65 protein-coding genes and 1 riboswitch (2 of these 66 running past the window's edge) are annotated in these 57,671 nt (G+C 35.4%); of the genes, 41 read left to right on the plus strand and 24 right to left on the minus strand.

The features are described from left to right. Positions 1–251 carry the 3' portion of an imidazole glycerol phosphate synthase subunit HisH gene (gene hisH / locus MHI40_RS07850; protein WP_340762162.1) on the plus strand. It extends 361 nt beyond the left edge of the window, so the window shows 251 of its 612 coding nt (coding positions 362–612); its start codon lies off the left edge, out of view; the stop codon is at positions 249–251. Position 252: 1 nt separating this feature from the next. After that, entirely contained in the window at positions 253–1,029 is a 777-nt protein-coding gene (gene hisF / locus MHI40_RS07855) for an imidazole glycerol phosphate synthase subunit HisF (protein ID WP_340762164.1), read from the plus strand. Between the two features lie 111 nt (positions 1,030–1,140). On the opposite strand, the gene MHI40_RS07860 is transcribed toward hisF, so the two are convergent. From MHI40_RS07860 to MHI40_RS07875, 4 genes are all read right to left on the minus strand, one after another. Further along, positions 1,141–1,803 carry an HAD family hydrolase gene (locus tag MHI40_RS07860; RefSeq protein ID WP_093534532.1) on the minus strand — a complete coding sequence of 221 codons (663 nt, stop codon included), beginning with the start codon at positions 1,801–1,803 and terminating at the stop codon, positions 1,141–1,143. Positions 1,804–1,896: 93 nt separating this feature from the next. Further along, positions 1,897–2,529, minus strand: coding sequence for a spore coat protein (locus MHI40_RS07865; RefSeq protein ID WP_093534530.1), 633 nt, complete (start codon positions 2,527–2,529; stop codon positions 1,897–1,899). A gap of 131 nt (positions 2,530–2,660) precedes the next feature. Then, positions 2,661–3,233 (minus strand): branched-chain amino acid aminotransferase, encoded by a 573-nt coding sequence (locus MHI40_RS07870; RefSeq protein ID WP_340762165.1) that lies wholly within the window; start codon positions 3,231–3,233, stop codon positions 2,661–2,663. Next, entirely contained in the window at positions 3,230–3,796 is a 567-nt protein-coding gene (locus MHI40_RS07875) for a DUF1273 domain-containing protein (RefSeq protein ID WP_340762166.1), read from the minus strand. Before MHI40_RS07875 ends, MHI40_RS07870 begins: the two co-directional genes overlap by 4 nt. Before the next feature lie 108 nt (positions 3,797–3,904). On the opposite strand from MHI40_RS07875, the gene MHI40_RS07880 reads away from it, so the two are divergent. Next, positions 3,905–4,132, plus strand: a complete 228-nt coding sequence (locus tag MHI40_RS07880) for a YuzF family protein (protein WP_093534524.1) — start codon at positions 3,905–3,907, stop codon at positions 4,130–4,132. A 19-nt stretch (positions 4,133–4,151) separates the two neighbouring features. Beyond that, the gene (locus tag MHI40_RS07885) at positions 4,152–5,045 is read left to right on the plus strand and encodes a manganese catalase family protein (protein WP_340762167.1); all 894 of its coding nucleotides are present in this window, start codon (positions 4,152–4,154) and stop codon (positions 5,043–5,045) included. 63 nt (positions 5,046–5,108) lie between these two features. Here MHI40_RS07885 and MHI40_RS07890 read toward each other — a convergent pair whose 3' ends face one another. The 6 genes from MHI40_RS07890 to MHI40_RS07915 all read right to left on the minus strand — a co-directional run bounded on the left by MHI40_RS07890 (position 5,109) and on the right by MHI40_RS07915 (position 10,845). Further along, a complete protein-coding gene (locus MHI40_RS07890; RefSeq protein ID WP_340762168.1) occupies positions 5,109–6,302 on the minus strand; it encodes a CaiB/BaiF CoA transferase family protein in 1,194 nt (397 codons plus the stop codon). Positions 6,303–6,328: 26 nt separating this feature from the next. Next, on the minus strand, positions 6,329–7,465 hold the full coding sequence (locus MHI40_RS07895) for an alpha-hydroxy-acid oxidizing protein (protein ID WP_340762170.1): 1,137 nt from the start codon (positions 7,463–7,465) through the stop codon (positions 6,329–6,331). A 15-nt stretch (positions 7,466–7,480) separates the two neighbouring features. After that, positions 7,481–8,257 (minus strand): enoyl-CoA hydratase/isomerase family protein, encoded by a 777-nt coding sequence (locus MHI40_RS07900; RefSeq protein ID WP_340762172.1) that lies wholly within the window; start codon positions 8,255–8,257, stop codon positions 7,481–7,483. A gap of 14 nt (positions 8,258–8,271) precedes the next feature. After that, positions 8,272–8,943: a methionine ABC transporter permease gene (locus tag MHI40_RS07905; protein WP_340762174.1), complete on the minus strand. Its 672-nt coding sequence runs from the start codon at positions 8,941–8,943 to the stop codon at positions 8,272–8,274. Beyond that, positions 8,936–9,961, minus strand: coding sequence for a methionine ABC transporter ATP-binding protein (locus MHI40_RS07910; RefSeq protein ID WP_340762176.1), 1,026 nt, complete (start codon positions 9,959–9,961; stop codon positions 8,936–8,938). Before MHI40_RS07910 ends, MHI40_RS07905 begins: the two co-directional genes overlap by 8 nt. Positions 9,962–10,023: 62 nt before the next feature. Beyond that, a complete protein-coding gene (locus tag MHI40_RS07915) occupies positions 10,024–10,845 on the minus strand; it encodes a MetQ/NlpA family ABC transporter substrate-binding protein (RefSeq protein WP_340762177.1) in 822 nt (273 codons plus the stop codon). A 92-nt stretch (positions 10,846–10,937) separates the two neighbouring features. Continuing rightward, a riboswitch (SAM riboswitch) is annotated at positions 10,938–11,053 on the minus strand. Positions 11,054–11,206: 153 nt separating this feature from the next. On the opposite strand from MHI40_RS07915, the gene MHI40_RS07920 reads away from it, so the two are divergent. After that, entirely contained in the window at positions 11,207–11,707 is a 501-nt protein-coding gene (locus MHI40_RS07920) for a PPC domain-containing DNA-binding protein (protein WP_340762178.1), read from the plus strand. 183 nt (positions 11,708–11,890) lie between these two features. After that, positions 11,891–12,232, plus strand: coding sequence for a hypothetical protein (locus MHI40_RS07925; RefSeq protein ID WP_340762179.1), 342 nt, complete (start codon positions 11,891–11,893; stop codon positions 12,230–12,232). 157 nt (positions 12,233–12,389) lie between these two features. Here MHI40_RS07925 and MHI40_RS07930 read toward each other — a convergent pair whose 3' ends face one another. After that, positions 12,390–13,556 (minus strand): pyridoxal phosphate-dependent aminotransferase, encoded by a 1,167-nt coding sequence (locus MHI40_RS07930; RefSeq protein WP_340762180.1) that lies wholly within the window; start codon positions 13,554–13,556, stop codon positions 12,390–12,392. Positions 13,557–14,326: 770 nt separating this feature from the next. On the opposite strand from MHI40_RS07930, the gene MHI40_RS07935 reads away from it, so the two are divergent. The 4 genes from MHI40_RS07935 to MHI40_RS07950 all read left to right on the plus strand — a co-directional run bounded on the left by MHI40_RS07935 (position 14,327) and on the right by MHI40_RS07950 (position 17,053). Next, the gene (locus MHI40_RS07935; RefSeq protein WP_340762182.1) at positions 14,327–14,689 is read left to right on the plus strand and encodes a hypothetical protein; all 363 of its coding nucleotides are present in this window, start codon (positions 14,327–14,329) and stop codon (positions 14,687–14,689) included. 97 nt (positions 14,690–14,786) lie between these two features. Beyond that, positions 14,787–15,563, plus strand: coding sequence for a carbon-nitrogen family hydrolase (locus tag MHI40_RS07940; RefSeq protein ID WP_340762183.1), 777 nt, complete (start codon positions 14,787–14,789; stop codon positions 15,561–15,563). A 65-nt stretch (positions 15,564–15,628) separates the two neighbouring features. Continuing rightward, positions 15,629–16,111, plus strand: coding sequence for a PaaI family thioesterase (locus tag MHI40_RS07945; protein ID WP_340762184.1), 483 nt, complete (start codon positions 15,629–15,631; stop codon positions 16,109–16,111). A gap of 273 nt (positions 16,112–16,384) precedes the next feature. Continuing rightward, entirely contained in the window at positions 16,385–17,053 is a 669-nt protein-coding gene (locus MHI40_RS07950; RefSeq protein ID WP_340762185.1) for a phospholipid phosphatase, read from the plus strand. A 44-nt stretch (positions 17,054–17,097) separates the two neighbouring features. Here MHI40_RS07950 and MHI40_RS07955 read toward each other — a convergent pair whose 3' ends face one another. Beyond that, positions 17,098–18,378: an MFS transporter gene (locus tag MHI40_RS07955; RefSeq protein ID WP_340764437.1), complete on the minus strand. Its 1,281-nt coding sequence runs from the start codon at positions 18,376–18,378 to the stop codon at positions 17,098–17,100. A 147-nt stretch (positions 18,379–18,525) separates the two neighbouring features. On the opposite strand from MHI40_RS07955, the gene MHI40_RS07960 reads away from it, so the two are divergent. Continuing rightward, positions 18,526–20,073, plus strand: coding sequence for a Ppx/GppA family phosphatase (locus MHI40_RS07960; protein WP_340762186.1), 1,548 nt, complete (start codon positions 18,526–18,528; stop codon positions 20,071–20,073). Continuing rightward, positions 20,073–22,175, plus strand: a complete 2,103-nt coding sequence (locus MHI40_RS07965; RefSeq protein WP_340764439.1) for an RNA degradosome polyphosphate kinase — start codon at positions 20,073–20,075, stop codon at positions 22,173–22,175. Before MHI40_RS07960 ends, MHI40_RS07965 begins: the two co-directional genes overlap by 1 nt. Before the next feature lie 36 nt (positions 22,176–22,211). Here the strand turns inward: MHI40_RS07965 and MHI40_RS07970 are convergent, their stop codons facing one another. Then, positions 22,212–22,481: a hypothetical protein gene (locus MHI40_RS07970; RefSeq protein WP_340762187.1), complete on the minus strand. Its 270-nt coding sequence runs from the start codon at positions 22,479–22,481 to the stop codon at positions 22,212–22,214. Positions 22,482–22,492: 11 nt separating this feature from the next. Further along, the gene (locus MHI40_RS07975) at positions 22,493–23,365 is read right to left on the minus strand and encodes a TetR/AcrR family transcriptional regulator (protein ID WP_340762189.1); all 873 of its coding nucleotides are present in this window, start codon (positions 23,363–23,365) and stop codon (positions 22,493–22,495) included. 181 nt (positions 23,366–23,546) lie between these two features. Here MHI40_RS07975 and MHI40_RS07980 point away from each other — a divergent pair, with 181 nt between their 5' ends. The 3 genes from MHI40_RS07980 (at position 23,547) to MHI40_RS07990 (ending at position 27,693) form a co-directional block, all read left to right on the plus strand. After that, a complete protein-coding gene (locus MHI40_RS07980; RefSeq protein WP_340762190.1) occupies positions 23,547–25,013 on the plus strand; it encodes a DHA2 family efflux MFS transporter permease subunit in 1,467 nt (488 codons plus the stop codon). A gap of 325 nt (positions 25,014–25,338) precedes the next feature. Beyond that, a complete protein-coding gene (locus tag MHI40_RS07985) occupies positions 25,339–26,217 on the plus strand; it encodes an AraC family transcriptional regulator (RefSeq protein ID WP_340762191.1) in 879 nt (292 codons plus the stop codon). A gap of 121 nt (positions 26,218–26,338) precedes the next feature. Then, positions 26,339–27,693, plus strand: a protein-coding gene (locus MHI40_RS07990; protein ID WP_340761762.1) for an IS3 family transposase whose coding sequence is annotated in 2 segments (ribosomal slippage) — positions 26,339–26,792 and positions 26,792–27,693 — 1,356 coding nt in all. Because the reading frame shifts where the segments join, the coding sequence is not laid out codon by codon here. A gap of 71 nt (positions 27,694–27,764) precedes the next feature. Here the strand turns inward: MHI40_RS07990 and pepF are convergent. Further along, on the minus strand, positions 27,765–29,579 hold the full coding sequence (gene pepF, locus MHI40_RS07995; protein WP_340762192.1) for an oligoendopeptidase F: 1,815 nt from the start codon (positions 29,577–29,579) through the stop codon (positions 27,765–27,767). Between the two features lie 434 nt (positions 29,580–30,013). Between pepF and MHI40_RS08000 the strand changes: the two genes are divergently transcribed. From MHI40_RS08000 to MHI40_RS08025, 6 genes are all read left to right on the plus strand, one after another. After that, positions 30,014–31,189, plus strand: a complete 1,176-nt coding sequence (locus MHI40_RS08000) for an ABC transporter substrate-binding protein (protein ID WP_093534480.1) — start codon at positions 30,014–30,016, stop codon at positions 31,187–31,189. An 87-nt stretch (positions 31,190–31,276) separates the two neighbouring features. Continuing rightward, positions 31,277–32,152 (plus strand): branched-chain amino acid ABC transporter permease, encoded by an 876-nt coding sequence (locus MHI40_RS08005; protein WP_093534478.1) that lies wholly within the window; start codon positions 31,277–31,279, stop codon positions 32,150–32,152. A gap of 13 nt (positions 32,153–32,165) precedes the next feature. Then, the gene (locus MHI40_RS08010) at positions 32,166–33,116 is read left to right on the plus strand and encodes a branched-chain amino acid ABC transporter permease (protein ID WP_340762193.1); all 951 of its coding nucleotides are present in this window, start codon (positions 32,166–32,168) and stop codon (positions 33,114–33,116) included. Further along, positions 33,106–33,894, plus strand: a complete 789-nt coding sequence (locus MHI40_RS08015; RefSeq protein WP_340762194.1) for an ABC transporter ATP-binding protein — start codon at positions 33,106–33,108, stop codon at positions 33,892–33,894. The genes MHI40_RS08010 and MHI40_RS08015 overlap by 11 nt, the downstream gene beginning before the upstream one ends. Then, the gene (locus MHI40_RS08020; protein ID WP_340764441.1) at positions 33,887–34,594 is read left to right on the plus strand and encodes an ABC transporter ATP-binding protein; all 708 of its coding nucleotides are present in this window, start codon (positions 33,887–33,889) and stop codon (positions 34,592–34,594) included. Before MHI40_RS08015 ends, MHI40_RS08020 begins: the two co-directional genes overlap by 8 nt. A gap of 187 nt (positions 34,595–34,781) precedes the next feature. After that, entirely contained in the window at positions 34,782–36,227 is a 1,446-nt protein-coding gene (locus tag MHI40_RS08025; RefSeq protein ID WP_340764442.1) for a sensor domain-containing diguanylate cyclase, read from the plus strand. 26 nt (positions 36,228–36,253) lie between these two features. Here MHI40_RS08025 and MHI40_RS08030 read toward each other — a convergent pair whose 3' ends face one another. Beyond that, on the minus strand, positions 36,254–36,631 hold the full coding sequence (locus MHI40_RS08030; RefSeq protein WP_340762195.1) for a hypothetical protein: 378 nt from the start codon (positions 36,629–36,631) through the stop codon (positions 36,254–36,256). 87 nt (positions 36,632–36,718) lie between these two features. Here MHI40_RS08030 and MHI40_RS08035 point away from each other — a divergent pair, with 87 nt between their 5' ends. Further along, complete coding sequence (locus MHI40_RS08035) at positions 36,719–37,165, plus strand: OsmC family protein (protein ID WP_093534468.1); 447 nt, start codon at positions 36,719–36,721, stop codon at positions 37,163–37,165. Positions 37,166–37,302: 137 nt separating this feature from the next. On the opposite strand, the gene trhA is transcribed toward MHI40_RS08035, so the two are convergent. Further along, entirely contained in the window at positions 37,303–37,950 is a 648-nt protein-coding gene (gene trhA / locus MHI40_RS08040) for a PAQR family membrane homeostasis protein TrhA (RefSeq protein ID WP_340762196.1), read from the minus strand. A 135-nt stretch (positions 37,951–38,085) separates the two neighbouring features. On the opposite strand from trhA, the gene MHI40_RS08045 reads away from it, so the two are divergent. From MHI40_RS08045 to MHI40_RS08070, 6 genes are all read left to right on the plus strand, one after another. Next, positions 38,086–38,649, plus strand: coding sequence for a DUF1836 domain-containing protein (locus MHI40_RS08045; protein WP_093534464.1), 564 nt, complete (start codon positions 38,086–38,088; stop codon positions 38,647–38,649). Positions 38,650–38,651: 2 nt separating this feature from the next. Beyond that, complete coding sequence (locus tag MHI40_RS08050) at positions 38,652–40,169, plus strand: amidohydrolase (RefSeq protein ID WP_340762197.1); 1,518 nt, start codon at positions 38,652–38,654, stop codon at positions 40,167–40,169. 51 nt (positions 40,170–40,220) lie between these two features. Further along, positions 40,221–40,529 (plus strand): DUF4870 domain-containing protein, encoded by a 309-nt coding sequence (locus tag MHI40_RS08055; protein WP_093534460.1) that lies wholly within the window; start codon positions 40,221–40,223, stop codon positions 40,527–40,529. Between the two features lie 26 nt (positions 40,530–40,555). Continuing rightward, positions 40,556–41,380: a type II pantothenate kinase gene (gene coaW / locus MHI40_RS08060; RefSeq protein WP_340762198.1), complete on the plus strand. Its 825-nt coding sequence runs from the start codon at positions 40,556–40,558 to the stop codon at positions 41,378–41,380. A gap of 160 nt (positions 41,381–41,540) precedes the next feature. Beyond that, a complete protein-coding gene (locus MHI40_RS08065) occupies positions 41,541–41,741 on the plus strand; it encodes a cold-shock protein (protein ID WP_093534456.1) in 201 nt (66 codons plus the stop codon). A gap of 172 nt (positions 41,742–41,913) precedes the next feature. Further along, positions 41,914–42,387: an SRPBCC family protein gene (locus MHI40_RS08070; RefSeq protein ID WP_340762199.1), complete on the plus strand. Its 474-nt coding sequence runs from the start codon at positions 41,914–41,916 to the stop codon at positions 42,385–42,387. A 42-nt stretch (positions 42,388–42,429) separates the two neighbouring features. Here MHI40_RS08070 and MHI40_RS08075 read toward each other — a convergent pair whose 3' ends face one another. Beyond that, on the minus strand, positions 42,430–42,828 hold the full coding sequence (locus MHI40_RS08075; protein ID WP_340762201.1) for a reverse transcriptase-like protein: 399 nt from the start codon (positions 42,826–42,828) through the stop codon (positions 42,430–42,432). Between the two features lie 116 nt (positions 42,829–42,944). On the opposite strand from MHI40_RS08075, the gene MHI40_RS08080 reads away from it, so the two are divergent. Continuing rightward, the gene (locus MHI40_RS08080) at positions 42,945–43,130 is read left to right on the plus strand and encodes a zinc-finger domain-containing protein (RefSeq protein ID WP_093534450.1); all 186 of its coding nucleotides are present in this window, start codon (positions 42,945–42,947) and stop codon (positions 43,128–43,130) included. Positions 43,131–43,170: 40 nt separating this feature from the next. Here the strand turns inward: MHI40_RS08080 and MHI40_RS08085 are convergent, their stop codons facing one another. The 4 genes from MHI40_RS08085 to MHI40_RS08100 all read right to left on the minus strand — a co-directional run bounded on the left by MHI40_RS08085 (position 43,171) and on the right by MHI40_RS08100 (position 44,857). After that, on the minus strand, positions 43,171–43,374 hold the full coding sequence (locus MHI40_RS08085; RefSeq protein WP_093534448.1) for a cold-shock protein: 204 nt from the start codon (positions 43,372–43,374) through the stop codon (positions 43,171–43,173). Between the two features lie 202 nt (positions 43,375–43,576). After that, the gene (locus MHI40_RS08090) at positions 43,577–43,885 is read right to left on the minus strand and encodes a hypothetical protein (RefSeq protein ID WP_340762204.1); all 309 of its coding nucleotides are present in this window, start codon (positions 43,883–43,885) and stop codon (positions 43,577–43,579) included. Then, entirely contained in the window at positions 43,885–44,313 is a 429-nt protein-coding gene (locus tag MHI40_RS08095) for a spore coat protein (RefSeq protein WP_093534446.1), read from the minus strand. The genes MHI40_RS08090 and MHI40_RS08095 overlap by 1 nt, the downstream gene beginning before the upstream one ends. A gap of 37 nt (positions 44,314–44,350) precedes the next feature. Next, positions 44,351–44,857 carry a spore coat protein gene (locus tag MHI40_RS08100; RefSeq protein ID WP_093534444.1) on the minus strand — a complete coding sequence of 169 codons (507 nt, stop codon included), beginning with the start codon at positions 44,855–44,857 and terminating at the stop codon, positions 44,351–44,353. 215 nt (positions 44,858–45,072) lie between these two features. Between MHI40_RS08100 and MHI40_RS08105 the strand changes: the two genes are divergently transcribed. From MHI40_RS08105 to MHI40_RS08115, 3 genes are read left to right on the plus strand one after another with little or no spacing between them, the layout of a single operon-like run. After that, the gene (locus MHI40_RS08105; protein ID WP_093534442.1) at positions 45,073–45,705 is read left to right on the plus strand and encodes an HD domain-containing protein; all 633 of its coding nucleotides are present in this window, start codon (positions 45,073–45,075) and stop codon (positions 45,703–45,705) included. Then, positions 45,702–47,582, plus strand: a complete 1,881-nt coding sequence (locus tag MHI40_RS08110) for an ABC-F family ATP-binding cassette domain-containing protein (RefSeq protein ID WP_340762205.1) — start codon at positions 45,702–45,704, stop codon at positions 47,580–47,582. Before MHI40_RS08105 ends, MHI40_RS08110 begins: the two co-directional genes overlap by 4 nt. Before the next feature lie 25 nt (positions 47,583–47,607). Beyond that, positions 47,608–48,723, plus strand: a complete 1,116-nt coding sequence (locus tag MHI40_RS08115) for a virulence factor (protein ID WP_340762206.1) — start codon at positions 47,608–47,610, stop codon at positions 48,721–48,723. Between the two features lie 204 nt (positions 48,724–48,927). Here MHI40_RS08115 and MHI40_RS08120 read toward each other — a convergent pair whose 3' ends face one another. After that, the gene (locus MHI40_RS08120) at positions 48,928–49,800 is read right to left on the minus strand and encodes a LysR family transcriptional regulator (RefSeq protein WP_340762207.1); all 873 of its coding nucleotides are present in this window, start codon (positions 49,798–49,800) and stop codon (positions 48,928–48,930) included. A 137-nt stretch (positions 49,801–49,937) separates the two neighbouring features. Between MHI40_RS08120 and MHI40_RS08125 the strand changes: the two genes are divergently transcribed. From MHI40_RS08125 to MHI40_RS08135, 3 genes are all read left to right on the plus strand, one after another. After that, a complete protein-coding gene (locus tag MHI40_RS08125; RefSeq protein ID WP_340762208.1) occupies positions 49,938–50,687 on the plus strand; it encodes an alpha/beta hydrolase in 750 nt (249 codons plus the stop codon). Positions 50,688–50,807: 120 nt separating this feature from the next. After that, on the plus strand, positions 50,808–51,233 hold the full coding sequence (locus tag MHI40_RS08130; RefSeq protein ID WP_340762209.1) for a hypothetical protein: 426 nt from the start codon (positions 50,808–50,810) through the stop codon (positions 51,231–51,233). Between the two features lie 21 nt (positions 51,234–51,254). Continuing rightward, positions 51,255–51,746: a GNAT family N-acetyltransferase gene (locus tag MHI40_RS08135; protein ID WP_340762211.1), complete on the plus strand. Its 492-nt coding sequence runs from the start codon at positions 51,255–51,257 to the stop codon at positions 51,744–51,746. Between the two features lie 240 nt (positions 51,747–51,986). Here MHI40_RS08135 and MHI40_RS08140 read toward each other — a convergent pair whose 3' ends face one another. Next, complete coding sequence (locus MHI40_RS08140) at positions 51,987–52,160, minus strand: hypothetical protein (protein ID WP_175496158.1); 174 nt, start codon at positions 52,158–52,160, stop codon at positions 51,987–51,989. 390 nt (positions 52,161–52,550) lie between these two features. Here MHI40_RS08140 and MHI40_RS08145 point away from each other — a divergent pair, with 390 nt between their 5' ends. From MHI40_RS08145 to MHI40_RS08170, 6 genes are all read left to right on the plus strand, one after another. Further along, the gene (locus MHI40_RS08145; RefSeq protein ID WP_340762214.1) at positions 52,551–52,946 is read left to right on the plus strand and encodes an MFS transporter permease; all 396 of its coding nucleotides are present in this window, start codon (positions 52,551–52,553) and stop codon (positions 52,944–52,946) included. A 594-nt stretch (positions 52,947–53,540) separates the two neighbouring features. Beyond that, positions 53,541–53,978, plus strand: coding sequence for a BrxA/BrxB family bacilliredoxin (locus MHI40_RS08150; RefSeq protein WP_340762215.1), 438 nt, complete (start codon positions 53,541–53,543; stop codon positions 53,976–53,978). Continuing rightward, the gene (locus tag MHI40_RS08155) at positions 53,975–54,754 is read left to right on the plus strand and encodes a class I SAM-dependent methyltransferase (RefSeq protein WP_340762217.1); all 780 of its coding nucleotides are present in this window, start codon (positions 53,975–53,977) and stop codon (positions 54,752–54,754) included. Before MHI40_RS08150 ends, MHI40_RS08155 begins: the two co-directional genes overlap by 4 nt. Before the next feature lie 295 nt (positions 54,755–55,049). Continuing rightward, a complete protein-coding gene (locus MHI40_RS08160; RefSeq protein ID WP_340762218.1) occupies positions 55,050–55,619 on the plus strand; it encodes a YpjP family protein in 570 nt (189 codons plus the stop codon). Positions 55,620–56,202: 583 nt separating this feature from the next. Continuing rightward, positions 56,203–56,937, plus strand: coding sequence for a polysaccharide deacetylase family protein (locus MHI40_RS08165; protein WP_340762219.1), 735 nt, complete (start codon positions 56,203–56,205; stop codon positions 56,935–56,937). A 336-nt stretch (positions 56,938–57,273) separates the two neighbouring features. Beyond that, a protein-coding gene (locus MHI40_RS08170) for a thymidylate synthase (protein ID WP_340762220.1) crosses the window boundary here: on the plus strand, positions 57,274–57,671 show its beginning. Its footprint extends 547 nt past the window's final position; 398 of the gene's 945 nt are visible here — the first part of the coding sequence; it begins with the start codon at positions 57,274–57,276; the stop codon falls past the right edge of the window.

Below are 57,671 nucleotides of genomic sequence, written 5' to 3' on the forward strand. Positions count from 1 at the left end.
ACCAAGTGACAGATGTACAAAATCATTTTCTTTTTGAAGATATTCCAGAAGAAACAGACTTTTACTTTGTGCATTCTTATTTTGCTTTGCCGGAAAATCGGGAAGATATTTTAGGAGAGACAAATTATGGTATAAATTTTGCTTCCGTTATTGGTAATTCACAAGTAATGGGCGTACAATTTCATCCAGAAAAAAGTGGTAAATATGGCATCCAACTTTTAGATAACTACTGTAAGCAAGGAGATAAATAAGATGTTAAGAAAACGAATTGTACCAGCCATCGATGTACTAAATGATCAAGCAGTGAAGTATATTCAATTTAGAAATCCTACTATTATTGGTGATCCTGCCGAACTTGGTAAAAAGTATACGGAAGATGGTGCGGATGAATTAATCTATCTTGATACGACCGCTTCTTTAAAAAACCAAGATGTAAAATTGGAATGGATCCAACGGGTGGCCGAACAAGTAAATATTCCATTTTCCGTTATCGGAGGAGTGCGCACAGTAGATGACTTTAAAAATTTACTACGGGCTGGGGCAGACAAAGTTGGAGTCAACTCGGCGGCAGTAATGCGCCCAGAGTTACTGAAGGAAGCAGCAGATATTTATGGTAAACAATGTGTCGTATTAGGCTTAGATGCCATGCCAATCTATAATGATGACCAAGAAATTATTAGATGGGAAGTTTATACACATTCTGGTCATGAGAAAACAGGAATGGATGTTGTGGAGTGGGCGCAGCAAGCAGCTGACTTAGGTGCTGGAGAAATTATTTGCACAAGTATCCATAAGGACGGCATGAAAAACGGTTATGATGTAGCGCTGATCAAGTTATTATCGCAAAAAGTTAATATTCCTATTATCGCTTCAGGTGGGGCAGGGAAGATCGAACATATCGAAGAAGTCTTCTCTGACGGTAAAGCTGATGCGGCTTTAGTAGCATCCATGATTCACTACGGAGACTACACAATTGGAGAAATAAAATCTTACTTACATTCAAAGAATGTGAATGTCCGACTTACTTAATAATACGACCTAGTCTCGGTATGGAGACTAGGTCGTTTTTGGTAGAAGGGACAATCGGTCGAATAGCCTGCCGAAATGTCGTCCAACAATTTATTAAATTTCCTAATGCACTCAGTCCATTACTTCCCAACCGCGTGCATTTGCTAGGCTTCTGAGCTTTTCCTCGGGTCTAACAGCAACTGGATTTCCTACAAGCTCTAATACAGGCATGTCTGAAAAGCTATCTCCATATGCATAACTATTTTCCCAATCTATTTGATGACCATCCAAAGCTTCATGAACCTTCAACGTTTTTTGCTGTCCGTTTACATGGTTGATTGCATTCTTTGTGTAAACTTTGTCGTCCTTATAAAATATATCGGTTCCAATAATCTGATTGAACACGAGACCATCCGTCACACGTTCTAAAAACTGCGTATACGCACCAGATACTAGTAATATATGAATATTCTCTTCCTGGTGACGTTTCAGTCTTTCTAATACTTTTGCGTTGAAATCTTGCTGCATAGTAGCTTTAATTTCACTAAAATAGATATCCATTTCTTGTTTTGTCAGTCCATTAAATGCCTCTAAATATAATTGCATGGAACGCTTTTTCATTTTGTTGTCCGGATATAACTTTAACTTATTTGCTATGTACGGTGGAACAATAGCGCGATAAAAACGTTTGTATGAGGAATGATAAGTAGGGTGTTCTTTTAAATGTTTCATTAGTAGTGTGAATGTTTCTTCCGCATAGATAGTACCATCAAAATCAAAAATAGCTACTCGCATAAATTTCACCCTTTTCTCCATTAATAATTCATAAAATTATTATACATGAACAAACAAAAAATCGCCCCAATCTCATGGGGCGAAATTTGTTATTTAGCTCATCATATTTCCTTGTGCAGGGGCATATGAATTCGTCAGAGCTTGCATACTTTGTTGATCCAACTGAGGTACTTGGTAATAATGGTGTTTGTTTTGATAAATAGAGAGCTCATAAGCCATTTCAATACAATTTGGAATGGAATCTGCAAGTACTCGGCGAACAACAGGATTAGTTGTTTCAAGTGCAGCGGTAGTTTTAATAGTTGCGGAAGCTTTAGCGGCACCAAGAAGGTATCCAGAAATCAGTTCGTCTGAAAGCTCATTGGCAGATTGAATTGGCTTTTTAGGTTGGGAAGGTTTTATCCCATATATGAAGTCATTTCCGGTCTGCATTTTATAGCTAGTAGTTGGATGGGAAGGATCTGCACCTGTTTTAAAGCATTCAACGGTAATATTATATTCGTCTAATGCAAATGCATATTGACGGTCTAAAATACTTAGCAGTTCCTGGTCTTTTACATGGGGACGTAGAAGTACTTTTAAATTTAATCCGGAAATAACAGTCCCTAAAACTTCATGGACGTCAAATACCTCATGACCACCATGATTCATATTTTGTGAGATATTACCAGTTTGCATATTTTGATGCGTTTGACCTTGACCTTGTCCAAATGGATTTTGTGTCATTCCAATTTTCCTCCTTGTAGAAACTTTGATGGAACATCCTTTGTAGTTTGAGTAAAAAGTCATCAAATATGCAAGCTATAAAAAAATAAAAACAATCCCAATATCATTCTATTGGGATTGCGGATCAAAACTTATTTAATATTCGTCATTAATTTAAAGATTAATGAGTATAATAATTGATAAACTTCTTCCATAGTAAAGGAATCATCGAATCCTTTTATATAATTTATCGGTAAATTAATTTCCCATAAACCTTCGTTACCTGCGAACATTATACTATATTGCATCTTCTCTGAATTGTAATGCTCATCTAAAAATGCTCTAATTTCTGCTGTATATTTTTTTTGGATAAATAAACCAAACATTGCTGTGTAAACTTCAAACACTTCATCATATTCAACTGCAATCGCATCTACGCTTACAACATCCAACATATTAGCTTCTAAATAAACATATTCTTGCATATTGTCTTTAAGATAGGATGCAGGTGTTTTTAAAAATGAAGTGGGCTCTTTAGCTATTAACTCATCTGTTTCTTTATTGTACCTTTCGATAATTGCATCGTTAAATAAGTCTTGTGGAAGAATATTTAATCCTTCAGGGAGTAAAAGGTTTTTTTCTGCAAAATCTTTTTCCTCCATTGTTAATGTTATTTCATTGTTTGTAGCTTCTTCGATCTTTTTAGTTAGTTTGTTTGTAATCATAGAAATTGGTTCCTTCCTTCTTCTGCTATTTCTTCTGCTATTAATTGAAGATCATATGCATCTATGGTAATTACTCGGTAATCATTTTTTTCCGCATATTGCTCTGCTAATTTTTTGATGAACTTTGGAGAGCCCTCATTTTCTTCGTCGTAAATTATTAACATTCCATCGGTATTACGAACAACGAATTTATTTCGCTCTATAAACTGCCAGGGAGCTTCATACGGTTTTTTTGTGACACTTGTCTGATAATCAGCTTGCCTTAATAGGCTCTCATACTTTTCTTTCTTTTGTTCATTCCAATTTTTTTCCTGTTCTAAAAATGGGGTAATTATGGCAAACTTTAACTGCGGATACTCATCTTTAAGCACTAGGATTAACTCCGCAGTCCAAGTTTCTATACCTTGTTGACCACCTAATATTACCCACTCTAAACCTTCCTCCAACAAAACACGAAGTTGTGTTTCTATTGCTTTTTTTATGATAGGAATCCCATCATGAGTATCATTAAATATTCCCAATTCATGTGCTTTATAACCTGTTACTAATATTCTCTTAATCATTATCACCCAACTTATCTAAACGTCTTAGTCCATCATAGCATGTTCTCGTAACCATATAAAACCTTATGTCATACACTAGTAAGATTGTTAGGAAAGGATGGATAGACCATGAACGACAAGCCACAGGGAACGGTCGAATTTGTAAGTCAATTTGAAGGTTATGTTTACCAGGCAGCTAAAGGATTAAAGGACAAAATGATTGCTATTCAAACAACTAGAAGTACCATGCAAGGTATACTTAAAGGTATTGCACCTGATCATCTAGTATTAGATGTAAGTGGAACTCCATTTTACATTAGAATACAGCAAATAGTGTGGATTTCACCTACTAAATAAAAAAAGAGGAGCATGTTATTTGTTTCAACGAGTGGATAAGTTATTAATTGATCTACCTAGAGTTGAATATGGCGATGCAAATGCTGCATCGGCAGTTCAAGAGTTACTCGGCGGGAAATTTGGGGAAATGTCGACGTTAAATAACTATATGTATCAATCCTTTAATTTCCGTGGTAGAAAGAAATTAAAACCATTTTATGATTTAGTAGCAAGTATTACTGCCGAAGAGTTTGGTCATGTGGAACTTGTATCAAATACAATTAACTTGTTAAATAAAAATTCTTCTTTTACTGGTGATCCAAACAGTTCCCCTCTTCAAGATGCTATCGATAAACGAAATACGTATGCTTTTATAGCAAATGCTCAAACTTCATTGGCAGGAGATTCTATGGGGAATCCTTGGAGAGGTGATTATGTATTTTCTAGTGGCAACTTAGTGTTAGATTTACTGCATAACTTCTTTTTAGAATGTGGTGCTAGAACACACAAAATGCGCGTGTATGAAATGACGGATCATCCTACGGCGAGAGAAATGATTGGCTATTTACTAGTACGTGGAGGAACACATATTTTAGCGTATGCAAAAGCGATTGAAATAGCAACAGGGGCAGATGTGACGAAAATGCTTCCAATTCCTAACCTCGATAACCGTGTTTTTGATACTGCAAGAAAGTATGAGGAGCAAGGGTATGGAAATGTATTATTTACGTGGAATAATGTAGGGGATTACAAGGATATAAATCAGATTTGGAAAGGTAACAATCCTATGAGTGGCGAGAAGCTGTTTGTGAAAGAAGGAAGTCCAAAAGGATATGATATTCCAGATTTAAGATCACTTCCCGAGGAGTTTGCACCTGGAATAGGACCTGAAGAATATGAAGCTATTGCTAAAAGATTAATGGCTAATATGTAAATCTACCATTAAAAAGACCAATTGCCCCGAGCAATTGGTCTTTTTAATATGAAAGCCCCAACGTTAGCTATTGATAACCTTGGAGGATAGCAATGACTGTGTTTCCTGTTCGTTGTATCCAAGCTCCGTAAGTATTTCTTTGTTATGCTGTCCAAGCAGGGGAGCGGGAGTTCTAAATTGACCTGGTGTTTCGGAAAACTTAGCTGGAAACCCTAGTGTTTTCATTGAACCTGCTAGAGGATGTTCGTAATCGACTATCATTTCTCTCGATAGAATATGTTCATCGTTTAAAGTTTGATCGTAAGAATAGATGGGACCAGAAGGTACACCCGATGTATCTAGCAAGTCTAGCCAGTAGGAGGAGGGGTGTTTGCTTAGAACCTTCTCAATCTCCAACTCGAGTTGGCTAGCGTTAGTTGCTCGAATACTATTTGTTAAAAAACGTTCATCTGTAAGCCATTGTGGTTTATGGACTACTTGTAAACAAAACTTTTCCCAGAGTTTCTGATTGCCTGCACCAATAAGGATAAAACCATCCTGTGTTTTAAATCCTTGATAGGGAGCAGAAACACGATGTGCTGTTCCATTTCTTTGAGGTACTTCACCTTTGCCAAAATATGCTGCGGCTTCCCACACAGTCCATGCAAGACCAGAATCTACAAGGGAGACATCAATATATTGACCAGTCCCTTTTTTAAGTCGATAAATATAGGCAGACAAAATAGATTGAATGGCCGTTTGAGCAGCAGCTATATCATGAATAGCGATTCCAACTTTGACAGGTTTCCCATTTTTTTCTCCGGTCATGTCAATCAGACCAGAAAGTCCTTGCGCCATAATATCATAGCCGCCTTTGTCTTTATAAGGGCCTGTTTGACCATAACCAGATATAGAACAATAAATCAAAGCGGGATTTAAAGCTTTCAGCGTGTCATAATCAATGCCGAGTTTTTTCGTAACTCCCGGTCGATAATTTTCTATAAAAACATCCGCTTCTTTAATAAGTTTATATAATACCTCAAGACCTTTATCTGTTTTTAAATTAAGGCATATTCCGCGTTTGTTCCGATTGACCATCATATACATATAGCTTTCTTCATTTATATAAGGACCCATACTTCGAGTGTCGTCCCCATTTGGGAATTTTTCCACTTTTATAACGTCTGCACCCATATCAGCTAAAACCATGGTGCAATAGGGTCCAGCGAGAACTTGAGATAGATCAACTACTTTCATTCCATTTAATGCTTGTTCCATCACCAATCTACCACCTTATAAAATCCTTAATCCTTAAATAACTGTAGGTTTTGTACTTCTTCAAGATTCCGCGCACCACTCAAGGAGATAGAAACTCTAGTTTCTTGTAGGAAGTTTTCTAACACGCGTTCCACGCCTTCCTGTCCGCCACTGGCTAATCCCCATATTACTGGACGACCTATGCAAACTGCAGTTGCTCCAAGTGCTAAAGCTTTTACTGCATCAGAACCTCTTCTAATTCCACTATCAAATAAAATAGGGATTCGTCCATTAACTGCTTGAACTACTGCTGGAAGGGCATCGATACTCGCAATAACACCATCTAACTGGCGACCCCCATGATTAGAAACGATAATTCCATCTATTCCTTTTTCCACGGCAAGTTTAGCATCTTCCGGATGAAGTATTCCTTTTATTAGAATTGGTAGTGTTGTATGTTCACGTAATTCGGAAATATTCGTCCAGTTTAAAGTAGGATGGTATATATTTTCAATAATTTTATGGACGATAGTTTCTTGAGAATGATCGTTCAGTGCGGACATGAATACTGGATCAGACACATAATTACCTTGTCCGAAACCGCGTTTTAACGGAGAGTACTGATTGCGAATATCTTCCTCACGCCATCCAAGCATCGTCGTATCGACTGTAAGTACAATTGCTTTATAACCTGCAGCTTCTGCTCTTCTTACCATACTAAAGGAAACTTCCTTCTGTTGAGAGGACCAATATAATTGGAACCATTTTGAACTTCCCTTTGTTTCAGCGGCAATTTCTTCAATAGAATAACTAGACACCGTGCTTTGAATATATGGGAATTCCAATTTTGCCGCAGCTTTAGAAACTGCCAATTCGCCGTCTTCATGGGCTATTTTATTGACCCCAACAGGAGCTATAAAGAGGGGGTGGGGATATGTATGTCCAAGAATTGTTACTTCTGTATTTAAAGTAGACACATCCGTTAAAAAGCGGGGGACGATTGAATACTTATAAAAGGAATCTGTATTTTTCCTGTAGGTTTCTTCTCCACCAGCAGAAGAACGAATATAACCAAACGGACCGGGTTCTAATGCTTGTTTTGCAGCAGCTTCCAATTCGGTAAAATTTATCGGGTAATGCTTACTTGCCTCGATACTTTTTAATAATAAATCATTCGTAGACATATCAAAGTTCACCTCTTATGCAAAATTTGGTTTTCTTTTTTCTAAAAACGCTTCAATGCCTTCTTTATAGTCATCGGAGCTGAAAGATTCTAAAATTAGCTTTTCAATTTCTTCTGTTTCTTCGTTGTCGCCATCAATAATTGCTTGAATTACTTGTTTTATCCCGTTGTTGGCAACAGAAGACTTACGAATAATTTGACGAGCGAATTCAAGACACTTTTCCTCAATTTCTTCCAATGGATAAATATAATCGACTAAGCCAATTTCTTTTCCTTCTTCGGCTGTGATTAGCTTAGCGGTATACAATAATTCCTTTGCTTTCGTAGGACCGATAAGATTTACCAAGCGCTTCGTACTAACGAGATTATAAATAATGCCAATGTTTGCAGCGGTAATCCCAAGCTTGCTACCAGAAGAGGCGAATCGGAAGTCACAGGAATTTGCAAGTTCTAATCCACCGCCTATAGCTAATGTTTTAATAAGGGCAATAGTAGGTTTAGGGAAACGATATAATTTCTCAATAGATTCAAGAGTTGCATCATTATAATCTTTTGCTTTTTGAGCAGAGAAACGATTTTCTAGAAACTCTGTTATATCTGCACCAGAAGAGAATGCAGTTTCATCTACTCCTTTAAGGATTAATAATTTAACTTTTGAATCCTTCTCCAGTTCAGTCAATAATTCACCTAACTGTTTAAACATAGCCAGTGAGAATGAATTCTTCTTGTCTGATCTGTTAAAAACAACTGTTGCGATAGATTCACTGCGCTCCACATATAATAGATTTGTCATTCGTAACCCTCCTATTAGTCTTTTTTAATATTCGCTGCAATACGGTTTCCGATAGATTGAATACTTTGGACAAGGATGATTAAAATGACTACTGTTGCATACATAACATCTACTTCATAGCGCAAATGTCCGAAACGATATGCCAAGTCGCCTAAACCACCTGCTCCGACCATTCCAGCCATTGCAGTAGCTCCAATCAAACTTACCGTTGAAATGGTTAACCCTAAAACGATAGAAGGGCGAGCTTCACGAAGTAAGACATTCCAAATGATGGCACCAGTACTAATACCCATTGCTGTATATGCCTCAATAACACCGTTCTCCACTTCAAGTAGGGCAGATTCCATTAGTCTAGCAATATATGGTGCTGTATAAATGACTAATGGCACGATGACTCCTTGCACACCAATAGTTGTTCCAACGATGAGTTTTGTAAATGGCAAGATGAAGAATAGTAAAATGATGAACGGGATAGAACGTACAATATTTATGATTAAATTAGTTAATTGATAAATAAACTTATTTACCAATGCCTGACCAGGTCTAGTTAAAACGATTAAAATACCTAATGGAATCCCGATTAGTACAGAGAAGAAAAGGGAAATACCAACCATTTGAAATGTTTCTACAACAGATTCACCAATAATCGGTAGCCATTGCTCTACAAATTGATCTGTTCTACTCATGAGAATGTCCCTCCAATTCTTCCGTTGCTACACCCTGTGCTTCTAGATAGTGAATAGCGTTTTTCACTTGTTCTTTGTCGCCAATTAAGTGAACGACTATATTTCCGACGATGCCATTCTTCAATTCGATAATATTAGCAGTTAAAATGTTTGGCTGAACATTAAATTTTTGACTAACTTCTGCCAATAACGGTTTTCCAGTACTTTCCCCTACAAATGTTAAACGAGTGACTGCGCCTGTAACATTCAACTGAGCAATCAATGAATTGGATAAATTCCGTTGGCTAATTGTATTTAAAAACTTTTTGGTAGTAGGGTGGGTAGGCTTCGTAAATAGATTAATAGCTGTATCCTGTTCCACGATAACTCCATTTTCCATGACATATACATGATCGCAAATTTTTTGAATGACATTCATTTCATGCGTGATTAAGAGTATAGTAATTCCTAATTCACGATTGATCTTTAGTAGCAAATCTAAGATGGAATCAGTTGTTTCTGGATCCAGAGCACTGGTTGCTTCATCGCTAAGCAATACTTCAGGTTCCTGAGCAAGTGCGCGAGCGATAGCAACACGTTGCTTTTGTCCGCCTGATAACTGGTTAGGATAATTTGTATGCTTGTCAGTTAAACCAACTATGTCTAAATATTGCTCCACCCGTTTTTTTACCTCGTCTTTGTTATAGCCGAGTAGCTTTAGTGGAATGGCGATATTATCATAAACCGTTGCTGTTTTAAGTAGGTTAAATCCTTGAAAAATCATGCCAACTTTATTGCGAGTTTTACGCAATTTAGGGAGGGGTAAGGAAGTAAGTTCGACGCCGTTTATGAAAACTTTACCTTCTGTAGGTTTTTCCAGTAAATTTACACAACGTATTAGTGTGCTTTTTCCAGCACCACTATATCCTATAACACCGTGGATTTCTCCTTGATTTACCCGTATATTGACTTGTTTTACTGCCTTTACAGTTCCACTTTTACTATTAAACTCTTTCGAGACATTTTCTAATACAATCATTTCACGATCTTCCTTTCTTTTTAAAGAAAACGCTACCGAAGTCGGTAACGTTTATGACTCCATTATTCGTCCCAGCTAGGTAAAACTGAACCTTTAAATTCTTCTTCGATGAATTTTTTAACTTCTTCCGATTGATATGCTTTGATAAACTTTTGGATTGTCGGATCATCTTTGTTTTCTGCACGGACTACAATATAGTTCACGTAAGGAGAATTGGAAGATTCTAGTAATATGGAATCCTCTTTTGGACTAATACCTGCTTCAAGTGCAAAGTTTGTATTGATGGCAGCTGCATCTACTTCACTCAGTTGTTTCGGGATTTGAGCAGCTTCTAGTTCAATAAATTCTAGGTTTTTTGGGTTTTCTTCAATGTCATAAATACTTGCTGATTCTCTTTTATCTTTTTTAATTTTGATAAAGCCATTTTCTTCTAAAATATATAATGCACGAGCGCCATTTGTAGGATCGTTTGGTAAACCAAAAGTTGCTCCATCTGGCAGGTCATCTATAGAATCATATTTGTCTGAATAGACACCCATTGGATTTAATATCGTTTTTCCTACAGGAACTAAATCTGTGCCATGGTCTTCGTTAAACGTATCTAGGAATGGCTCATGCTGATAGCTATTTGCATCTAAATCCTCTTCCGATAAGGCTGTATTAGGTAAAATATAGTCAGAGAAAACTTTAAGCTTAACTTCTAATCCGTCCTTAGCAGCCACTTTAGCAGCCACTTCTACAATTTGTTCATGTGGCCCAGCAGTTACACCTACTACTATTTTGTCCTCATTAATCGCTTTAGCTTCTGAAGTTGCATCATCTCCACAAGCTACAAGAGCTCCAGATAAAAGTACCGTTGACAATAAAAATCCAAATTTCTTCATTTTCCATTCCTCCAAATAATTATTCAGAACGTTGTATAAATATAAAAGCCCCTCTTTCAAAAGAAAGAGAGGCGCATACATACGTTAGTCCTCTCTTATCTATCAAAACAAAATTGTTTTGCTGGATTTAGCACCTTTCCACATAGATTATTAGGTGGATGGTTGCCGAGCTTCATAGGGCCAGTCCCTCAGCTACTCTTGATAAGAGATATCAGCTATTAAGTTTTTCAACAGTTCATAAAATATAATTTACTACATCAACTTATTAAAGTCAACCTACTTTTTTTGTAGTTGCGTATAACATTCTAAATAGTATATGTTTAATAAAAATAAATAATTATACAAAAAGGGTGTGTAAGCGTTGTCAAAAGTAAGAGCAAACTTTGCAGTTGGTCAGCTAGGAAAGGTAGTAGGAGCGCGTTTAGTATATGGAACTGATTTGCTAGAAGGAATAGAGGAATTGTGTAAAGTGAATGGAATTAATTCTGCTACAATTCTTAGTTGTTTTGGAAGTTTTCAAAGAAGTGGATTTGTTTATTTGATACCAAACGAAGATTCACCCATAGGTGTAGGGTACAATAACCTCGTTGTCAAAGAGGGGCCAATCGAGTTTTTGCAGGGGACGGGAGTTGTCTGTCAAAGAGATGGACAGTTTGAAACACATTTCCATGGGACAATATGTGACCAATATGGCAATATTTTTGGTGGTCATTTTATGAAAGGTGAAAATCCTGTTATTACAGTAGATTTAGTGTTGGCAGAAACTATTGGTATGGATTTTCAGCGAAAGTTTGATGAAGAAACAGGAGCAAATCAGTTTTATCCGGTAGAAAAGAAAAAAGATAAACCTAATCAGCTTTAACACAAATAGAAAATGCCCCTCATTTAATGGGCGGCATTTTTGTTAAAATAAATCGCTATGTTAAAAGTGTTACACTTAAACTAACGCAGCGGTTTAGTCGAATAAATAAAATTAGAAAAAAGCGGAACTTTAGTTTGTTTATATTCGTAAATTATTATTATGACACTTGAAAGGGGGATTTTTATGTACAAAGTGAATGGTATAGAAGCTTATGAAGCACATAATCGAACTGAGTTATTAGCAGGTTTAGAGGCAAAATCTGAATATATCCTTATTAAAGGAGACTATTATAAAGAAGTAAGAAAGATTATGGATACTCATCTTCCAGAGAACGAAAGTATAGGAGTGGCATTAGGAAATGCGGGTGTGTTATCAATTCTTAATTATGCAATAGATGCAGTAAGAAATTCATTCAGTAATGCAGATAAAATGGATAAAAAAATTGACAGAAAGTTAAATTCATTTAAGGTTAAAAAGATTACAGATGATGGTTTATTATTGAGCTTAAAGCAGTTAGATTATTAGAACTTGCATACAGAACTATTTTGGATAGTTCTATGTGAATAAATACACTTAAACAAACGGGTGTTTTAGTAAAAATATACACCAAAGTAAAATGAGCGTGGAGATATATTCCAGCTCATTTTTTATGTGCATTTTAAAATCAACCTTTGTCTTTAACTTAGCCAAATAAATTAAGCTTTCCGATCCTTGTAATTGCTTCTTTCAATCGGTCTTCATCCACTAACAATCCTACTCGAACATATCCTTCGCCGGATGCCCCAAATCCATTACCAGCAGCAACCGCTACGTCAGCTTCTTGTAACAATAAATCTGCAAAAGCTTCACTCGTATAATTATCAGGGACTGGTAGCCAAGCAAAGAAGGATCCTTTCGGTGCAGTCACCTTCCATCCAATGCTAGTACAAGCTTCGACTAAAGCATTCCGTCTGCCTTCATATAGATTAACCAGTTCCTTTACACATGCTTGGCTACCGTTCAAAGCAACGGTTGCTGCATCTTGAACAGCAGGGAAGATACTAACAAATAAGTGGTCTTGAATAATATTAATAGCTTCAATGATTTTAGAGTTTCCAACTGCAAATCCAACGCGCCAACCAGCCATATTATAAGTTTTGGATAGTGTGTACATTTCGATACCAACGTCTTTTGCTCCATCAGCTTGTAAGAAGCTTACTGGCTTCACACCGTCAAAACCTATTCCTCCATATGCAAAATCATGAACAATAGCAATATCATTTTCTTTTGCCAATGTAACAGTTTCTTGGAAAAAGTCTAAATTAGCGATAGCGCCAGTAGGATTATTTGGATAATTTAAGTACATAAGTTTTGCTTGTTGTTTTTGTTGTTCTGTTAATGAGCTATAATCCGGCAGGAAATTATTTTCCCCCAGTAATGGCATAGTATTAAACTCGACATTTGCCAATCCTACTCCCGATAAATAATCAGGATAACCAGGGTCTGGAAGTAACATTAACTCATGCTCATTCATCAAAGCTAATGGGAGCTCTACTAACCCAATTTTCGTTCCAAATAAAATTGCCACTTCCGTTTCAGGGTCAATATCTACATTATATTCCCGTTTATAAAAATTGGATGCTGCTTTTTTAAAATCCCCCGTTCCACGAAAGGGACTATACTTATGATTTAGTGGATTAGCGGCCGCTTCTTGGACTGCTTGCACAATATGTGGGGGAGTGGGCTTATCAGGATTACCTTGTCCTAAATTAATCACATCTCGACCCTCTAGAACTGCATCTCCCACTTTTTTGACAAGTGTAGCAAAGAACTGAGAAGGTAGATTGTTTAAACGGTTTGAAAATTCCATGTACAAAACCTCGTTTTCTAAAAAGTTGCATTTGTATTTTTATTCTAACAAAAATAAATAGCTTGTCTATGTATTGGTTGGTTTTTATAGTTATTGATTTTTAAAATGTGAATCTTTTTTCATGTTTAGACGTGTAGGACTGGACATCTTTTTCCTGTATTACATTTTTCCAACTAGCATGACGATAATTCCAACTAGAAAGCCCAAAATTCCAACTAAGTGTCCCAGAATTCCAACTAACCATCAAATTAGAGCTCCAAAAGATTGCCTTGATATCACTTACGCCCACTTTTTAAATAATTCCCTTCGTAATTCACTGAAAACCGCTTAATGAGATACTAATAGCTACATAAAAAAGTATTACGGATGATTTTGCGTGTCTTGGCATAAGGTGTTGCCTACTAGGAATATATTAAGATAGGACTGCCAAAAGGATAGGATGGGTGCGATTAGACAGAGGTCGGTAACATCTGGCGGAATTGGATTTGGAGTAATATTGGCGATAGTTATCTCATGGACAGTTAACAAGTCGATACTGTGGGCGATTATTCATGGTTTCTTTGGATGGTTCTATGTACTATATTATCTGTTGCAATATTGACCTTCCAAGTACCCCAATAAAGCACTTAGGCACATAGTCTAGGTGTTTTATTAATACGACTCATCTTAGAAATAGTGGACTTTAAAATTAAACGTAAGTCCAGAATTGCACCCCATGCATAGTGCAATTCCATGGCAGATTACAATTTTCAAAAGAAGGGGGTTGTTAGATGAAACGATTATTAATACTTCTTACACTAACCTTACTAGTAACAGCATGTGGATCCGTTAACGAGAATATTAAAGCAGAAATGCATGGCGATGTTGAGCAGGTGCTTACTACTATTGAAACCTCATTAGAAATGGACAGAGAGCCGACAAGCGAAGAATGGGAAACTTTAAATGAATACAAAGAAAAGTATGACTCAAAGTTAAGTGATGGAGAACTCAGTGATGATGAACGATTACTAGATACGTTGGTGGAAGGTCTCATTAGCAAAGTAGATAACAAACAATCTTTAGACTCTGCGGATAAAAGATTAAAAGGAGAGATAGAAGAAATACGGACTTTTATGGAGAAAGGGGAATATTAAATAAAGCAACGAATTCATTGTTTGATTTACAAGAATAGTTGCATTTATCCGTCAAATCTTATAACCTTTTAATAATTATGTCTTTAGGAGTGTCAAAATGAGAATTGCATGTGTTCAGTTAAATATCGCTTTTGGGGATCCGAAGGAAAACTTTAGAAAAGTAGAAGAAAAGGTGCGAAAAGCTGCGATGCTGAATGCAGAAATCGTTGTATTACCTGAAATGTGGAATACGGGTTATGATTTAACGAATCTTGAAGAAATAGCTGATGTAAACGGCGAAGATACTAAAAGTCTCCTCGCGCGATTAGCTAAAGAATTACATATTCATATCATTGGCGGATCCGTTTCTACGAAAAGAGGTAATCATTTCTTTAATACGATGTATGTCGTGAATAATATTGGTAAGGTAATAGCCGAATATGATAAAGCACATTTGTTTAAATTAATGGATGAGCATCTTTATCTAGAGGCGGGAACAGACAAAAATATCTTTACATTAAATGATGTCGATATGGGCGGCGTTATTTGTTATGATTTACGTTTTCCAGAGTGGTTCCGAACACATTCATTGGCTGGAGCTAAAATTATATTTGTACCGGCACAGTGGCCAGCTGGAAGAATAGATCATTGGAAAATATTATTGCAAGCTCGTGCGATTGAAAATCAGTGTTTCATCGTAGCAGTAAATCGAGTTGGGGAAGATCTGAACAATTCGTTTAATGGGAACTCGATGGTAATTGCGCCGTGGGGTGAAGTTCTTTGGCTTGGAGCAGAGGAAGAAACAATCGGTCTAGTAGAAATTAACTTAGATGAAGTGGATAAAGTTAGAAAGAGGATTCCTGTTTTTCAGGATCGCAGAGTGGACATCTATTAATAGAATCTCGCTATCTGTATTGACGTACGGGTAGCTTTTTTGTATGGTTTTCTAAAGGGGGAGTTATGATGGTAGAAAAAATTCGCGCTATTCAAGATGAGTACCCAGAGGATTTTGCTTGGTGTTACGGTTGTGGAAGGATGAACAAAGATGGGCATCATTTCCGTACTGCCTGGGATGGGGAACAGACAGTAACTATATATGAACCTAAGGAAGAACATATTGCTATACCTGGCTTTGTATACGGGGGTCTAATAGGGGCACTGGTAGACTGTCATGGAACTGGCTCTGCTTCACTCGCATTACATCGAAAAAATGGGTTTGAACCAGGAAGTGGAGAAACGCCGCCTCGTTTCGTAACTGGCTCACTTCATGTCGATTTCCTAAAGCCAACACCTCAAAAAGTTACTCTTAAAGCAGTTGGCAAAGTAGAAGAAATTCATCCAAAGAAATTCAAGGTAATAACAGAAGTGTTTGCGGGAGAAGAACTATGCGCTCGCGGTGAAGTTCTTGCTGTAGTGATGCCTAATACTTTTGGAAAACAATAGAATAATTATAAAACCTGCAACTAAAACAATACGTTTTTAGTGCAGGTTTTTTTGACATATTGAGTAATACTATAAGAAAGCGAAACTAAAAGAGATAGGAAAAATTTATGAAATAAGACATGAAAGTAACTTTCTCTTGTTATCCTAAAAGGCTCCTAGAAAACGAAAGAATCAGGATATGACGTTAAAGGACAGGCGATTATTGCTTGGTTTTTTAATTTTCTGATTAAATTTTTTGGAATATGGGAATGGAATAGAAAGGAGGACGATTGAATGGATACGTTTTTATATTTTCTTTATACATTTTTATATACGGCATTATTGATATGGGGATTATATGGTATAAGAAAGCAAGAGTTGGCCAAATGGAGCAGTGTTATTTATATAGTTATACTCCCACTGATTTATGATAATTTGATACTAGCAACAGGCAAGTGGATTGGCGAAGGAGAATTATTGGAAAGCTTAAACTTCTCTCGTTTTTGCTTGCACGCTTTAATAACCCCACTACTTGTAATGTATTCAATAGGAACACTACGAGAAAGTGGAATTGAATGGGCAAAGAAAAAATGGTTAGTTATAGTAGGTATTATTTATACGATTGGTTTAATGGTTTTTGAATTTTCAGTAGAGGTTGTTGGATTGGAAATTGAAGTGGTGAAGGAATATGGTGTCGTCAGCTATTCGAATGTGGAGGAAGCGACAGGCCCGCCAATTATGGTGTTATTTGTAACACTTATTCTTATTGTAGCGAGTGCAATCGTATGGAAAAAAACAAAATGGCCGATTTTCTTTATAGGTGCCATAGTTATGACTATTGGAAGTGCCGTACCTCTTAATATAGAAAGTGGAGCAGTGACGAATGCATTTGAGTTGTTTTTAATCTTTACATTAATATGGACTAAACGACGTTTGATAACAGGACAGCTTCATGTTAAATAGCATCAGGATAAAAGGCATACTAGATTCTAGTATGCCTTAACAGCCTAACTGTTTACGATTTGATCCACAGGAGGTGCAGTTTTTGGTTCTGGAACTTTTGTTAGAATGATAAAGCCAATAATGAATAGTATTATCAGACTAAATACTCCGTAGGAAGAGTTTCCTGTTACTTGTGCAGTAATAGCTACTAATAGCGGTCCCATAATAGAGGCAAATTTACCAAAGATATTATAAAATCCGAAAAACTCATTGGAATTTTCTTTTGGAACTATTTTAGCGAAATAGGATCTACTAAGGGCTTGAATACCGCCTTGAGAAGTGGCGACAAGCATTGCTAAGATCCAGAAGTCAACTATAGTATCTAAGAAAAATGCATAACTACATACAATAATATAAACAATGATCCCCACATATAGCATTTTCTTTTCCGTAAATTTAGAAGCTAATTTCCCATATAAAAGTGCAAAAGGTCCAGCGACAACTTGGGTGGCAAATAGGACTATAAGTAAACTTGTTGCACTCAATCCTAAATCAGATCCATAAGCTGTAGACATGGAAATAATCGTACCAACTCCATCAATATAAAAAAAGTATGCTAGTAAAAACAAAAATACAGTGCGATATTGTCTAATTTCTTTGAAGGTGTTTCCTAATCGTTTAAAACTTTCAACGATTAAATTTCCTTCTTTCTCCACAAAATGAATTTGCTTCACATTTTTGAACATTGGGATAGAAAATATAACCCACCAGACCGCTGTTATTACAAATGCAATTCGACTAGCATTTGTCGACGAAATAGGGATAATTTCTCTCTGAGCCAATAAAATAATGACAATACTAAGTAAAAATGGGATAGTGGACCCAATATAACCAAGGCTATATCCACGTGAAGAGACTTTATGCATCCGTTCATTGGTTGTGACGTCAACAATAAAGCCGTCATAGAAGACGTTTGCTCCAGTTGCACCGAGTGCGGCAAGGGTATAAAAGATTAATAATAATAGCCAGTTATCAAAAGGCACAAATGCTAACATCGTAGTAAATGTAACTCCTAATACAAAGAAAAAAGTGAAAAATTTCTTTTTCATCCCACGATAATCTGCGATTGTTCCTAGAATTGGTCCTATCAAGGCAAGTATAAAAGTAAAAATAGCAATTGTATATCCGAGATATGCTGTGGAATCTGCTGCATCAACCCCCCCAGCTGTTGCGGATGCTTTGTAAAAGATAGGGAAAACAGCTGTTGTAATGGTGATTGAATAGGCAGAAGAGCCCCAATCATAAAGAGACCAGCTATTCTCTTCTTTTGTGAATTTTTTCAATATATTCATCCCTCCAAGCCTTGTTATAAATTATTGTACATCAAATAAATAAAGGGGAGTATAAATAATTCAGAAAAATAACTTAAATTTACATTATTAATATTGAAGAGGAGAAATAAGGAATAAACTTTATATAAAGGAGTAGATTTTATGAAACCTATTAGTGAACAAAAAGCAATAATAGATATCGGTTCCAATTCTATACGTCTAGTAGTTTTTAGTTATAGCAGTAAAGAGGGGTTAGTAGAACATTATAATTATAAAACGGTAGCACGCTTAAGTATGCATATTGATACATTTGGAAATTTAAGTGAAGAAGGTATTCACCTTTTAATAGAAACATTATTTAATTTCAAAAAAATTTTAGATGATTTATCAGTAACCGATGTATTTGCTGCTGCTACTGCGGCTGTTAGGCAAGCGGAAAATCGTGAAACTATCATAACCAAGGTTAAACAACAAACAGACATAAAAGTAACTATAATATCTGCTAAAGAAGAAGCATATTATGGTTATTTAGCAGTAATACATTCTACTAGTATCCCCACAGCTGTAACGATCGATATGGGTGGAGGAAGTACGGAAGTTACATACTTTGAAAATAAAGAAATGAAGTTTTCACATAGTTTCCCATTTGGAGCAGTTTCATTAAAAAAGAGATTTATAACGAACGGTTTTATGACAACAGAGGAAAAAATATCCCTAATAGAATTTGTTAGAGAACAATTTCAATCGCTTGAATGGTTACATAATTTGCAAGTGCCCATCATTGCTATTGGGGGCAGCGCACGTAATATAGCACAAGTAGATCAGGAAAGAAAAAACAATTCTTTGCATGGAACTCACCAATACGAGTTAAGCGCAGTGGATTTGCAGGAAATAAGTTATAAATTCACCCAATCATCTTTAGAAGGGTTAAAGAAAATAGATGGCTTATCCAGTGATCGAGCGGATATTATTGTACCTGCTTTAGAAACTTTTCGCGTATTTATGGAAGTGGTACAAAGTATGGTCTTTATATATAGTAAAAAAGGACTGAGGGAAGGGGTAATTTACGCTCAGCTTATAAAATATTTTCCAGATGATTTTAACGTTAATAGTGTAACAAAAAATGCTGTTCGGCATGTGTTAGGGAAATTTCATGTTGATGAACATATATCACTTCATCTATATGAAATATTTTCTTCGATATATAACAAATTTGGACAATGGGGTTATATTACCCCAATGCAAAATGATGCGTTACTTCAATATGCCTACCAACTATTTCATATTGGAAAGGAAATTGATCAGGAGGCATCTAGTCAGCATACTTTTTATCTGTTAACTAATTTAACAATAGATGGGATTTCAAACAAGGATCGCTTGAAATTAGCCTTACTTGCATCGTACAAAAATAAAGATACCTTTAAACAATATATAGACCTCTATCCACATACTATTAATAGTACGGAAAGTAAGCAACTTCGAGATATTGGTGCATTAATCCGTTTTACGAAAGGGATGGACGTCCTTGGAAGATCTCATATAAAGAATGTTTCCATTAAAAGATCCATGGATAAAATTGAATTTATATTTTTAGTTGTTGGAAATAATATTTTAGAACAATACCAAGCTGAAAAACTGAAAAAACATTTAGAGAAAATAGTTCATGTAGAAGTGGAGTTGAAGTTTTTAGACATGGAGGAAATTGAGTGATGACTAATAAGACTGTAGAAAAACATCCTTTTAATGACTATGCCTATTATAATAACAGAGAAATCAGCTGGCTAGCTTTTAACGAGCGAGTTCTCGAAGAAGCGGAAGATGAGTCGAATCCTCTTTTAGAGCGGATGAAGTTTTTGGCTATATTTAGTTCCAATTTAGATGAGTTTTTTATGGTTCGTGTAGCAGGATTACAAGATCAGGTTCGTGCAGGATTCAATAAACCTGAAAACAAAGCAGGGTTGACACCAAAAGAGCAGTTAAATCGTATTGCATGTATTACAAAACAATTAGTCTCGAGACAAATGAAAATCTATAAAGAACTAATTGAAAAACAACTCCCAAAGCAAGGGATTTCTTTAGTTAAATATAGTGAACTAACTACCGCTCAAAAGAAGGAACTGCAGAAATTATTTGAAGAAGAAATTTTTCCTGTTTTAACACCAATCGCGGTAGATGCATACCGTCCATTTCCTATATTGTTGAGTAAAACAATGAATATTTTAGTCATGATTGAAGACAATCAATATGATTTAGTGGAACAAAATAAGATTGCCATTGTACAAGTACCGTCTGTTCTAAAGCGTTTTATCCAAGTTTCTACAGTTGATGGTTCATTTGTAGCTGTCCTCCTTGAAGATGTCATTATTGAACATATTTCCAAGCTTTTTCATGGGTACCATGTGAAGCATGCGAACCCTTTCAGAATAACACGTAATGCAGATTTAACTCTCCATGAAGAGGGGGCGCGAGATTTATTAATTGAGATAGAAAAAGAATTGAAAAAACGGAAGTGGGGCGCAGTTAGTCGATTAGAAGTAAAAGTAAGTGAAATAAAGCCTAAGTTATTAAATTACTTGCTGGACGAGCTAGAAATTCAACCAGAGGATGTCTATAAAGTAGATGGCCCATTAGATGTAACTTTTTTGTTTTCCTTCATTAAAATTTTTAAAGGGAAGCATATGCACTTATTCTATGAACCTTTTATACCACAACCACCACTAGACATAGCTAGTGATGAAGATGTTTTTGCAAAGGTTCAAAAACAAGATTTATTTTTTCATCATCCCTATGAATCTTTTCAGCCAATCATAGATTTCATCGAAAAGGCAGCTGACGATCCCTCCGTATTGGCTATCAAGCAAACTTTGTACCGTGTTAGTGGGAATTCTCCTGTAATTCTTGCTTTAAAGCGTGCTGCAGAAAATGGTAAACAGGTGACTGTGTTAGTAGAGTTAAAAGCTCGTTTTGATGAAGAAAATAATGTGCAGTGGGCAAAGGAGTTAGAAAAAGCAGGGTGTCTCGTAATTTACGGCATGCATAATTTAAAAACGCATTCCAAAATAACATTAGTTGTTCGAAGAAGGAACAATAGAATTGAGCAATATGTCCATCTCGGTACAGGAAATTATAATGATCAAACTGCAAGAACATATACTGATATGGGAATTATTACGGCAAACAAAAAAATTGGTTCAGATGCCACCCAATTTTTTAATTTCCTCAGTGGATATACCGACAAACCTAACTACGATAAATTAGTCGTTTCACCATTTGATATTCGAGACAAATTTATTAGTTTAATAGATGAGGAGATAGAGTACCATAAGGCTTTTCATAATGGACATATAAAACTAAAGATGAATTCCCTTACTGATAAAGATTTAATATTAAAGTTATACGAAGCCTCTTCTGTTGGGGTGAAAATTGATTTAATAGTTAGGGGAACTTGTTGTTTGTTACCTAAAGTTCCAGGAGTTAGTGAGAATATAAATGTGACGAGTATAGTTGGAAGATTTTTAGAACATTCTAGAATTTACTGGTTTTATCGTAATGGAGCATCGCGATTATATCTATCCTCAGCTGATATGATGACTAGAAATATGGTAAAGCGCGTAGAGATATTATTTCCAGTATTATCTCCTTCTATTAAAATGAGAGTAATGGAAATTTTAGATTTAGAATTACGAGACAACGTTAAAGCGCGAGTCCAAGATCAAAATGGAAAATATCACTATAAAGACAAAACGGAATGCGAAGTAGATAGTCAGCAGATCTTATTAGAAAAATCACGAAAGTATATACCAGAGGAATAGATAAAGGAGCTGAAACCATTGGTTCAGCTCCTTAAGTTACTTTTTATCCTCTTCTGAAACTACATAAGCAAGATCGTCATTTCCGAATAATTGAAGTACATCCAAAACAGTGCCTGTATCAATAAGGGTTGAATTTTTCTCTGTAGTTTCCATTAGTTCTAGAATAACATTGTTGGAAGCTTGGTTGGGATATGCTCTATTATAAAGCTCTAAAGGATTAATATCATGATTTATACACCATTGGACATAAATTTGGATCATCATATTTTCATCGGCTTCATATTGTTCGATTACTTTGTTTTTCATGTCAAACCTCCTTATGAAAGAGAGTCAATTACCTGCCAAATATTCGAGGCTATTTCTTTTATTTCAAGTGACTGCGCTGTATTGTTCATCGTATTTGAAAAGCTATTTACTACTGTTTCCAAAAGAAACTTCCTAGTGTTATTACTTTTTAGTTCATCGATGATGAAGTTCATCAATTCAATTTCCTGTAACTTCAACTCTTTCTCATTTGTTTCTTTAAATGTCTGGATTAATTGAATTACATGTTCTTTAGTAATCCGAACTTCATCATAAAAATGATTAAAAACAAACGTGTCAATAATAACTTCATCGGACTCCACTAAATCTCCCATTAGTGAATCCATACGGTTCATCACATAGTTAACTAGTTCGACAGTAGAAACTTCTTTAGATTTAACTGTCCAAGGATGCTGCATCTGTTGAATCATTCCTAATAACAAGATAGCGCTATCTACTGAGCATTTCCGTGATTTTGCCCCGTACACATCTACTATCCTTTTGGCTAACCATTTTACTTCTTCATAATGATTTTTTTTGATAATATCCCTTAGCTCTGAATCTTGTGAGTGGAAGATAACTAAAAAAATAGGTACTAAGTTTCGTTCTTTGTATACATCCATGCGGACTATTAATTGCTGTATTAATATGTCTTTGTTAGTGATATCTTGATGTATCAATAATTCTCTACGCTTCAGATCCGTTTCTTCCTTTGCGTTGTCAATTATAGAAATGATACATTCGTTCTTTGACGAAAAATAATTATAAAATGTACCTTTTGATATTTTACTTTCATTTATTATATCTTGGACAGAAGTGGCGGCGAAGCCATTTTTTATAAATAATTTTTGAGCAGTCAATAATACTTGATGCTTTCTATTTTTCATATTTACACACCTTTTATACTACAAGTCTAGTATCATAATACAAAACAAACACTATTAAATCAACAAATTTAAGATGTAAGCGTTTTTTGCGATTGCATTTTTTGGACTAAGGGTATAAAATGTTCAAAGTAGTATACAACTAGTGGAAAATACGCACAAAATTTTAGGAGGATAAATAAGAATGAACGAAACGCAACAAAAACCCCCATATGCCATGATTGCAATCCTATTTGTAGGAGCATTCATAGCTTTTTTAAATAATACGTTATTAAACGTAGCTTTACCTACTATTATGGTTGAATTTGATGTTAAAGCGTCAGTTGTTCAATGGCTTACTACGGGATACATGCTTATCAATGGTATTTTAATACCTGCGAGTGCGTATTTTGTAACTAAGTTCTCGAACAGAAAGTTATTTATTACCGCAATGACCTTATTTTCATTGGGTACATTTTTGGCGGCTATTGCACCAGAGTTTTGGGTCCTTATATTAGCTCGTATGATTCAAGCGGCAGGATCAGCAGTAATGATGCCTTTGTTAATGAATGTTATGTTGACTGCATTCCCTATTGAACGAAGAGGGACAGCAATGGGATTATTTGGTCTAGTAATGATTATGGCTCCAGCAATTGGACCAACATTATCAGGTTTCATCATTGAACATTACACTTGGAGAGTATTGTTCGAGTTAATCTTACCATTGGCTGTTATCGTATTGATATTTGCGATTTTCAAGTTAAAAAATATTACTCCGAACAAAGATATGAAACTAGATATTTTATCACTAGGTTTATCTTCAATCGGTTTTGGCGGTCTATTATATGGATTTAGTTCTGCAGGAGATAAAGGATGGGATGCACCGATTGTATATAGTACAATCGCAATCGGAGTAATTGCTCTTGTAATTTTTGTCCTAAGACAATTAAAACTAGATGAACCATTATTAAATTTACGTATTTATAAATATCCAATGTTTGCATTATCGTCTGTCATTTCAGTAGTTGTTTCAGCTGCAATGTTCTCAGGTATGATATTAACACCTTTGTATGTACAAACAATTCGCGGTATTTCACCACTAGATTCTGGTTTGTTAATGCTTCCAGGAGCATTGGCAATGGGGTTAATGTCACCAGTAACAGGAAAGTTGTTTGATAAATACGGTGCTCGTTCGTTAGCGGTCATCGGTTTAATAATTACAACGATTGCAACATATATGATGAGTAATTTAGCTGCAGATTCGGATTATTATTACATCATGGCAGTTTATACAATCCGTATGTTAGGTATGTCCATGGTAATGATGCCTATTATGACAAATGGTCTAAATCAATTACCGATGAAGATGAATCCTCATGGAACTGCAGTGAACAACACGTTACAGCAAGTTTCAGGAGCTATAGGTTCTGCAATATTTATCACGATTATGAATGCTAGAATGGAATCAAAAGGTGCGAGTTTATTCGAAGAAGCAGCGAAAGCTGGAAGTGTGCCGACTGCTACAGATGCTTTGGCGCAGTTTAAAATGCAACTTGGTGCTCAAGCAATGTTAGAAGGGATCAATTTCACTTTCTTCATCGCTACTCTTGTAACAGTTGTAGCATTAGTGTTATCACTATTCGTCAAACGAGTAGATATATCTAAAAGATAAATAGGTGAAGCATAAATTTTAAACGAGGCGAGAACAAAACTCTCCTCAAAAATAGAAAGCCCTGGAAATTTTACGATGATTAGTAAAGTTTTCAGGGCTTTCTATATAAATTTACATAAAGTTGTTGTTTATGTTTTGGCTAACTCTGTCCGGCTTATCATCCACGTATAATGCTGAAATTCATCTTATGTGGTGACACGCAATCAGAATTCTTTGGTCGCAAAATAGAAGACCATTGTTTATTTTATTAATTTGATGATAATATAGCAATATTTATCAAAAGTTCTTTCTTTTTATTCGTTATGATTATCTTGAGGTGAGTGAGTTGTATTACAGTGAAATAACGCGAAAGACAGTCTCTTATATAGAGAGTAATTTGACGGAAGATATTAATCTAGATAGTTTCACTTCCGTTATTGGATATTCGAAATTTCATTTATCCAGGTTATTTAAAAAAGATACAGGGAAGTCAATTGTGGAATATATACGTCTACGCCGATTAGCATTGGCTGCGACACTTCTGTTAGAAACGGAAGAATCAATTTTAACAATTGGTTTTTTATTTCGCTTTCAATCTCAAGAGGCTTTTTCAAGAGCGTTTAAAGAAGTGTACAGCTTGCCTCCAGGAAAGTATCGCCAGTTGATGAGAGCTGTACGAATAATAAAGGAGGAGAATGATTTGAACAAACAGGAACAGATTAATGGCTGGAACTTAAGTGGTTCTTATACTGAGCTATATGAGTTAACGGTAGATGATAAGGTATTTCACACAGGGACAAAGTCGGGATTGCTTTTTGCTAGGGGTGAGGCAAATGAACAACAATTTGGGACAATGATGCAAGGGTTTCAGGCAGAAAATTACAAGAATAAAAGAATAAAAATGTCATGCTTCTTAAAAACTGAACAAGTGACCAAATGTGGTGCTTGGCTTCGTATTGACAATGTTTCTGGTGATACACTTCAATTTGACAATATGGATAGTCGCTCTATTCATGGGACTACAGACTGGAATCACTATTCTATTGTTTTAGATGTTCCAGAAGAAAGTGCTTCCATTCACTTTGGCGTTTTACTTGTTGGTAAAGGAAAAGTGTGGGCAGATGGTTTTCGTTTTGAAGAAGTCAATGAGAAAGTAGATTCGACAAATATGCTTTTCCAAGATAACTTACCGAAACAACCAATTAATCTAGATTTTAGTGAGTAATCACTGCCTATTTTTCTACTTCATCTATAACGTACAGGAATAAAACAGAAAAAAGAGCTTGTATAGTGAACTGCACCCCAATTGTTAGACACAATCTAACAATTGGAGGTGCAGTTTTTCTATGACAAAATATAGTTCTGAATTAAAATTACAGGCAGTTTTAACGTATCTAAAAGGAACAGCTTCCTTTAAAACAATAGCTGATCAGTTTCATATTAGCATAAGCCCATTAAAGGTTTGGGTAGTCCAGTATAAAGTAAATGGAGTAGATGCTTTTAATTCTACCTATACAAATTATGATTTGAACTTTAAAATGGACGTACTAAACTATATAAATGATTTTGGAGTAACTCCTAATGAAGCAGCTGCGATTTTTAACATCCCGTCTCCATCAACGGTACATAAATGGGTTAAATTGTATAACTCAACTGGTATTGACGCTCTGAAATCAATGAAAAAGGGGCGTCCAACCATGAAAAAAGAGTCAAATAAACAGTCAAAACGAATTCAAGTTGAAGGATCATTCGAAGCTCTTGAAGCACGTATTAAGCAACTTGAAATGGAAAACGAGTATTTAAAAAAGTTGAATGCCTTAGTTCAAAGCAAGGAAAAATCACCAAACAAGACAAAACACAAATAGTCTTTGAATTAAGGCATAAATATCTGGTGAAGGAGCTCGTTGAGCTCGCTGGTATTCCACGAAGTACCTATTATGATTTAGTGAAGCGAATGAATCGTCCAGATTCAGATGCAGAGTTAAAAGCTGAGATTAAAGTGATTTATGAAGAGCATGAAGGTCGTTACGGTTACCGTCGTATTCGCGATGAGTTAGCGAACCGTGGGCAAAAAGTAAATCACAAGAAGGTTCAACGCATTATGAAAGAGTTAGGTTTAAAGTGTGTTGTACGTATGAAAAAATATAGATCTTATAAAGGTACTGTTGGTAAGATCGCACCAAATATTTTAGATCGTAATTTTATTGCAAATGCCCCCAATCAGAAATGGGTAACCGATATTACGGAGTTTAAGTTACTTGGTGAAAAGCTTTACTTATCTCCTGTTTTAGATTTATTTAACGGAGAAATTATTACGTATACAATAGACACTAGACCAACGTATTCGCTTGTTTCAGAAATGTTAGAGAAAGCTTTAGAACACTTATCTGATGACCACCAACTACTGATACATTCAGACCAAGGTTGGCATTATCAAATGAAGCAATATCGTCACGCGTTAGAATGTAGGGGTATTGTACAAAGTATGTCCCGTAAAGGAAACTGTTACGACAACTCTGTGATGGAGAATTTCTTTGGCATTATGAAATCGGAATTCCTCTACTTAAAGGATTTTGAAAGTGTGGAGCATTTTAAAATCGAATTAGAAAAGTATATTATTTATTACAACACGAAACGGATGAAGGCAAAATTAAAAATGAGTCCGGTGCAATACCGAACCCATTTTTACCAAATTGCTTAATGAAATAACTGTGTCTAACTTTTAGGGGTCACTTCATAGCACAAGCTCTTTTTTACAAATCAAGTAATATTTTAGTTGTTTTGATTAATTTCCTCTGTTAATGATTCCAATTCGTCAATCAAGGAACCTATATAAGCGATTGTATCTTTTAACGGCTTATCCGTCGTAATATCCACACCCGCCATTTGCGCTAGCTCTACAGGTGATTTAGTGCCTCCAGCCTTCAATACTTCCGTCCATTCGTCTACAGCAGTTTGTCCTTCTTCTAATATTCGTTTGGATACTTGAGTGGAGATAGTTAACCCGGCGCTATATGTGTACGGATACAATCCCATATAGTAATGAGGTTGGCGCATCCACGTAAGCTCAGCCCCTTCTGTAATTTCTACTGCATCACCCCAGAATTCTTCTAAAACGCTACGTTTATAATCATTAAGAATTTGTGCATTTACATTTAAACCTTGATCGATTCGGTCATACACTTTACGTTGATATGCAGCCTCCAATAAATGAGTTACAAAATTATGATAGTACGTACGAGCTACTATAGAAGAAATTACCCAACGTTTAAATTTAGGGTCATCCGAATTTTTTAGTAAATGGTTGGCCACAAGCATTTCATTCATCGTGGAAGGAGCTTCAATGAAATATAGTGATGGGCGAGCGTTAAAGATATTCTGCTCTTTGTTTGCATAATAGAAATGCCCAGCATGACCTAATTCATGCGCTAGAACAAATACTTCATTCATCCGACTAGACCATGAAATTAGAATATATGGATGACTGCCGTAGGGGCTAGAGCAAAATGCACCAGTTGATTTCCCAGCATTTTGAGGGAAATCTATCCAACGTTCTACGTATGCACGATTGACCATTTCAATATATTCTTCCCCCATAACAGATAGTGCATCATCAATATAGTTTTTGGATTCCTCAACGGATATTTTGGGCTCATATGTGGGATCAAGAGATATTTTTAAATCCGCAAACGTCATTTTTTCTAGTCCATGTTCTTTTTGAAGCAATTTCGCATATTTTCTCATATGAGGTGCGAGTTCCTTCGTGATTAAATCAATTTGTCTATTATATAAAGAGCGGTCAACATCCTGGTTAAATAACAAGTAATCATAAACAGAATCATAGCCTCGTAGATCTGATGTTGTTTTCTCCATTTGCAAGTGCATATCATACGTTTTAGCGGTCGTATGTTGGTATTCTTTTAATTTTTTAGAAAAAGATTCGAATGCCGCTCGTCTTTTTTCTGTGTCAGCTTCTCCTTCCCAGTCATTCTCAAATGACACATAGCTAAGGGGATACTCTTGACCATTCACCTCAAAATTATCAAACGCAATATCAAGCATTTTAGTAGTATCGTATAACTTATAAGGTGCTCCAAATGAAGCGGAGAAAGCAGCAAGTGTTTTTTCAACCTCAGGATGAAGTTGATATTTTTTCTTTGCTAGTAACTTATCTAAATAAATTTGGTGAGCTGGAGATTTTGATATAGCTTCTTTAATGATTGCTTCCGGTAGTTCTACTAGTTCACTATTTAAGAAAGATAATTGACTGCTTACCTTTGCGGAAAGTGAACCGAATTTACTTGCTCTCATTTGTGCGTCGGTATTTGTTTGATCTGTACTTAACGAAAGACTAGCAAATGCTCCCGCAGGTACTATTTTCTCATATAGTTTCGTATATTCTATAAGTGCATCCACAACATCTGTAGCATTTTGGATGTTCCCGTGATAACGATTATTGAACTCCAATGCACCTTGTTCTATCTCTTTTAATGCTTCTGAAAAGTCATTTTCGGTCTGAAATAAATCATTTAAATTCCAAGTTTCTTCTGTCTTTACTTCGTCTCGCTTAGGCATATGGTTTACCATTTTATCTCTCCTCATTATTACGGATTTCGAACTATTAATAGTATATATATAATTAATTGAAAAGTAAAAACATATATTTTATTCAATTTATACCATAAAATGTATGTAATATTAGTATAAATAATAAAATATATCGCTTAATCTATCCTTGAAAAAATATTTTTAAGGAAAATATTAGAATGATAGAACAAGGAAATTGACCTATAAAACGTTATTTTATAAGGACTTAACGACTGCTTAAATAAATTATACTAATCTAATATTGTTAATTTTCTAAAAATGAAGAAAAATTAGTATAGACTGAATTTAAAGTTTGTTTTACAATAGGGTTGTTCTTACAAAATGATAATGTTTGAGTTTATGCTTGCTAAAAAGAGAGAGCGAGTAGTATGACTTATAAATTCAGAATTATCAAACAAAATGGGGGTAGTTATATGAAGAAATCGAAATTTGCATCACTTTTCCTTTCATCTACTTTATTGATCGGAATTTTAGCTGGGTGCGGAGCAGAAGAAGGAAATAGTTCAGAGGGTGGGGACACTATTAAAATAGGTGCAAATCTTGAGCTTTCTGGAGCTGTGGCCTCTTATGGAACATCCGAAGCAGATGCTATCGATTTGGCTGTTGAAGAGATTAATGCTGCTGGGGGTATAGATGGGAAACAAATCGAACTTATTAAAGTAGACAATAAATCAGATGCAGCTGAAGCAACAAACGCAGCCATCAAATTAACAAGTCAAGACAAAGTAACAGCTATTATTGGAGCTGCAACGAGTGGTAACTCAGTTGCTCAAGTTCAAATAGCAACAGACACAAAAACACCAATGATTTCTCCTTCAGGAACAAGTACTACAGTAACAGTAGGAGATGATGGAAAGGTAAATCCATTCACATTCCGTACAGCGTTTATCGATCCTTTCCAAGGAACGGTAGCTGCAAACTTCGCTGCTAATGAGTTAAAAGTTAAAACAGCAGCAGTGTATGCAGACAACGCAAGTGATTATGCAAAAGGTCTTGCAGCAGCATTCATTAAAGATTTTGAAGCAGCTGGAGGGAAAATTGTTGCAGAAGAATCATATGTGGCGAAAGATACTGATTTCCGTTCAAATTTAACTCGTATTAAATCTTCTAATCCTGAATTTGTATTTATTCCTGGATATTATGAAGAAGTTGGTTTAATTGTTAAGCAAGCACGTGAATTAGGAATCACAGTTCCGTTAATGGGAGCAGATGGTTGGGATTCTCCAACACTTGTTGACTTAGCTGGCGCGGATGCTCTAAATAATTCATACATTATTACTGCTTATTCATCTGAAGATCCAGATGGTAAAGCGAAAGAGTTCTCTGACAAATTTAAAGAAAAATATGGTAAAGATCCTAACTCATTCAATGCACTTGGGTATGATACAGTTTATCTATTAAAAGATGCAATTGAGCGTGCTGGTTCAACAGATGGAACTAAAATTAAAGAAGCAATTGAAGCTACAGATCAATTGGAACTTGTAACAGGATTATACTCTGTTGATGAAAACCACCATCCGATTAAATCGGCTACGATTATTGAATTCGTAGATGGAGCGCAAGTATTTAAAACGAAAGTTAATCCTTAAGATTCTTATGATTAATAGGGGGGATTGATATCCCTCCTTTTCTATTTCTAAAATTATTGAAATCTTAAGTTATAGGAGTGAAAAATTATGGAATGGGTTCAACAATTGATAAACGGTATTTCACTCGGGAGTATATACGCTTTAATCGCCCTCGGTTACACGATGGTTTATGGAATTATTAAACTGATCAACTTTGCACATGGGGATGTGTTCATGGTCGGTTCGTTTATTGGATTCTATTCTATTACAGTGTTTAATTTAGGCTTCTTTCCAGCGCTTATTATTTCGATGGCAGCTTGTGCATTATTCGGAGTTATTATTGAACGAATTGCTTACAAACGCTTGCGAAATGCTACAAGAATAGCAGCGCTTATTACTGCAATCGGTGTATCGCTATTAATAGAATATGGCGTCATTTATATTAGAGGAGCTCAACCAGAAGCGTATCCAGATGTGTTTTCCAATCGTTCGTTTGCATTTTTAGGTGCACAAATTAGCATTCAGTCTATTCTTATTTTATCGGTATCTGTTGTATTAATGATTCTGTTACAGTTTATTGTGCATAAAACAAAAACTGGAAAAGCGATGAGGGCCGTTTCTCATGATACAGAAGCAGCTAAACTGATGGGAATAAATGTTGACAATACAATATCTGCAACTTTCGCAATTGGCTCAGCTTTAGCAGGAGCAGCTGGTGTTATATTCGGTGTGTATTATACAAAGATCGATCCGTTAATGGGGGTAATACCAGGGGTGAAGGCATTTGTTGCAGCCGTTCTTGGTGGAATTGGCATAATCCCTGGAGCAATGGTAGGTGGATTAGTACTTGGAGTGGTGGAAACGGTTGTTAGTGCTTTAGGGTTCTCTTTATGGAGAGATGCTGCCGCATTCGTCATTTTAATATTAATTCTAATCTTTAGACCATCTGGCATCTTTGGAAAAAATACACGAGAGAAAGTGTAGGTGATACATAATTATGAAAAAGTCAAAACAGTTTTGGCTATTTATTATAGCTGCAGTATTGGTTTATGCAGTGGTTCAATTTTTTATTGCTAATGGAACGATGAATCAATTTTATTCTAATACATTTATATTTATAGCTATCAACATAATTTTAGCGGTCAGCCTACATCTAGTAATTGGAATTACGGGACAATTTTCTATAGGTCATGCTGGTTTCTTAGCGGTAGGAGCATATATCTCAGCAATTGTAACGATGAAATTGGATTTGCCTTTTATCGTTGCGATTATTGTCGGAGGAATGGTTGCTGCTTTAGCGGGACTGATTGTCGGTATTCCGAGTTTGAGATTAAAAGGGGATTACTTGGCAATTGCAACACTTGGTTTTGCAGAAATTATTCGCATTGTATTTTTGAATATTGACTATGTTGGTGGGGCTGCAGGAATGCAGGTTTCACATTTGACGACTTGGACATATGCGTTTGTTTGCCTTGTCATCACCATTATAGTAATCGTCAACTTTACTAATTCAAGGCATGGGATAGCTGCAATTTCTGTTAGAGAAAATGAAATTGCTTCTGATGCGATGGGGATCAATACTACTTATTATAAGGTAGCTGCATTTGCGATTGGCTCCTTTTTTGCTGGAGTTGCAGGTGCTTTGTATTCTCATAACTTTTATATCATTCAACCAAGTCAATTTGGATTCTTAAAATCTTTTGATATTTTAATATTTGTTGTTCTTGGTGGGTTAGGGAGTCTTTCCGGTGCCGTACTTTCCGCAATTTTATTGACGGTTGTTTCCACGTATCTTCAAGGATATCCTGAAACACGAATGATTATTTATAGTCTTGTATTAATTCTTGTTATGCTTTATCGTCCGAAAGGCTTGATGGGTACGATGGAAATTACGGATTATTTCAAGCTTTGGAGAAAGCCAAAAGGAGGCGATCAGCATGGAAAATAAACCTTTACTGGAAGTGAAAAATGCTGGCATTCAGTTTGGTGGTTTAAAGGCAGTACAAAACTTAAACCTAAAGTTGAACCAAGGAGAACTTGTCGGATTAATCGGCCCTAATGGAGCTGGAAAAACTACAAGCTTTAACTTATTGACTGGTGTCTACGTACCTACTGAAGGGGATATATTATTTAATGGGGAAAGAATAAATGGACTACAGCCTTTTAAAGTTACGAGAAAAGGGATAAGTAGAACATTTCAAAATATTCGTCTCTTTAACGAGTTAACTGTATTAGATAATGTAAAAGTTGCTTATCACTCTCTTGCTACCCATTCGATGTTAAGCTCTATTCTTCGACTACCTTCTCATTTCAAAGGGGAGAGAGAGATGGAAGAAAAAGCATTAGAATTCCTAAGGATTTTTAAATTGGAGAAATATAAAGATGAACTAGCCAAAAATCTTCCGTATGGTCAACAAAGAAGATTGGAAATTGCTCGGGCATTAGCAGCAGGACCTCAGTTACTATTATTAGATGAACCTGCAGCAGGTATGAATCCACAGGAAACACATGACTTAATGAATCTAATTGGATTTGTTCGTGAAAAATTCGATTTAACTATTTTGTTAATCGAGCATGATATGAATTTAGTAATGGGCGTTTGTGAAAGAATATATGTACTCGATCATGGTCAACTTCTTGCGGAAGGATCACCAGAAGAGATCCGTAACCATCCTAAGGTTATAGAGGCTTATTTAGGGGAGGAAGTTCACGATGACAATGCTTAAAGTAGAAAATATAGATGTGTTTTACGGTAATATTCAAGCACTCCGTGATGTATCCATTACTGTTAACCAAGGAGAAATTGTTTCATTGATTGGCGCTAATGGGGCAGGGAAAAGCACGCTGCTAAAAACTCTTTCTGGTTTGCTGAAACCTAAAAAAGGCAAAATAGAATTTCTGGATAAATCGATTTCAGGCAAACAAGCACAATCGATTGTGAAGGCTGGAATTTCCCATGTTCCAGAAGGTAGACGTGTTTTTGCGAATCTAACTGTTGAAGAAAACTTAGAATTAGGCGCATTTCTTCGAAAAGATAAACAAGGTATTCATCAAGATATGCAAAAAGTGTATGAAATCTTCCCGAGGTTATTAGAACGTAAGAAACAACATTCTGGAACTCTTTCAGGAGGAGAGCAACAGATGTTAGCGATGGGAAGAGCGATTATGGCAAAGCCTAAACTAGTACTATTAGATGAGCCTTCTATGGGGCTTGCTCCTTTAATGGTAAAAACAATATTTCAAGTGATTAAAGATATTAATAATGAAGGTACCACCGTTTTGTTAGTCGAGCAAAATGCTAATATGGCTTTATCAATTGCAAACCGTGGTTATGTTATTGAAACCGGAAGAGTAGTACTTTCAGGGTCAGCGCAGGAATTACAAAACAGCGCAGAAGTTAAACTTGCCTATCTGGGTGGGCATTAATAGTAAACTACGACTAGATATAGTCGTAGTTTTTTGTGTGTTAATGTTATATGATAGTAAATAATTATAAATTGGATCGTTTTTTAATAGGAGGGTTTTATTGAAAACTTTAAGATTTTGGATTATATCACTTATATGTTTTACTATATTTGGGATAATATTTAGCACTCTAATTTCCAGTTATTTTGTGACGAAAGAAAGCTTAATAGAAAACTCTTTAGAGCAAAATAGGGTGTATTCTATGAAATTGGCACAAATGTCAGATGAAGCTTTTTCTTATATGCAAAACAATCTGGAAGCTCGGAAGTCAGATGTTGTTAAGAATATGGACAACCCTATAATAATCACTAGCATATTAGAGCAATTAAATATAAGTGGTAAGAATTTCAACTCTTTATCTGTTATCAATAACCAAGGAATCGTTATTGCAACTACACCAAATCTCGGAATAGTAGGAAATAAAATTACCTCGTCAGGTGTAAACGAAGCTAGAGCGAGGAAAGAGGCTTTTATCTCTAAACCGTATTATGCTCAAACGGGTAGATTATTAATACTAATAACTACTCCATTGTTTGGGGACAGTGGGGAATATTTAGGTATGTTAAATGGGACGGTATATTTGGAAGAAGGAAATTTTCTCCATAATATTCTTGCTGAACATTACTCGGAGGATGGATCTTATGTATTTGTAGTTGACACAGATGGAACTTTAATCTATCACCCAGATAAAGTTAGAATTGGACAATCCGTAGAAACTAACCTAGTTGTTCAAAAGTTAATGCAAGAGAAAAGTGGCGCGCTGCAGTTAGATAATACACAAGGACAGAACTTTCTTGCTGGTTATACATATATAGAGAAAAGTGACTGGGGAGTCGTCTCTCAGACCCCGTTCAGTAGTGCCGTTAAACCTTTAACTGGAATTATGTTTACGATATTTACCATTTCATTGCCGTTAATTCTTATAATTATTGTTATTGCATTTTATGTCTCAACGAAGTTAGCTTCCCCATTACGGAAATTAGCCATTTATACTATGCGTGGAAAAGATGATCACGAATTATCCTTTGACATTCCTACATGGTATTTTGAGGCTAAACAACTGACAGAAACAATAGATAATTATAGAAAAAAACAAGAAGAAACGGTTGATATTATGAAGGCTTTATCTGTTACGGACTCATTGACAGGGTTGAAAAATAGAAGATATGCTGATTATTTGCTCGATGAATTAGTGAATAATAATATCGCTTTTTCATTAATCATGATAGATATAGATCATTTTAAAAAAGTTAATGATGAATTTGGGCATCTTGCTGGGGATCAAGTTCTCCATTTTGTTTCCAAAAGTTTGAAGAACATATGTAGTGATCAAGAAGAGTGTATTCGACTTGGAGGAGAAGAGTTTATCATTATTCTTCCGAAAAAGGTTATTCAGGAAGCATATATTTTGGGGGAACGTTTAAGAAAAACGGTTGAAGATTCACTCCCACCTATTCATAAAAAAATTACTATTTCTCTAGGAGTTGGTGAGTATAAACCTGGTGAGAATATAAACGAAATCATGCATAGGGTTGACTTAGCTCTTTATGAAGCAAAATCCAATGGGCGTAATATTACCATAATGGCAAAATAAAAAAACGAGCAAAAAGGATGTTGTATTTAATCCTTTTGCTCGTTCTTTCTTAGTAAATAATAGATAGCTTCCACAATTAGCCCGATTACAAATCCAAAAGCAGTGAAGATGAACAAGGAGAGAATTCCCGCTAAGTCACCAAATTCCTCGGGACCAGTAATAAAAGAGCGATACATTTCAAAAAAACCGATGAATAATCCAATAGCGAAAATATAAAATGTTTTGTGCAATTTATACAATAGCAAAGAACCTGCTAAAACGCCTATTACTACTGAAAATGCAGCGAACGCAAGCACATTCATAATAACTAAGTCTTGACCAAGTACATATCTAACTCCTAAAATGAGTAAAAACATGGAAATAAAAATAATGGAGATTGCAATTTTGCCATAATTCTTTAACAATAAATTCGCCTTCTTTCCCTAACTAATCATACTGGAACATGATGATATTTCCAATAGAATATGCAAAAAACGAGAGGATTGATAAATATGGTAGAACATTATTTTCATTTAAAAGCGGATTGGCCAGGTAATCGTAATGATATAGGAACGATTCAAGCGCAAAATCTCCAAACAAAAATTTCGATTCCATTAGAAATGGATGGCCCTGGGGAAGGTACCAATCCAGATGAAATGTTGCTAGGAGCGGCAACGACATGTTATATTATCACACTTGCTGCCATGCTCGAGAGAAGTCGTATAGAAAAGACATCTCTTGTTGTAGAATCATCTGCTGTAGTAGATGTAACAAATGGCATTTTCACATACAAAAAAATAATTCATCGACCAACTTTAGTGATAGTAAATGAAAAAGATTCCAAAATGGCCACACGTTTACTATTGAAAGCAGAGGATACTTGCATGATTAGTAGAGCTCTTAGAGGGAACGTGGAAATAGAGCTTGAACCAACTTTGCTTGTAGAGAAAGTGAAATAGGTAAAGAAACCTAAACCAAGGGAATACTTATTTTTCGTAAAGCTTATCACTTTCACCAAGTGATAGGCTTCACGGAAATCAATTTTTGAAAATATAAAATTATGAATTTCTGAAGCTAAACTAATTGTAAAATTTCATTACAATACATAAGCATAAACACAAATGAAGTGGCACAATGTCCCTAACAATATAAAAATATGAAATATTTCATGAAATCCTAATTTCTTTATAAATGGAATGTTTGGTTTTACCCCGTAAATAATCCCTCCGATAGTATAAGAGATCCCTCCCAAAATCAGATAAAGTAAACCTGTAGACCCTAGTGATTCCGCTAAAGTAGGCGCTAAGAAGATAATCATCCACCCCATGCCAATATAAATCGCAGTAGAGACCCATCTCGGACAGTCAAACCAGATCATTTTAAAACAAATACCACTTACTGCTAATAATCCAATTATAATAAATAGGACATAGCCAGCAGTGTTATTTAATGTAATCAGACAAAGTGGAGCGTATGTACCTGCGATTAAAATATATATCATGGAATGGTCTAAGCGTCTTAAAAACTTTATATTGCGGGCATCTCCTATCCACCAGTGATATGTAGCGGAAGCTGTATATAGCAAAATCATGCTAACTCCAAAAACAATAAGTGCTGTTAAAGTTAAGGGGGAACTATTAATTTCTATTCCTTTTACTAACAATAGTAGTAATCCCACTAGCCCAAATAGTGCTCCAAACAAGTGTGAAAGACTATTAAAAGGCTCTCTTATATATGCATTCATTTAAATTACTCCTATCTCTGTATATAGTTTTGATAACTACATATAAATATATTGCTATTACACCACTTAGTCAAGGTTTACGTTGGATATTTAATAAGTTATGATAAACATAATGTATTGACAGGAGGTATGGTAATGAGTAAATCTGAAGACATTGCTCAAAAGTTAGATTTAGAGTCCACCATTCATGAAGATGATATTCCCATCATTGACTTGTATATGGACCAAGTGATTCAGTTATTTGATGCAAAGTATAATGACACTTTGCGCAATGAAGAGGAAAAAGTATTAACTAAAACAATGATCAATAATTACGCAAAGGGAAAGTTATTTATCCCTATAAAAAATAAAAGATATTCTAAGAAGCATATAATGTTGATCAATTTGATCTATCAGATGAAAGGTGCTCTTTCTATTAAAGATATTAAATCAGTGTTAGAGCCACTAAATGATAAAATGGAATCAGAGGATTTTCTTTTAGAGAAATTTTACAGGTCATGGATTATCATTCAACAAAACAATGCCCAAAACTTCCTAGAAGAGATGAAAACCCATGAAATTGTAGTAGAAAATCAGGAGGCAGATGAAAACGATCAACTTATATTACTAATTGCTTCACTTTCCAATATGAGTAATGCTTATCGAAAAGCAGCAGAACTATTAGTTGATGAATTGAACGAACGTAGAAAGGGGACATAACAGTGAAGACATTATGGACAAATGGGAAGATTTTCACGATGAAATCTGAAGGGGATTTCGTCGAAGCAGTATTAGTGGAGGATGGGACCATTATTAGTACAGGTTTCAAAAAAGATCTCCTCCCATTAGCAGATCAAATGGAATCCTTAGATGGAAATGTCATGTATCCTGGGTTTGTAGATAGCCATATTCACTTAATCGGTCATGGTGAGAAATTATCTTATTTAGACTTATCTAGTTTTACCTCGATTAGTCAAATAAAAGATGCGATAGTTGGTCATATTCAGAACAAAGAATGGTATGTGACGGAGGGTTGGGACGACAATAAATTGAGAGAAGGGTGCCCATTAACTTGTATGGATATCGACTTCATTGAGGAAACGGCTGTAGTGCTTAAACGAGTATGTCGACATGTTCTAGTAGCGAATTCAAAAGCTATGGGACTAGCAGGTATTTCGAAAGACACTCCTAACCCTACTGGTGGAATAATCGGTAAAGATGAGAAGGGGGAACTTAATGGACTGTTTTATGATGAGGCACAGCGATTAATAACAGATTATATACCATCACCCACTACTGATTATTTAAAGAAAATTATTACTTCTAGTATAGAGGATTTGCAATCGAAGGGGTTAACCGGTGTCCATTCAGAGGACATGGCTTATTACGGGCATTATAATATCCCTTTACAAGCATACCGAGAAGTTGTAAAAAGTGGATTTAGAGTTCATTTATTACGTCATCATGATGTTTTTGAACAGATGCAGGATGAAGAGGAATCGGCTTTTATCGAATTCGGAGCGATGAAAATATTTGTAGATGGTTCGCTAGGTGGTAGAACAGCATTATTGTCTGAGGATTATGCAGATAAACCGGGAGAAAGAGGAATAGAGGTTCATAGCCCAGAAAAGCTAGAAGACTTAGTGAAGCTAGCTCGTAGGTATAAGGAGAATATAGCAGTTCATGTTATAGGAGACGAAGCTGTTGAAAAAGTATTAGACTTAATCGAAAAGTATCCTGTGACAGTTGGGAAAAAGGATCGGTTAATACATGTTAATGTTTTACGTGTGGATCTAATTGAACGTATGAAAAAGCTTTCCGTTGTATTGGATTTACAACCAATATTCGTAGCTTCGGATTTTCCTTGGGCAACAGAACGACTTGGAGCTACTCGCTTACCCTGGGCATATGCTTGGAAATTATTACTAGATGAAGGATTAGATTGTTCAGGAGGATCTGATTCACCTATAGAACTAGCTGACCCTCTGCTCGGAATTGAAGCAGCAGTTAACAATCTTCACTTACCCCAACAGGCTTTAACGGTATACGAAGCAGTATCCTTATATACATCTGGTAGTGCAAAAGCAATTGGAAGAGAAAATAGCCGAGGATTCATATTGCCAGGGTATGATGCGGATTTTACTATTTTAGATAATGTCCTTGAAAAGGAAAATATTCTATCTACTAAAATAGTGCAAACAGTTATTGCAGGTGAAAGTGTTTATAAAATTCAAAAATGAAACTATTTAGCTAGTATAGTCGTATAATTATGAAGAAAGGAGTGAGTGAAAATGGAAAACACAGGTTTGAAAATCTTGCTACATGCAAGTACATGGTTTGCCCCTTTTCTAGTTCCATTTATATTATTTTTAGTAGTAAATGATGAAGAAATTAAAAAGCTTTCCATACAAGCGGTTCTGTTTCAACTAGTTATGGCTGCATTACTGACAGTTTCTTTCTTTTTAGTTTTTATCTTAATTGGTATTCCGATGCTAATCATTTTTGGTATAATGGCATTTGTAGTTCCGATCATTGGAATTGTTAAAGCGATTACAGGAGATAGCTTCAATTATCCTATTGTAGGATCATGGATAAAGTAAGTGTCTTAACATAAAGGGGAATTAGAATGACTACTAGAATCGGTATTGATGCAGGTGGAACATTAACAAAAATTGCTTATTGGGATGAATTTAATGAGATGGACTTCAAACGGTTTCGTTCATCTGATTTCCATAAAGTGAAGGACTGGATTGACTCAAATCATCCGAATGCTTCTATCTGCGTCACTGGTGGTCGGGCGGAGCAATTGAAACAATATTTAAATACTAACAAGGAAATACCGTATATCGTCGAATTTGATGCGACAATGAATGGTGTAATGTATCAAATGCAGCGCGGATCTAACCAACCAAAGGCTGCAATTATAGCAAATATTGGAACAGGTACATCTATACATATTATGCAAGAAAGCTCCCATAAAAGATTGGGTGGTACAGGCATTGGTGGGGGGACTCTCCTAGGTTTGGGTATGGTTTTGACCGGTATATCTGATTTTGATGAAATTATCAACCAATCACGGGATGGCAAGAGGACTGCCATAGATGTATTAGTAAGCGATATTTACAAAGATAATAAGCTACCGATAAAAGGCACTTTAACGGCAAGTAATTTTGGTGGTATTTCCCTTAATAACAGTAATAATACGAGCCCTTCCGATTTGCTAGCGGGTGTTCAAGGAATTATTGGAGAAGTAGTTGCATCTCTTTGTATCCAAGTCGCAGATGCCCATCACGTGGAGGATATTATATACATAGGCACTACACTCGAGGACAATGAATTACTCCAGCAAATCATTGAATCCTATACGGTTTTAAAGCTGAAAAAACCGATCTTTTTAGACCACCATGGCTATAGTGGGGCGATTGGGGCATTGTTAGAATACACTAAATAATTTCATGTCTAATTGTTGCATTATTTGATAATGCATGGTATATTTAAAGAGGATTATTTTTGTTCGGTTAGTAAGTAAGTGGCAACACTTTTACTTAACAGTGTTGAGCAAGGATAGTAACACAATGTGTGCAGATTTTGCATACGAGGAGGATATACACATGGAACAAGGTAAAGTAAAATGGTTTAACTCAGAAAAAGGATTCGGATTTATCGAACGCGATGGCGGAGACGACGTATTCGTACATTTCTCAGCTATTCAAAGCGAAGGTTTCAAATCTCTTGATGAAGGTCAAGAAGTTACTTTTGAAATCGAGCAAGGTCAACGTGGCCTTCAAGCTACTAACGTAGTTAAAGCTTAATTAAACCTAAAACTTAACTTTACAGACTCTCATTAGAGAGTCTGTTTTTTTGTGTTTGTCTAATTTCATCTAGGGAACAGTAAGCTATTATTTTGGTTCATATGCTATGATTATAGTAATATTTTGAATAGGACTAAAAATGTTATCGAAAATAGAATAGGATGATAATCATATGAAAAAATGGAAAAAAGAGATTCTCTTAAATGTACCAATCGAATTCGCTTGGCCTTACTTTTACGGGAATATAGCTAAGAAGAAAAAAATATTTCCAAAAGTAATTGATGAGGCAATAGTTCAGCAAACAGAATCTATCGTGGGTACGATGATAAAACAAAGCTATCAAAATGGTTCTTTAACGGAAGAATACGAAGTGACGATTAAAAAATATACAAATGAATCCAATTATAAAGCATTTGAAGAAAGCTTTGTACTTAATAATCGCTTCAAAATAACAACGGAATATGAATTAGAAAGCCAAAGTGACAAAGTGACGAAATTCATTTATACTTCTATAAATAAACCGAAAAACCCACTGCTTTCTGTTTTTCAATTATTTGGTAGTGATGAGGTAATTGTCAATTTTATGAATAAAACTAAGGCGGCAATCGAATCAGATTTTGAGCAAACACTACAAGAGGAAGTATAATAAGGTGAGTATGAATCGAATATAGTTAAAAACAACTGCCTCTTACTTTTTAGGCAGTTGTTTTAATACAGCATCTCTCGCAAGTGCATGGGCTGCTTTGTTTTGGTCGTCTGGAATCCATTTTATAAAGAAAAAGTCAAATGTATCGATTATGGCTAAAATTTTCTCTAAAATCGCTGCAAATTCTGGATTCTTTGCGTATCTTTTTTCAACTGCAGCGCAAACGATTTGCGAATCTGACCTTGCAGAGACAATAGAGGGGGAAAGTTTTTTGGCTTCTTCTAACCCTCTTTGTAGCGCAATAAATTCAGTAGTATGATTGGAATACTCTCCAATGAATTCACTGAATCTCAGGTGATGTCCTTCGCCTTTAATGAACACACCTATACCACTTGGTCCTGGATTGCCAGTGGTCGAACCGTCAATATATACTTCTAACATGATGATCACCTTTTTTAATAAAGTCATGGATATATCTAGTTTGATGGAATGCGGGAATAGTTACACATAAAAGAAACATAATAGTACAATTGTGAAATAGTGAGGAGTAGTGATTTATGAAAAATACAGAACTAATAAATGAAATTGATAATTTATCCGATACTTATTGTAATGGTTGCTTTATCCGAACGCAATTACGAAAAGAAAGCGGTAAAACAATTGCTTATAGATTTTGTATAGAACAATGTACGGTTGGTGAAAGTATTAAACAAATCGGAAGTAAACTAAAAGGTTCAAAATAAAAAAAGCCCCACGACTATTTTGCCGCGGGAAGAAGCGTTTCTATTCGTTTTTTATCACGTTTGCAGCTTGAGGTCCACGGTTTCCTTCAATTATTTCGAACGTTACTTGTTGTCCTTCATCTAATGCTCGAAATCCATCACCTTGAATTCCTGTAAAATGGACAAATACATCTTCTCCATCGTTATATTCGATGAAACCATACCCTTTTTCATTATTAAACCATTTTACTTTCCCCTGTTGCATAAACGTTCCTCCCTTAATCCACTAAGAATTCTATAAATGGATACATAAACTATACTTGAATTGTCAGTCTTCGTCAATAATATGTCGAATTTTCACATAATTTATGAATTTGACTCAAATTGTCTTATAAATAATAGAAATACTTATGGGAGAAGATAATTTAACTGGAATTATAAGGTCACGGAAATATTGCAGATATTTATTATAAGTTCTTTTTTTCCGTAGGCTGTTCAGTAAAACTATTTACTTGCTTTGTTAAATCTTCTACTAAATCTTTTAGCTGCTGTTTTTGATGATCTGTTAATTTTTTTTTGATGTTTTCGGGATCAATACCATTTCTTCTAAGGGTATCATCTACTAGAAGGTCAATCACCTTGTTTGAAATATTTATTGGCTTTTCAGGTAAATTACTCAAGTTGTTCACTCCTTCATTTAAAATTAGCTGCATATTAGCATATGCAGCTTTAGGGGAATTGAATAGTTTAAATGATTGGTTATAACCAATTGACATTAAAGAATATCTAGTTTTGCTACGATTGCTACTAGTATTTGAAGCATTGCCTGGATATTTACTGCCAAATCGGTATCGGTAGTTGTTACAGATATATTTCTAGAGCCTTCAACTATCGTAGTTTGGACGTTTCTTTGTTTTGTTTTAATAAATTGATTTAGTTCTTGGGTTACTGCTCTTCCTTGGTCAGAATCACCGATAGTAACACTGATTACAGCTGCAATAGCTGCTTGTATTCCAAGTTGAAGAGAGATGGCTACTTGTGTATCTGTCGTACGTATTTCTACACCTTCCGAATCCTTTACGATAATTCGTTCGAAGGATTGTTGTTTCGTAGATACTACTTGTTTACCGTCCTGTTCTACATCACTGCCATTATTACTCGGATCATCGCAATGATCTAAAGCTCTCCATTTTTTTTTCTCCATTGTGTTTATTCACCTCTTTTGTTTATAATTTTTTTGATTAAAGAATATCCAATCTTGCAACTAATGCTAATAAAACTTGTAACATAGCTTCGATATTAACTGACAGGTCCGTATCAGTAGTGACAATATTGACGTCTTTTGAATTGTCTACATAAATTTTCTGTTTGTTCGTTTGCTCATCGTTAAACTGTTGGAATAATTCTTGTGAAACAGTTTGACCTTGAATAGAATCGCCAATTGCTATACTAATAACTAGTGCTATAGCAAGCTGTAATCCAACTTGCAGTGAAACTGCTGCTTGTGTATCTGTGGTTTGAACGGTTACGTTACAAGAATCTTTTATCCATATTAATTCGTCAGACTCTTGTTCAACAGACGAAAACTGACCGCCGCCTTGGAAAACGGTTGTATCCTCGCTATTTTCAGTGGAATCCCAGCTGTTTTCTTCTTCCCCTTGCTCCCAACGATGATTATTGCATCGTTTACACTTTTTTGGTGGCTCTTCACATTCATACTTACAATGTGTGCATTTCCAATGACTCATTTTATAATCTCCTTTCTCTTTGTTAGCCAGATTGCAATATTAATTACAACCGGCTTTATATAACATATGAGCTTTTTAAAAAGAGACATAGTCTATTTGACTAGACTAATAAAACTATTTTAGCTAGGTGTTAGTAAAATAAATGCAAATAGTACAGTAGAGCAGCTTTATTGTATATAATAGAGAAGGCGAATCAGACCTGAGGAGATACAAAGATGAATTCTATTGAGCAATGTGAGAATTTAGTTAAAGAAGTGTACATGCACTTTGATGCAAGTCACGACTTTCAACATATAGAAAGAGTACGTAAAAATGCTTTTGATATTGCAGATAGTGAACCATCTGCAAATAGAGAGATAATTGAGTTAGCTGTATTACTCCATGACGTGAGTGATCCAAAATATTCAACAGAAGAAAAGCTTGAAGAAGAAAGAATTATAAAACAGCTGAACTTATCAGATGAAAAAATAGCTCATGTAAAAGAAGTGATCAAAGCAGTCTCCTTTAGTGGAGGTCATGAAGTAGAAGCGAAGACGATAGAAGCGAAAATAGTACGTGATGCGGATAGACTGGATGCTATAGGAGCAGTAGGTATCGCCCGCACATTTGCTTTTGGCGGTGCAAAAGGTAGACTACTATATGATGCATCTGAAACACCACGAGATAATATGTCCGTAGAGGAATATCGCACGAAGGAAACAGCCTCGGTAACACATTTTTATGAAAAACTATTAAAGCTATCTGAAGGAATGCAAACAAAAAAAGGAAAAGAGCTTGCAGTCGAGCGTCATGCCTTCATGGAACTATTTCTACAAAACTTACGTAAAGAAACAGGTGAACAACTATGAGTCATTTAATCATATCTAATTTAACAAAAACAGTTGGGGAAAAAACTCTATTCGAAAATATTGCCTTTACTATTAACAACCAAAATAGAGCGGGCTTAATAGGTATAAACGGTACAGGTAAATCTACTTTTCTTTCTATAATTGCTGGCGAATTAGAAGCGGATTCTATTGAACGAGATCATCCGAACAAATATCGTGTGGCATACTTAGAGCAACAGCCAACATTTGAAAAAGATGAAACAGTGATTCAAACTGTATTTGGTGGAGATTCTCCTATATTAAAGATTAACCGTGAATACGAGGAAGCTTTGTTGGCATTAATGGAGAACTCCGATTCGACGGAACTTCAAAATAAGTTGATGGACTTACAACAAAAAATGGATGATTATCAAGCATGGGATGTCAATTCATTGGCTAAAACTGCTCTAACAAAGTTAGGTATAACGCAGTTTGAAGAATCTATCCTGCATTTATCTGGAGGTCAACAAAAAAGAGTAGCACTAGCAAAAGTGTTAATCGAACCAGCGGACCTTTTACTATTGGACGAACCTACAAACCATTTAGACAAAGAGTCAACGGATTGGTTACAGGATATGTTACAAAGAGTAGAAGGCTCAATCATATTTGTAACACATGATCGATACTTTTTAGATACAGTGGCAACTCATATTTACGAGCTTGCAGACAAGACTTTATATACCCATACAGGAAATTATGCAGATTATTTAGAGTCAAAAGCATTACGAGAAGAAATGAACGCATCCTCTCAGCAGAAACTTCAAAATTTATATCGTAATGAATTAAAGTGGATTCGTAGAGGTGCAAAAGCTAGATCTACTAAGCAAAAGGCAAGAAAAGATCGCTTTGAAGAGATAGATGCAAGTTTAGACCGTGACAATTCATCACTCAATTTAGAATTGGAAATGGTTACAACTCGACTTGGAAAACAAGTGTTAGAAGGTAAAGATATATCTAAAAGATTCGACACTAAAAATATCGTAGAGGATTTCTCGTTCTTGTTACAAGCGGGCGATCGTATTGGTATAGTAGGTCCAAATGGTGTAGGGAAAAGTACACTTCTTAAAATGCTTGCCGGTGATATCCCTATGGATTCTGGCGAAATTATAAAAGGTTCAACAGTTAAGTTGATGCATTTTACGCAGCAGTTACCCGAACTGAATCCCCAAACAAGAATGATCGAATATGTTCGGGAATCATCTGATTTAATAGAAACTGGTTCTGGGGAAAAATTCTCTGCAGCGCAAATGTTGGAACGCTTCTTGTTCCCATTAAACACACATGGTACACAGATAGGGAAACTTTCAGGTGGAGAAAAGAAACGATTAGTACTTTTAAAAATGTTAATGGAGCAGCCGAATGTTCTATTCTTGGATGAGCCAACTAATGACTTAGATATCCAAACATTGTCTGTATTAGAAGACTTTATGGAATCTTTTCCAGGAGTTATTATTACGATTTCCCATGATCGTTTCTTCCTAGACCGCATTGCTAAAAAACTATGGCTATTAAATGGGGATGGAACTGTAACTGAGTGGTTAGGGGTATATTCTGATATGCTTGATGCTCCGAAAACAACTCCAAAGGAATCTTCGAAACAAATAGTAGAAGAGATTAAAGTGGAAATCCCGAAGGAAAAGAGAAAATTTTCCTACAAAGAACAAAGAGAATGGGAAACTATTAGTCAAGATATTGAGAAAACAGAACAGTTAATCGAGCAATTAGAAGGCAAAATGCAAGCTGCTGGCGCTGATTTTACTTTACTGCAAGATATAACAAACCAATTAGCTGATGCTAACGCCAAATATGAGAAACTTATTGAAAGATGGTCCTATTTGGAAGAAATAGCATCTTCTTAACTTTACTTAATGGAGGTATGTAAGCATGAAAATAGTAACGATTGAACCAACACCAAGTCCAAATACCATGAAAGTTGTGATTGATCAGGAATTACCTTTTGGTAAAAGTTATAACTATAAAAAAGACAATATAGCGGATGCACCAAAGGAAATTCAAGCTCTATTTACGATCGACGGTGTTAAAGGTGTTTATCATGTGGCGGATTTCCTTGCTATCGAACGGATTGCAAAGTTTGCATGGGAAACAATCTTAGCAAGCGTGGAAAATGTTTTCGGTGCTGCTAATGATGAAGTCAACGAGACAGTTACACCTTTAGAACATTACGGGGAAGTATACGTTCATGTGCAGCAGTATAAAGGAATTCCACTTCAGGTGAAGGTATTTGATAGTGAAACTGAATCGAGATATGGATTATCAGAACGCTTTATTAAGGCATTAGACGAAGCGATGGAAGGCGATAAAGAAAACTATATTTTGCTTCGTAAATGGGTAGATTATGGCGTTCGTTATGGCGATCAGAAAGAAATAGGCGAACAGTTAGTAAAAGAACTGGAAGCTAGTTTCCCGCAGAGCAAGCTAGGGCAGCTTATAGCAGATAAAGATCTTAACGAAGAAGATAAAAAACCAATTAGAGTACCATTTACATTAGCGCAATTCGAGGTTAGTGAATGGGAGCAACGTTTCCAATTACTAAATAACTTGATCAATCCAGAAATTGAGGACTTACCTATACTAGAGCGAGCAGTGCAGGATGAGCAAGTCTCTATTCGACGTTTAGCTACTGTTTATCTAGGATTGATAGAAGATGAAGCCGTTGTTCCCTATTTAGAAATGGCGCTAAAAGATAAGAGTTCAGCAGTTAGACGAACAGCTGGAGATGCGATGAGTGACTTAGGGTTCGAACAATTTGCTGATGCCATGAAGATTGCTCTCTTTGATAAAAACAAACTAGTTCGCTGGAGAGCAGCGATGTATTTCTATGAAGTCGGCGACACAGATTCACTTCCAGCTCTTAAGGAAGCAATGGACGACAAAGAATATGAGGTTAAACTCCAAGTTCTCATGGCTATTGCACGTATTGAGGGTGGAGAAGAAGCAAAAGGTTCTGTTTGGAAACAAATGAGTGAAGCAAGAAAATAGTATGTATTTTAAACGCAAGAAAGCTGTTCACTAAGATGAACTGCTCTCTTGCGTTTTTCTATAGGATAAAAATAATGTTCCGCTAGTAAATCATTAGCTAGAGCGAGTATTTAAATAATGAGGTCAGTAACTGGAATAAAACGTGAGATCTTGATAGTGAGTGCAGGTAAATGCCAGGGCTAGACACAAGTAAAGCTACTATTCTTATACCAGAAAGTAATCCAGAACAAATTGGTGAAATAATTTAGCTGCGGGGGAAAGATAGCGATCTTTCACTACGGCCATACCTATTACTCGTTCGTAGGAAGCGTCTTCAATTTTCAATTTAGTCATTTTATCCATTTCTTCTCCGTAAGGTAAAATGGAGTATCCCAGTCCAGCAGCTATAAATCCTGCTACAGTAGCAACTTCATCACCTTCAAAGGAAATAATAGGTTTTAACCCTTCATTCTCGAAAATTTCGTCTGTTGTTTTGCGCAGTGCATAGCCTTTTTTTAGTGCTATAAAGGATTCATTTGCTATTTCTTCTAACTGGATACTCTTTCGTGCTGCGAGGGGATGGTTTGTTTGCACTATAACAAATAATTCATCCCGCCAAAGTTCTGTCCATTCAATCGGATTTTCGTGTTCCATGGAAGCTAGCAAACATAAATCCAAACTGCCATGTTTTAGTTCTTTCAACTGTGTATGTGTATGATTCTGATGAAACTTAAACGTGATATGTGGATACTCCTTATGAAATGCCCGGATAATATTGGGAACTGTACTTGTTCCTAAAGTATGTAAAAATCCTAGTGAAACTTCTCCGTGTTCAGGATTAATAATATGTTGTATTTCCTCTAAACCTTGCTCCATTTCTTTCATAATATTATTGACCGTCATTAAAAACAGCTGACCGTATTTGTTTAATATAATAGAGCGACCTTGTCTATCAAATAAAGGGACACCAATCTCTTTCTCTAAGCTTGCAATAGATCTGCTTAATGCGGGTTGAGAAATAGAAAGGATTTCTGCTGCTTTCGTCATATGTTGAATCCTAGCTAGTGCCTGAAAATATTCCAATCGCTGCCATTCCATTTATATCATTCCTTTTCGTTCATTCATGCACAAAAGGTATCGTACTGATAAGAATAATAAATTATACATTATAAATAGTCAATGCTACTATTAGTTTAACGGACTAATAGTTTAATGAAATAAAGGGGATATTTAAGATGAAAGTTGTAGCACCTAAGGCCTTTACATTAGAAGGCGGTAAAAGAGCAGTATTATTGCTTCATGGATTTACAGGGAGTACGAAGGATGTAAAAAGATTAGGGCAATATTTACAAAAAAGAGGCTATACTTGTCATGCGCCCATGTACAGAGGACATGGACTAACCCCAGAAGAATTATTATTAACTAGTCCATCCGAGTGGTGGCAGGATGTAGTAGATGGCTATAATCATTTAAAAAACTTAGGCTATGAGGAAATTGCAGTAGCAGGGATCTCCCTTGGAGGAGTTTTTTCATTGAAAGTGGCTGAAGAGTTCCCCGTAAAAGCGGTAGTGTCTATGTGTGCTCCAATAAAAAGAAACAATACAGACGGATTGTTTGATCGGTTATATAACTATGCCAAAATTTATAAATCATTTGAAGGCAAACCAACAGAAGTAATAATAGACGAATTAGAGACATTAAAAAACACCAACACCGAATCGCTTCATGGAGTTCATGAAATAACTGAAACGACCTGTAATGGCTTACAACGTATAAATTCTCCTATTTTAGTAATGCAAGGATCATTAGATGATGAGATATACCAAAAAAGTGCTTCTTATATTCATGAAACAGTTGAAACAGATGATAAAGAAATTATTTGGTATAAAGAATCTGGTCATATTATTACTCTTGGAAAAGAGAAAGAAAAAGTTTGCGAGGATGTTTACGAGTTTCTCAATCATATCGATTGGATTGCTTCTTAATAAGTTCATGATGAAACCTTTTACTTTAGTGCATGCAATTTTGTGCTTACTATGTAAAAGGTTTTTTCTTGTTGTGATTGTAGTATGATATGTAGTAATCATGATTCAGGAGGAATAACGTTGAGAATTATTAAAGTACTATTTGGTATTATAATTTTTTTGGGCATTATTGTAGTAGGCGCATATTACTTTGGACCAAAGCTAGTTGCCGATCAAGTCATGGAGAAGATATCGCTAGAGTTACAGGATAGTGGAGAATTAGAAATGATAAAAAATGAAATTGAAAATGATCCAGAGCTTCAAGAATTTATAGCAGAAGGTAAGGATGTAGATAGTAGCAAACTACCATTTCAAACGAAAGAAGAGGCTACGAGAGCTTTGATAACAAAGTTTGGTATAAGTGAAATTCAAGAAATCCAATTAAAAGCTCAAAATGGGATGACAGTAGAAGAAAAACAGGAAATATTTAATAAGTTAGAAAGTAATCTGACGGAGGAAGAAATGCTTGCCTTAAAAGTATTGGCCTATAAGGAACTGTTCAAATGATTATATGGGGGGGAACATAATATGAATCTTAAACTGAAGGAAGTATTAGAAGCAGAGAAGACTATTTTGCAAAATCTTTACTCATTATATCTTCATGACCTTTCAAAATTTACTACACTTTTAGATATTGGAGAACAAGGGAACTTTGAGTATGAGGAAATTGATGATTTTTGGGAATTAGATGGACTTACCCCATATTTCATCCTTTTAGATAAAGATATTATTGGATTTATGCTACTACTGGAAAGACCATTCCTGAAAAAAGATTATGACTTCGGCATAAATGATCTATTTATATTAAATAAACACAAAGGCAAAGGTTTAGGCAGAAAAGCAATACAGGAACTATTCAAAGTTAAGAAAGGGAAGTACTTTGTCATTGAATTAATAGAAAATAGTCCCGCAGTTTCGTTTTGGAAAAACGTTTATAGCGACTTAAATATTCAGTATACAGAAAAACAAGATGTAGTGGATGATGAACAGTGCCTAATTCAGACATTTACTATTAAGTAGCAGGAATGAGCCGAAATAAGTTCATTTCAGGAGAAACTTGACATGCAATGAGAGGATAAACATATTTAGCTATAATTACCAGGTTACTATCTATGTGTGTCGGGTAATATAACAAGGAGATGCTGAAGATCTCCCTTCGTATTCTCAAACAATAGTTGAGCCCCACTGTTGAAGCGGTGGGGCTTTTTGTATTTCAGCAAGGAATTTTAATGAATCTCAGTAAAATAGACCTGTTAAGATCTATTTTCTAAATTCATTGTTCACATGCTCTCGAACGAGAAGTAGCTCGATTACATCTTGTGCGGAATAAGAATAAGAAGCGTGCTCAGGAACTAGTTCATTGTATTGTTTTACAATTTCATTGAGAGTTTGAACATAAAAATTATTTAAAGTTAGTTCATATTTTATCAACATATTCACCTACTTCTTTTTAGGAAGTATGTACCTATCAAATCAAATATATACAGGTGATTGGCTATTCGATGAGCCCAATCAAGCCTAAGTTAAAGGAGTCGATTAATCTGATCAGCTTCCACCAGTTTAATAAGTCAAGTTCACCTTCATAATGAAAATGAGCATAATATGCAATCTGACGAATGGTAATTTTAGAAAAATCTTTTTCCTTCCATCAGTAAGTCAATAAAATTATTTGTTTTTTTTGTTGCTCTCGTTGTATGCAGACATTCTTTTCTTCTTTCAAACCACACAACAATGTGTTCAATATTGTTTATTGCTTAAGAATAGCCGTAGATGTAAGATTTTAATAGAAATTACACACCATACTAGAGAGGAACGTGATCAATTTTGAAGAAAAAAATGATTATTTTATATATTGCTTTAGCAACACTTCTTATAATGATTGGTAAAAGTTTTATATTAAATGAAAGTGTCAAATATTATTTAGTTATTTTTATGTTCGTAGGCTTTGGACTTGCGCTATTACGTATTGGTGTAAACACTGCCATTAAAAAAATAAAAGGCAAGCATATCAGTATTAAGATCCTGTTTTTTGCGGTGCTTCTAGGTCTAGGTTTACCTTTTCAAAACTGGTTTCGAAAAAGTGTAATATTTGCGATGGATTCAGATTATATTTTGCCTTGTATTATTACAACTGCCGCAAGTGTTTTTTTCTTTACTATAATATTTGGCTTGCTTTTTCCAAAAGATCACAAAAATCATACCAAAAAATTAGAACAGTAATAGTCTCTCCCACCACTACATTTTGATCACCTATTTTACATTGCGTAACATAAAGCTAATTTGTAGTGGTGAATGAATATACTTCAGAGAAAGACTCAAAAATTACCTGCCTCCATAAAAGGAATTATCAAAAGAGATATAGGCGTTATCGTAATACTTTGAGTAAATCTTTTAGTTTTCATGAGGTAAAAATCTTACAAAATAATCTATTTCTTCTTTTGAAACACCAATTTCTATTAAACTTGCATTGGTGTTTTTTTCTTTGATAACAAGAGCAAATAGTATAGTGGGTCGATTAAATATGGATGGGTAAGGAAAGAGAATTACTTTTTCGTTAAATCTTTTATTCAAATCTCATATGAAAGGTGGTTTTCTATTTGAGTTATATAAAAGAATGGCTAACTTGAAGATTTGGAGTTTGTTTAACATGTTGCACAAAAATATTTTTGGTTGAACAAGGAAGTCACAAAAATCACAAAAAAGTCACAAAAATCCTGAAAGGTTATGCAAAACTACGAAAACAGGTTATTAGCTTATGCGTTAAAAATGTTGTTATAATAGGATATGTGAAACTAATTGAAAGAAGGCGAAATCATGAATGCATACGATGAGTATATGAAAGGTATTGTAGGACCAATGAGAAGTGAATTAACGGGGGCAGGATTTAAAGAGCTTACTACACCTGAGGATGTACAAGAGCATATGTCTACAGCAAGTGGAGTTTCTTTAATCGTGATCAATTCCGTGTGTGGTTGTGCTGCTGGACTCGCTAGACCTGCAGTTGTTCATGCATTAAATGAGTTAGAAGTTAAGCCTGAAAACTTAGTTACTGTATTTGCTGGACAGGATCAAGAGGCTACTGCAACAATGCGAGGTTATTTTGAGGAGGTACCACCAAGTTCACCTTCTATTGCTATTTGGAAAGATGATAAGTTAGCTTACTTCATTCCACGTGAACAAATTGAAAGTAACTCGATGGAGACTATTAAAGATCATTTATCTGGTGTCCTTTCACAAGTTGTTTCTTCATGAACACCGTAATTACGACAGCTGGAAGAACCAATGAAGCGTATATTTTAAAAGCAAAAGGGATTGCCAAAGAGTTAAATTTACCTTTTATTCACCGGCATAAGAAATCAGTTTCTACTATACAACAAGAGCAAAATGCTAATGTGCTTGTGGTGAACAAAGAGAGATTGGAACTGTATTCTTACGGTTTCACTTCTCCTTTTTTCTTTCACCCCAATTCTGCAGCTTTTCGATTGAAGAGACTCATGAATGGGGAGCATGATTCATTTTTGGAAGCAACGCGTATAGAGCGAGGTGACCACATTTTAGATATGACAGCTGGTCTGTGCTCCGATAGCATTATTGCTGCTTATGCGGTAGGTGATGAAGGGGTTGTGCATGCATGCGAGAAGGAACCCCTTATAGCATATGTGGTTGATGTAGGGCTAAAAAATTATGAATCGAATAATGACACATTAGAAACTAGTATGCGGAGAATACATATAATTCATCAAGATGCAGTGGAATATACAAAAACGGTGCCATCCAATTCCTTTGATGTTGTTTATATAGACCCAATGTTTGAAGAAGTAATTGAAGAGTCTTCCAATTTTCAAACATTAAGAGCAGCTGGTATTCACGATGCTTTAAACGTTGAGTGGATAGAAGAGGCTAAGAGAGTTGCAAGAAAGAGAGTTGTATTAAAAGCGCATTTCCGTTCTAGAGTGTTTGAACAATTCGGGTTTAAAAGAGAAATAAGATTATCCTCCAAGTTTCATTATGGAGTGATAAATTTATAATCTGGTCATATAAATAGAAAAGAGAGTCATGACGGTAGTCACGACTCTCGATATAACTTCCAATTAATCAGTAAAGCAAAGTGATGTTAAATATGCTAATAAAAATAAAAATCCGATACCAATAACTAATCCTAAATCCATCGTGATTTTCCTCCTTTGATAAAAAAAAGCTGTATGGAATGTTTACACATTTTATTGTACAATGAATAGTAAGAAGATGAAACCTTTAGTTCTTTAAAACGTTTAATAGAATGTAGAGTTTTACTAAAATTGCCCAATATAGAAGGTGAATAGGATGAAAAAGTGGTTCCAAAAGTCAATAATTATAACTGTTGCATTGCTAACATTTGGTCTAATATCTCCTAGTCATTTTATATGGGAGCAAATATTAGATACCAAGAGTCCTCCAAGGGCAATTTCTTCTGATGTAAGTGATTATGAACAAGTTACAATAACGGAAGAAGCTCCGACCTATGAACATATGGCAGTTGCTGCCAGAGAACAAGCATACATAAAGTTTGGTAATCGAATAGGACCAGTCATTCAAAATGAATTTGATGACGTTATTTTCCCTAAAATACAAGAGGTTATTGATATGACAATTGCAAAAGCTTCCAGTCAGGAAGTAACACGTTTGTCTATTTCTGAGAAACCATCTGGAGATTATCACGAAAAGATTTTCAATATTTATAATGAAACTACCAGAAAAGACTTGATCCGTTTTCATGTAAGAACGGACAAAAAACCATTAGAAGGATATTATTTCAATTTCCATTACCACGTGGCCGAAGATAAATATTCTAAACATTATGTGCTAGGTGACATATATTGGTCAAAAAACACACCACCAAAATGGTTATCCTAGAAAAGACAAAACACTCATGTGAAATATGAGTGTTTTTTTGTTTGGATAGTGTATATAGAAATATACCCCCTCATTCTTCGTATTCATCAAATGGATTAAGTAAATAATTCTGCCCATAATATTAGAAGCAGTTATTCCATCTTTCTGAAAAGTCCTCAATTCCTCAATCCTCATTCCGGTTAATATTAAATAAGGGTAAAACACAAGCGTACCTTCAGTTAAGCTTTCTTTCAACAGCTGATCAAATATTTCCTTTTGATTGTAGTGACGGCCTTGACTTTATGATTACCAATAGAAATTAGAATATACTTTTTATGACGCTCTGGAGGTACTTTCGGACAATCTCAAATGCAAAGAAGATAAGGTTCCCGTTTTTAAATTCCAGTCTACAAATGTGTAAGGAATGTAGAGAATCTAGTCCAAAGTTGAAGATAAAATTATACAATAAAGGAAGTTTTATTCTGGTTATTTAAAAATCTAATTTTATTTGTCTAATTTTTGGGGGGCAAAGGTATAAAAACTACCATGGAGTAAAAAGTAATCAAATCTCCGTAAAATATTAAGATTGGAATGATGAGGTGTCATGACAAAGAGATATAGTATTATAATCACTTTATTTTTAGTTGGAATAACTTTCTATCTTGGTTCTAATTTAAGGGCCTCAGCAGTTAAAGACCGATATCATTACGAAAATACTGGAGAGATAGTGTGGGAGATTAACACGAAAGAAAAGGTCGTGGCTCTTACATTTGACGACGGACCACATCCAAAATACACAGCAAAGATACTGGAAATTTTAGAAAAACATAATGCAAAGGCTACATTTTTTGTTGTTGGTGAACTAGCTGAAAAAAATCCGGATTTAATTTTACGCCAATACAACGAAGGTCATGAGATTGCAAATCATACGTATACTCATCATCCAAAAACAACGCTCTCTAAATTAGAATTAGAGTTAAAACAAACGGATGACTTAATTTTTAGTATAACGGGTTATCGTCCCGAGCTGTTCCGTCCAGTAGAAGGGCAATACACCGATCAAATGATTCAAAGTGTTGTAAAAAAAGGGTACCAAGTGGTGATGTGGTCTTGGCATCAAGATACCGAGGATTGGAAAAGTCCTGGAGTGCATCGTATAGAAAAAAAAGTATTAAATAATGTAGAGCCAGGGAATATCATTTTATTTCATGATGGTGGGGGAAATCGTAGTCAAACAGTTAAAGCTTTAGAAAAAATTATTGAGGAGCTCCAAAAACAAGATTATGTCTTTGTTACGGTGTCAGAACTCATAAAGATAAAAAATAAACCAGAAAAATAGGTTTTTAAGAAGCTGTACCTTTAATGTACTAACGGTAATACTAGAGTCTAGAATGTTTAATGCGCGACCTGCCCATCCGTCTAACTTTTCAACGAGCAATTATTTAATAGAACAAAAAAGGTGAATATTACTCCAAATGTACCCCAAAACAATGCTATAATATACTAAAGTTATAAGTAATACAAATTCGAAACCTAATAAACGTTGATTTATCTAGGGCTAGTATTAAAATATTATACATTGCTAAATGGATTGGGTTTTGGTCAAAAAACACACCACCAAAATGGCTCTCATAGTGAGAGCTTTTTTGTATGAAAACGGAAAGAGGGATATGACATGGAGCAATACCTTACTTTGTGTAAACATATTATGAATAGTGGAGTTACAAAAGGAGATCGCACCGGAACTGGTACAAAAAGCGTTTTCGGTTATCAAATGCGCTTTGATCTGTCAGAAGGATTTCCTCTTCTTACCACAAAAAAGACGGCATTTCGTTTAGTAGTCAGCGAGCTACTATGGTTTTTAAAAGGTGATACAAATGTCAAAACACTTATACAAGCTAATAATCATATTTGGGATGAATGGGCGTTTGAAAAATGGGTAAACAGTGAAGAATATACGGGACCTGACATGACAAATTTTGGTGTTCGGGCAGCAAAGGATCCGGAATTTAAAAATGTTGTGCAACAGCAAATGGATCTATTCTGCGAAAAGATATTATCGGAAGATGCATT

The organism is Psychrobacillus sp. FSL H8-0510 (genome assembly GCF_038008345.1).
GTDB classification, from domain to species: domain Bacteria; phylum Bacillota; class Bacilli; order Bacillales_A; family Planococcaceae; genus Psychrobacillus; species Psychrobacillus psychrotolerans.

Coding starts and splice junctions, on each gene's coding strand:
- hisF (WP_340762164.1), top strand. CDS start 253: ATGTTAAGAAAACGAATTGTACCAGCCATCGATGTACTAAATGATCAA.
- MHI40_RS07860 (WP_093534532.1), bottom strand. CDS start 1,803: ATGCGAGTAGCTATTTTTGATTTTGATGGTACTATCTATGCGGAAGAA.
- MHI40_RS07865 (WP_093534530.1), bottom strand. CDS start 2,529: ATGACACAAAATCCATTTGGACAAGGTCAAGGTCAAACGCATCAAAAT.
- MHI40_RS07870 (WP_340762165.1), bottom strand. CDS start 3,233: ATGATTACAAACAAACTAACTAAAAAGATCGAAGAAGCTACAAACAAT.
- MHI40_RS07875 (WP_340762166.1), bottom strand. CDS start 3,796: ATGATTAAGAGAATATTAGTAACAGGTTATAAAGCACATGAATTGGGA.
- MHI40_RS07880 (WP_093534524.1), top strand. CDS start 3,905: ATGAACGACAAGCCACAGGGAACGGTCGAATTTGTAAGTCAATTTGAA.
- MHI40_RS07890 (WP_340762168.1), bottom strand. CDS start 6,302: ATGGAACAAGCATTAAATGGAATGAAAGTAGTTGATCTATCTCAAGTT.
- MHI40_RS07895 (WP_340762170.1), bottom strand. CDS start 7,465: ATGTCTACGAATGATTTATTATTAAAAAGTATCGAGGCAAGTAAGCAT.
- MHI40_RS07900 (WP_340762172.1), bottom strand. CDS start 8,257: ATGACAAATCTATTATATGTGGAGCGCAGTGAATCTATCGCAACAGTT.
- MHI40_RS07905 (WP_340762174.1), bottom strand. CDS start 8,943: ATGAGTAGAACAGATCAATTTGTAGAGCAATGGCTACCGATTATTGGT.
- MHI40_RS07910 (WP_340762176.1), bottom strand. CDS start 9,961: ATGATTGTATTAGAAAATGTCTCGAAAGAGTTTAATAGTAAAAGTGGA.
- MHI40_RS07915 (WP_340762177.1), bottom strand. CDS start 10,845: ATGAAGAAATTTGGATTTTTATTGTCAACGGTACTTTTATCTGGAGCT.
- MHI40_RS07925 (WP_340762179.1), top strand. CDS start 11,891: ATGTACAAAGTGAATGGTATAGAAGCTTATGAAGCACATAATCGAACT.
- MHI40_RS07930 (WP_340762180.1), bottom strand. CDS start 13,556: ATGGAATTTTCAAACCGTTTAAACAATCTACCTTCTCAGTTCTTTGCT.
- MHI40_RS07935 (WP_340762182.1), top strand. CDS start 14,327: ATGAAACGATTATTAATACTTCTTACACTAACCTTACTAGTAACAGCA.
- MHI40_RS07940 (WP_340762183.1), top strand. CDS start 14,787: ATGAGAATTGCATGTGTTCAGTTAAATATCGCTTTTGGGGATCCGAAG.
- MHI40_RS07945 (WP_340762184.1), top strand. CDS start 15,629: ATGATGGTAGAAAAAATTCGCGCTATTCAAGATGAGTACCCAGAGGAT.
- MHI40_RS07950 (WP_340762185.1), top strand. CDS start 16,385: ATGGATACGTTTTTATATTTTCTTTATACATTTTTATATACGGCATTA.
- MHI40_RS07960 (WP_340762186.1), top strand. CDS start 18,526: ATGAAACCTATTAGTGAACAAAAAGCAATAATAGATATCGGTTCCAAT.
- MHI40_RS07965 (WP_340764439.1), top strand. CDS start 20,073: ATGACTAATAAGACTGTAGAAAAACATCCTTTTAATGACTATGCCTAT.
- MHI40_RS07970 (WP_340762187.1), bottom strand. CDS start 22,481: ATGAAAAACAAAGTAATCGAACAATATGAAGCCGATGAAAATATGATG.
- MHI40_RS07975 (WP_340762189.1), bottom strand. CDS start 23,365: ATGAAAAATAGAAAGCATCAAGTATTATTGACTGCTCAAAAATTATTT.
- MHI40_RS07980 (WP_340762190.1), top strand. CDS start 23,547: ATGAACGAAACGCAACAAAAACCCCCATATGCCATGATTGCAATCCTA.
- pepF (WP_340762192.1), bottom strand. CDS start 29,579: ATGGTAAACCATATGCCTAAGCGAGACGAAGTAAAGACAGAAGAAACT.
- MHI40_RS08000 (WP_093534480.1), top strand. CDS start 30,014: ATGAAGAAATCGAAATTTGCATCACTTTTCCTTTCATCTACTTTATTG.
- MHI40_RS08005 (WP_093534478.1), top strand. CDS start 31,277: ATGGAATGGGTTCAACAATTGATAAACGGTATTTCACTCGGGAGTATA.
- MHI40_RS08010 (WP_340762193.1), top strand. CDS start 32,166: ATGAAAAAGTCAAAACAGTTTTGGCTATTTATTATAGCTGCAGTATTG.
- MHI40_RS08015 (WP_340762194.1), top strand. CDS start 33,106: ATGGAAAATAAACCTTTACTGGAAGTGAAAAATGCTGGCATTCAGTTT.
- MHI40_RS08020 (WP_340764441.1), top strand. CDS start 33,887: ATGCTTAAAGTAGAAAATATAGATGTGTTTTACGGTAATATTCAAGCA.
- MHI40_RS08035 (WP_093534468.1), top strand. CDS start 36,719: ATGGTAGAACATTATTTTCATTTAAAAGCGGATTGGCCAGGTAATCGT.
- trhA (WP_340762196.1), bottom strand. CDS start 37,950: ATGAATGCATATATAAGAGAGCCTTTTAATAGTCTTTCACACTTGTTT.
- MHI40_RS08045 (WP_093534464.1), top strand. CDS start 38,086: ATGAGTAAATCTGAAGACATTGCTCAAAAGTTAGATTTAGAGTCCACC.
- MHI40_RS08055 (WP_093534460.1), top strand. CDS start 40,221: ATGGAAAACACAGGTTTGAAAATCTTGCTACATGCAAGTACATGGTTT.
- coaW (WP_340762198.1), top strand. CDS start 40,556: ATGACTACTAGAATCGGTATTGATGCAGGTGGAACATTAACAAAAATT.
- MHI40_RS08065 (WP_093534456.1), top strand. CDS start 41,541: ATGGAACAAGGTAAAGTAAAATGGTTTAACTCAGAAAAAGGATTCGGA.
- MHI40_RS08070 (WP_340762199.1), top strand. CDS start 41,914: ATGAAAAAATGGAAAAAAGAGATTCTCTTAAATGTACCAATCGAATTC.
- MHI40_RS08075 (WP_340762201.1), bottom strand. CDS start 42,828: ATGTTAGAAGTATATATTGACGGTTCGACCACTGGCAATCCAGGACCA.
- MHI40_RS08080 (WP_093534450.1), top strand. CDS start 42,945: ATGAAAAATACAGAACTAATAAATGAAATTGATAATTTATCCGATACT.
- MHI40_RS08085 (WP_093534448.1), bottom strand. CDS start 43,374: ATGCAACAGGGGAAAGTAAAATGGTTTAATAATGAAAAAGGGTATGGT.
- MHI40_RS08090 (WP_340762204.1), bottom strand. CDS start 43,885: ATGTCAATTGGTTATAACCAATCATTTAAACTATTCAATTCCCCTAAA.
- MHI40_RS08095 (WP_093534446.1), bottom strand. CDS start 44,313: ATGGAGAAAAAAAAATGGAGAGCTTTAGATCATTGCGATGATCCGAGT.
- MHI40_RS08100 (WP_093534444.1), bottom strand. CDS start 44,857: ATGAGTCATTGGAAATGCACACATTGTAAGTATGAATGTGAAGAGCCA.
- MHI40_RS08105 (WP_093534442.1), top strand. CDS start 45,073: ATGAATTCTATTGAGCAATGTGAGAATTTAGTTAAAGAAGTGTACATG.
- MHI40_RS08110 (WP_340762205.1), top strand. CDS start 45,702: ATGAGTCATTTAATCATATCTAATTTAACAAAAACAGTTGGGGAAAAA.
- MHI40_RS08115 (WP_340762206.1), top strand. CDS start 47,608: ATGAAAATAGTAACGATTGAACCAACACCAAGTCCAAATACCATGAAA.
- MHI40_RS08120 (WP_340762207.1), bottom strand. CDS start 49,800: ATGGAATGGCAGCGATTGGAATATTTTCAGGCACTAGCTAGGATTCAA.
- MHI40_RS08125 (WP_340762208.1), top strand. CDS start 49,938: ATGAAAGTTGTAGCACCTAAGGCCTTTACATTAGAAGGCGGTAAAAGA.
- MHI40_RS08135 (WP_340762211.1), top strand. CDS start 51,255: ATGAATCTTAAACTGAAGGAAGTATTAGAAGCAGAGAAGACTATTTTG.
- MHI40_RS08140 (WP_175496158.1), bottom strand. CDS start 52,160: ATGTTGATAAAATATGAACTAACTTTAAATAATTTTTATGTTCAAACT.
- MHI40_RS08150 (WP_340762215.1), top strand. CDS start 53,541: ATGAATGCATACGATGAGTATATGAAAGGTATTGTAGGACCAATGAGA.
- MHI40_RS08155 (WP_340762217.1), top strand. CDS start 53,975: ATGAACACCGTAATTACGACAGCTGGAAGAACCAATGAAGCGTATATT.
- MHI40_RS08160 (WP_340762218.1), top strand. CDS start 55,050: ATGAAAAAGTGGTTCCAAAAGTCAATAATTATAACTGTTGCATTGCTA.
- MHI40_RS08165 (WP_340762219.1), top strand. CDS start 56,203: ATGACAAAGAGATATAGTATTATAATCACTTTATTTTTAGTTGGAATA.